This window comes from Paenibacillus sp. TSM33 (assembly GCF_056099025.1).
The window spans coordinates 1-57,671 of sequence record NZ_JBLZXB010000023.1 but is presented as its reverse complement, the minus strand read 5'-3'; the positions used below and the strand labels follow the sequence as shown (position 1 = coordinate 57,671).

Below are 57,671 nucleotides of genomic sequence, written 5' to 3'. Positions count from 1 at the left end.
TTTTGTGATTGCATTATACAACCCGCGTAGTGGTCGACGTACTCGCCAGATTGTGGAGACGCAGTCCATTTTACTTCGTTATCGTGATCCGCAAACTCCAGTTGGGCTGGTGAAGAGTGCTTATCGTGAACGTCAGCAGGTTATTGTAACGACGCTGGAAGATATGCTGAACCATGATATCGGGATGCTGACGACCGTAATCATCGGCAACTCCTCGACGACAGTGTATGACGGCTTAATCGTGACTCCGCGCGGCTATCAGCGTAAATACACGCTGGACGCGACCGAACAGGTGCTCAAACCGCATCAGCGGCTTCGCACGGAAGCGGAGCCGTGGTCGCTGGGCGCGCAAGAGGATCGCGCGCTGGATACACCGCAGGGAGGCGGAGCTTTGACTGCGCCTCCCGAGCCTTCCGCGAGCGGCGCTGCGGTTGCCACGCAGGTACGCCCGCAAGCGATGGCTGCCGTGCAGGCTGCGCCTGCGAAGCAAACCGGGACGGCTCCAGCCTCGCTGGCAGCAGAGGCACTAAGCCGCCTCGCTGTCGGCGGCAAGCTGCCGGGCGAAGCCAACGCTCGCTGGAGCGGGCAAGCGCCTGCCGCCCAGAGCGCCGTCGGAACGGCAACGGTGGCCGGAGCAGGGGCTACGGCCGGGATGGAGACAGGCGGCTTTGGCAAGCCTGCGCTGTTTGAGGTGGGGGTTTCCCCTGGCGTGGGAAACAAGAAGTTCACTGCTCGGCAGATGGCCCTGCTTGCCGAGGTAGCGGGTGATGATGGCGAGCTGGAATACACGCCAGATCATCAGATCGTGCTGCGCGTGCCGTGCGCAGACCCCGAGGAACTGGTCGGACGGCTGCGGGATGAACGATTCATTGTCATGCCGATCGGCGATGTGTTTAAGGTGAAAGCATGTGACTTCTGCAATATGGAGAAAGATGATGCGGTGCCTGTGGCTGAGCAATTACAGGTTGTACTTGGCGGATTACAGGCACCCAAGGAAACGAGCATTGCTTTGAACGGATGCGGCATGGCCTGCTATGGAGCGGTGCTGGAGGATATCGGAATTGTCTATCGCAAGGGAGGATACGATCTGTTCCTCGGCGGCAAAAAATTTGGCCGCAATGCTCATGCCGCTCAGCCCGTAGCGGAAGGAATCCCGGGTGATCAGATTACAGATATTATCGAGAACATTATTGCTGAATATAAGGAAAAAGGGCATCCGAACGAGCGTTTTCATAAATTTTTCAAACGTGTAGGCATCGTTGCGGGTTTCCGGCATGAAGATGCACCGGCGACAGTAGAAGTGAACGCGGTTTGTGGTGATTAGAGGGTTGGTAGGCTTGATGAACCGGATACAAGCATATATATAAATAGGGCGTCAGATAGGCTATCCCTATAATGAGGAGGAAAACACAGCAGTGGATGCAATATTGTTGGTTGGACATGGAAGTCGGGACCCAGAGGGTAATCAGGAACTACTGGAATTTGCGCAAGCGGTGGCAGATCGAGCGCCAGGTACGTGTGTAGAAACCTGTTTCCTGGAGTTGGCTCGCCCAAGTATTGCCGAAGGAGTACAGGCGTGTGTGGAGAAAGGGGCGACGCGCGTCGTTTTTATTCCGATTATTTTGTTCGCAGCAGTGCATGCCAAAATTGATATTCCAATGGCAATCGACCGGGCAAAGGCAAAATACCCGCAGGTGGAATTTGTATACGGACGTCCGATTGGCGTTCACGAAAAAATCGTTAGCATACTGCTAAACCGCTTGAAAGAGGCCCGCCCTGTTGCAGTTCCTGCAGGGATGAACAGTGCTGTAGAGGCATCTGCCGAGGTATCTGACGAAGAAACAGCGGTACTTGTATTAGGACGCGGAAGTAGCGATCCAGATGCGAACAGTGACTTTTTCAAAATCACTCGTATGCTGTGGGAAAAGCTTTCTTATACGTGGGTCGAAAGCAGCTTTATCGGTGTAACGCAGCCTTCTTTTCCCGATGGCCTAGAGCGTTGTGTACGATTGGGGGCCAAAAAGATTATCGTGCTTCCGTATTTTCTGTTCACGGGTGTGCTGATTAAGCGCATTGGAGAAATGACTCAGGAATTCGCCGAGGCTCACCCTGCATTACAAGTGGAAATGGGCGGATACTTTGGCTTCCATCCTCAATTAGTTGAGCTGGTGCTGGAGCGAGCTAACGAAGGCTTGTTCGGCAAGGTTACGGCTAATTGCGATAATTGCCAGTTCCGTCTGGAAGCGCAGGAGCACCACCATCATCATCACGACCATGACCACGATCACCATCACGACCATGAGCATGAACATCACCACCATCATGCACATGAGCATCATCATGATCACCATGAACACAGCCACGATCATACTCATGAGCATGTCCATGCTCACAGCCATGACGACCATGATCACCATCACGATCATTCACATGCGCCGTCTGTAGTGAATGTAACCGGGCAGGTGAATGGCTCATGATTTTTATGCTATGCGGAACGAGCGATGCACGGGAATTGGCGCTGCAAATCCGTGACACCGGCTTTAACGTATTGACCTCAGTCGTAACCGAAAGCGCGGCGGCCAGCTTGTCCGAAGCAGGGCTGGACGTACGTACAGGCCGAATGACAGCCAATGAAATGGGTGCAATGATTCGGGAGAAGGGGATACAGGCCGTTGTTGATGCCAGTCATCCTTTTGCAGAGGAAGCACATGCGAATGCGATGACAGCTGCTCGCGAGACTGGAGTTCCTTATATTCGCTACGAGCGAACGGGACTGGTGTATGACAATCATCCATTGCTCCATATTGTGTCTTCTTATGAAGAGGCCGCATTAATTGCTAAGCAACTCAAAGGCTCTGTCATGCTTACGACGGGCAGTAAGACGCTTGGCACGTTCACCAAGCATTTACTTGGAGACCCGGAGATTCGTCTGGTTGCACGTATGCTGCCGCGTCTGGACAATATGGAGAAGTGCGGCGAACTGGGAATGGAGCAAAAAAATATTATTGCCATGCAAGGGCCCTTTTCGCGTGAGATGAACGAAGCATTGTACAAGCACTTTGGTACGACCGTGATGGTCACCAAGGAAAGCGGACGCACGGGAGCAGTGGATGAGAAGGTTCAATCTGCTCTGGACCTGGGTATTCACGTCATTTTGATTTCCAGACCAGAAGTAGAGTTTGGAACGGTATTTGATCATTTCGACGGAGTAATTGATGCATTGCGCACAGCAACAGGGAAGCCTTTTATGTGAGTTGAGTCAAGTCCCTACGTGTTCAGTTAATCCAGAACGATTGCTGGCATGTATCTAAAATATAGTCATCTTAAAATACGTGTTTTAATAGAAATATCTGTTATTTCAATACACGAGCAGTTATTTTTCCTAAACTAATTTTTCATAAGGGAGTGGGTCGATACCATGGACTTTAAAACAGACTTTAAACCGCTAACGGTACAGCCGCAGGAGATTGAGGGTAAAAGCTTCGCGATGATCACAGAAGAATTGGGAGAGCACCCATTTACAGCCGAACAATATCCCGTCGTACAGCGTGTCATTCATGCATCTGCTGACTTTGAGCTGGGCCGCAGCATGGTATTTCATCCAAAAGCCATTGAGGCCGGAATTGCAGCTATTCGCGCAGGACAGCCAGTGGTGGCAGATGTGCAGATGATTCAGGCGGGATTGAGCAAGGATCGCATCCGTCAATTTGGCGGGGATGTTCATGTGTACATATCTGACCCGGACGTGATGGAAGAAGCCAAAAGGCTGAACACGACACGTGCCATTATTTCGATGCGCAAAGCGATTCAGGCGGGCGAAGGTGGAATCTATGCGATTGGCAATGCGCCGACAGCATTGCTGGAGCTGATTCGTCTGGTGAAAGAAGGAGCGGCTAAGCCTGGACTGGTGATTGGTATGCCCGTTGGTTTTGTATCGGCGGCAGAATCCAAGGACGAGCTGCGCAAGCTGGATATTCCGTTCATTACGAATATTGGACGCAAGGGCGGCAGCACGATTGTCGTAGCAGCATTGAATGCAATCTCCTTAATGGCTGTCCGCTAGATGCGATTGTCCGTTTGCTGTATCATGAAATGAATTAGAGCATGATCAGCAGAAGAGGTTAAGGAGGAATTGGCATGGAAAAGGAAGCGGCGTCCGCCGACAGGCCCAAACGGATGAAAAGTGGTGAAGCTCCCGCGCCGGACAAGCCGATGCGGTCAGGCTTTACGACGGGGGCCTGTGCGGCTGCAGTAGCCAAAGGAGCGGTACAACTGCTCATTACCGGCATACCGCCGAAGGAAGCGGTGATATCGCTGCCCGCGGGTTTCGATCATGCGTTTGAGCTGATCGAGCCTGTGTTGGATGCGGACGAAGCTTCCTGCACGACGATCAAGGACGGTGGCGATGACCCGGATGCCACGCATCAGGCGAGAATTAGCGCCTCTGTTAGCTGGCGCGAGGAGCCGGGCATTGAGCTGGACGGCGGCATCGGCGTCGGACGGGTAACGAAGCCCGGTCTACCTGTGCCTGTCGGGGAAGCAGCGATCAATCCGGTGCCGCGCCGGATGATTACGGAGGCCGTATCTGGCGTGCTTGAGGAGCACGGATCGGCCAAAGGTGTCCGTGTCGTCATCAGTGTGCCAGACGGCGAAGAAATCGCCAAAAAAACGCTGAACGGGCGACTTGGCATTCTTGGCGGTATTTCCATACTGGGCACACGCGGTGTAGTCGTTCCGTTCTCTACGTCTGCTTATAAAGCCAGCGTGGTGCAGGCTATATCGGTTGCACAAGCGATGAACTGCGAGGAAATTGTCCTGACCACAGGCGGCAGCAGTGAAAAATATGCGATGCAAATGTATGATCAGCTGACGGAAGAAGCCTTTATTCAGATGGGCGACTTTGTCGGCTTTGCAGTCAAGCACGGTAAACGATTGGGAATGAAAAAGATTATTCTCGTCGGTATGCCCGGCAAGCTGTCGAAGGTTGCTCAGGGTGTCATGATGGTTCACTCCAAGAGCGCTCCGGTGGATTTTGGATTTCTGGCCCAGGTTGCGCGTGAGGCAGGTGTGGACGAGTCGCTTGCAACGGCAGTAGCTGAGGCGAATACAGCTACGCAGGTAGCAGATATGATGACCGAAGCGAATGCGCTGAGCTTTTTTGAAAAGTTATGTACCTATGGGTGTCAGCATTGTCTGGAGCATGCAGGTGGTGGAATCACTGTGGAAATGGTACTGGTAACGCTGAAAGGGAACGTGCTGGGGAGGGCGAGAGTCGGTGAGTAGAGTAATTCGTGTCATTGGTATCGGTGAAAATGGAGCGGCAGGTCTGTCGCAGGAGACGCTGGAACAAATTGAGCGTGCTGACCTGCTGGTGGGTGGTGAGCGCCAGCTAGCCTTTTTCGAGGCAGCCGCAGGGGAAAAACGAACATTAAAGAGCGGCTTATCCGCCGTGGTGGAAGAATTGGGACGGTTGCGTGAGCACAAGGATATTGTCGTGCTTGCGTCAGGTGATCCGCTTTTTTTTGGAATTGCAGGCTATTTGTCTGCCAAGCTGGGGGCTGAGCACCTGGATATTTTACCACATCTCAGCTCGGTTCAACTGGCATTTGCGCGTCTTGGTGAAAGCTGGCAGGATGCGGTGCTGGAAAGTGTGCATGGTCGTCCAATGACCGGACTAGCGCAGCGGATCGACGGACAGAACAAGGTCGCGCTGCTAACGGACGACCGGAATGACCCGGCCGCAGTCGCTGCCTATTTACTGCATTATGGCATGACGGAATATGATGCCTTTGTCGGCGAGCATTTGGGAGGACCGGATGAGGCGTATCGGCATTATACGCTGGAAGAGATGGCGCAGGGAACCTTCCAACCCCTGAACGTGGTTGTTTTGCGTCGCCGTAAGGGAGAAGACGTGCCAGCAATTCGCCGGGGATTTGGCTTTGAGGATGCGGAATTTCACCAGCGCAAGCCGGAAAAAGGGCTGATCACGAAGCGTGAAGTGCGCGTATTCAGCTTGTCCGAGCTGCGATTGACCGAGCGAAGCATCGTATGGGACATCGGCGCAGGCTCAGGTTCTGTAGCTGTGGAATGTGCGCGGCTGGCCAAGTACGGGCAAGTGTTTGCCATTGAGAAGAATGAAGGCGATCTGACCAATGTGGAAGCGAATAAGGTCAAATTCCGCACTGATTTTCCAGTGATTCATGCCAAAGCGCCTGCCGGATTAGACGAGCTGCCAGACCCCGATGCCGTGTTTATCGGCGGGAGCGGAGGAGAACTGGCAGAACTGATTCGTCTGTGCGCTTCCCGTCTGCGTAAGGATGGACGAATTGTAGTGAATGCTGCAACCATTGAGACGCTGCATGACGGTATGAAAGCGATGCAAGCCGCAGGACTCGAAACTTCGGTGACGTTACTGCAAACAGCGCGTAGCAAGCCGATTTTGAATATGACTCGTTTTGACGGACTCAATCCGATATATGTCATCACAGGACAGCCGCCGATAGACGTGGCTGACGGAGCAGCAGGGGAGTAAGCTGGTAAATCAAGAGGGGGAGAGACAGCATGAATACGGCGGCAGTAGGAACACTTTACGGCGTAGGCGTGGGGCCGGGTGATCCCGAGCTGATCACAGTCAAGGCGTACCGGATGATTCAGGAATGTGAAGTTGTGGCATATCCGAAGAAGCGCCGGGGAGGCAAATCGTATGCTCACGAGATTGTAGAATTATACGTTAACCCGGAGGAAAAGGAGATGTTGGGACTCATTTTTCCAATGACCAAAGACCCGGTTGTACTGGAGCGGGAGTGGAACAAAACAGTGGTTGCTTGCTGGGAAGCTCTGAGTCAAGGAAAGGATGTAGCCTTTGTCACAGAGGGAGACCCTAATCTGTACAGTACCTTTATTCACTTGGCACGTCTGATGAAGGATCTTCATCCCGAGGTGCCGATTGTATCTATTCCAGGCATCTCTTCTGTATTGGGAGCAGCGGCAGCGCTGGAATTGCCTTTGGCAGACGGAGATCAGCAGGTTGGTATTATTCCGGCTACGGAGGATCGGGAAGCGATGAAACGAGCCATTGAGAATCACGATACGGTCGTGTTTATCAAGGTTGCCAAGGTACTGGATTTGATTTTGGATGTGCTGGACGAACTCAATCTTGGGGATCGTGCATCGGTCATTACCAAGGTCACTTCTCCTTATGAAATGGTATGGCGCAACGCTCGTGAGCTGCGCGGACAGGAGCTTGAATATTTGAGTTTAATGGTGGTGAGCAAATGACGTTGGAGCCAAAAGTATATATCGTAGGGGCAGGCCCTGGTGACCCGGAGTTAATTACGGTCAAAGGCTCCCGAATTCTACGCACGGCAGATGTGGTGTTGTATACGGATTCACTTGTGAACGACGAACTGATTGCTACAGCCAAGCCGGAAGCGCAGGTACTGCAAAGCTCAGGCATGGATCTGGAACGGCAGGTCGAGATTATGAGCGAGGCTGTGCAGGCTGGGCGCAGTGTAGCCCGTGTACATACAGGTGATCCGGCAGTATACGGTGCGATTTTGGAGCAAATGGTGCTGCTGAAGCAGCGCGGAGTAGCCTACGAAATTGTACCTGGCGTCAGCTCAGTTTTTGCTTCTGCGGCCGTGCTGGGTGCAGAGCTAACCGTGCCTGACTTGACGCAGACGGTCATTCTGACACGTGCCGAAGGCCGTACACCTGTACCGGATCGGGAAAAGCTGCGTGATCTGGCATCCCACCACTGTACAGTTGCCCTGTTCCTCAGTGCAACGCTAGCGAAGAAGGTGGTCGTTGAGTTTCTGGCGGCCGGCTGGAGCGAGGACACGCCTGTAGCCGTTGTGCAGCGCGCAACTTGGCCAGACCAAAAGATTGTGCGCACGACGCTTGCCCAATTACCAACCGATCTGCGCGCAGCGGGCATAACGATGCATGCCATGATTTTGGCAGGCTGGGCGCTCGACCCGGGGCTGGTGGACAAGGACGCACATCGTTCCAAGTTATATGACAAGTCGTTCACCCACGGCTACCGAAAGGGAGTGAAGCCTGGTGAGTAATCCATTTGCCGCTGTGGCGATCACGAAGCATGGAGTCGAGATGGTTCGCAATTTGGGAGCCAGCTTTCCGGGTACGGATGTGTATTACATGTCCAAGTTTGAGCGCGGTGACGAGCAGGAGCGTGGCATTCAGTTATTCGAAGGCTCGGTCAAGCTGATCTTGCCAGATTTGTTCAAACAATATAACGGTATTATTTTATTTATATCTCTCGGTGCGGTGGTTCGCATGATTGCACCGATTTTGGTGGATAAAAAGGTAGACCCGGCCGTGGTCGTCATTGATGATCGCGGAGAACATGTCATTAGCGTACTGTCTGGTCATTTGGGCGGCGCCAATGAATTGACCCGCCATGTAGCGGCTGTACTGGGTGCTCGTGCGGTAATCACGACTGCATCGGACGTGCAAGGCACGATTCCGGTGGACATGTTAGGGCGGGAATTGGGCTGGGTGGTCGATAGCTTCGACAAGGCCACGCCTGTGAGCGCCGCTGTTGTGAACGAGGAGCCCGTTGCACTCATCCAAGAGACAGGTGAACGGAACTGGTGGCGTTATGACAAGCCTGTACCTGCGCATATCAAGGTATATGCCTCGACGGCAGAAGCGTTACAAGAACCGTTCAACGCCGCGTTGGTTGTGAGTGACCGCTTGTTGGAGCCTGAGGAAGAGGAGAGGTTTCTTTCTAATGGCGTGTTATACCGTCCAAAAAGCTTGGTGCTTGGTATTGGCTGCAATCGGGGAACTGCATTGGAGGAGCTGGAGGCTGGTGTGCTGGACACCTTGCAAGAGCTGCGTTTGTCTGTCAAAAGCGTACGGAATATTGCCACTATTGATCTGAAAAAGGATGAAGAGGGCTTGCTGGCCCTTTGTGCCAAATACGGCTGGGAGCTGGTGACGTACACTCCGTCAGAGCTAAACACGGTGCAGCTCCCCAATCCATCAGAAACCGTCTTTAAATACACCGGCGCCTATGGGGTTAGTGAACCAGCGGCCCTGTTGTCCTCCGGTGCAGACCATTGGCTGCTGGAGAAGAAAAAAAGCGGCAATATGACGTTGTCTGTAGCACGGGTTTACTATGACTGACGGCATGAAGCAGGCTGTACAGCCAGATTCGTCCGCCGCAGCACGCAGAAGTCGAATTGTTGTTGCCGGCACGGGCAGCGGTGCGGGCAAAACGACCGTCACTCTCGGACTGATGAAGGCGTTCGCCGATAGCGGCTTGCGAGTGCAGGGATTTAAGTGCGGTCCGGATTATATTGATCCGACCTATCATACGGCCGCGACTGGAACGCCTTCCCGTAATCTCGATTCCTGGATGACCTCACCGGATACGGTGCGTGAAATCTTTATCCGCGCATCCGAAGGTGCGGATATCTCCGTGATTGAAGGCGTCATGGGGCTGTATGACGGCAAGGACCCGCTCAGCAATATTGGCTCGACCGCCGAAATTGCCATGCTGACGGATAGCCCGGTATTGCTGGTCGTTGACGTGCGCAGTATGGCGCGCAGTGCGGCCGCTATTGTGCTCGGCTTTCAGCGCTTGGAGCCGAAGCTGCGCATTGTGGGCGTAATCGTGAATCGCTGCGGTAGCCAGGGGCATTACGGCATTGTCAAAAAGGCGATCGAGCAGGAGTGCGGCATTCCTGTGCTCGGCTGGTTAAAGCGCGATGACGGGCTGGACATTCCCGAGCGTCATCTGGGTCTGGTGCCTGCTGTAGAACGCGGCGAGCTGGAGCCGCTATTCCAACGGGCGGCAGAGCTCATCCGCGCAGGTACGGAGCTGGATGCACTGCGGGCATTGGCGGATTCGGCTCCGCCGCTCACCCTGTCCGAGCACCCACTATTTCCTCCAGATCGGCTTCCAACAGCAGGACATGAAGCCGAGACCGAGGAACGTCCCGTCATTGCTGTCGCCAGAGATGCGGCGTTCAATTTTTACTACCCGGAAAATATGGATTTGCTGCGCCAAGCGGGAGCAGAGATCGTCTATTTTAGTCCGCTGGCGGGAGAACGCGTCCCTGAATGCGCCAGCGGCCTTTATTTGGGCGGCGGTTTTCCTGAAGAGTTTGCGGCAGATATCGCTGCCAATACGGGCTTTCTGGAAGATATCCGCACCGCCGTGAGCCGGGATATGCCTGTATTCGCCGAGTGCGGTGGTTATATGGTACTGGCCCGGACACTTACGGATCGGGCGGGTCACGCCCATCACATGGCCGGGGTGATCCCTTCCGATGTTCGCATGCAGGAGAGGCGGGCTGCATTGGGATACCGGGAAGCAACCGCATTGCATGATTGTTTGCTGCTGGAGGCTGGAGAGACGATTCGTGGACATGAATTTCATTATTCGGTCATGAGCTATGATGAATCTGCAGCCCCCTATCCCTTTGCCTATCAAACTAAAGGGATGCGTGGACTTCAGAGCGAAGGTTATGCCAATGGAAACCTTTTGGCGGCCTATACACACATTCATCTCGCTTCTTTACCCAAGGCAGCAGCACGCTGGGTTGAAAAATGCCGAGCTTACCACTAAAACACAAAACAGCCGGGTCCCTATAAGGGTCCGGCTATTCTAAATATAAAGAGAATTAAATCTTACATAACATGGAAGCGTATACATTGTTTTTTGGACGATTCGCCTACATGAGCTTTTTCAGTTGGGAAATCCTCCCCTGACTCACGCCAAGCATGGAAGCGAGTTGTTTTTGTGAAGATGCCGGATGTTCTTCCATAAGCTCTCTCATTTTCTCCAAAATAACATCCGTGCGCTGATAAATCTTTTTCATATGCATGTTTTGCTTCAGTGGAGGTGACTGGGTTTCAGTCGCTGTGACCGGAAGTAAATCTTCCGTTTTCATCGAGGTGGCACATGCATCGCAGATAAACTGATCTTTAAAATAGGTGTTGGTATCAACCGAACCGCAAAATATACAATTGGTTGATTTGTACTTACGGAGCATGAGTGTTTGGTCTTCAATAAAAAACTCTAATGGATCGCCGATGTCAATCTCCATCGTCATGCGCAACTCTTTAGGAAGCACAATTCGTCCCAAGCTGTCCAAGGGCCGGGTCATTCCAGTCCTTTTCATTCATGCAACCTCCCCAGTGTTTTAAGATTTATAGAATGTATAAGCTTTGAGGCAATTCTTATCAATTCTATAACCGCAAGCATAGATTTCTTACGAAAAGCGGCCCTTCATTGCTAATCATGCATGGACGCACTTTTTTTCTTACGAGTATACCATAAACGGGCGGAATCGCCAGCGTTCATGTTTATAAATTTATAATTAGTTTATTCCGAGCGAACATATATGCTATAATCTTCTGCTAAAGGATTTAATAGGCCGTCTGTAGAATTATTATATATGCCGTAGCTTGGACAACGATGGCGGTGTTATGGGAAATCAATGAGGGCCAAAGGGATTTTTCTGAACGTTTTGACCCCACAAACAAGAGACCGTTGGTACGGGACCCGCCTTTACAGTCCTTATATACAAGTCAGGCAAGGAGGATTTATGATGGAAAAAAGAAAAGCATTGCTGCTAGGAGATTATTCATATCCGGAGTTTCACCCGCTACAAGGGGTGGACGAAGAGATTAGTCATATTTTACAAGATTGGATGACGGTTCAATGCAGTGAGAATCGTAAAATGCTGCTCAAGGAAAATCTAGCCTCATTCGATCTATGCATCTCGTATTGTGATAGCCGTAAGGAGGTTCTGTCTCCTCAACAAACAGCAGGACTGCTGTCCTACGTCAGCGGCGGGGGTGGACTGCTTGTACTGCATAACGGAATCACATTGCAAGGACGTTATGAAATTGCACAGCTCATGGGAGCACGTTTCCTGCGACATCCGTCAGCGGAACAGCTTTCCTTCAAGGTAACAGAGCCGGATCATCCGATTATGGAAGGAATCGAGCCGTTCGAGATTCTAGAGGAGCCGTATCGTTTTGATTTTGATCCATTCACTGAAAAAACACTGTTGATGGAATACGAGTATGAAGGTCAGTGGTGGCCGGCTGCATGGTCATTGTCCTATGGCTTGGGCAGAGTCGTCTACCTGATGCCTGGACATAATCAGCCAAGTTTCCAGCACGAGGGATACCGTAAGCTGCTGCTTCAGGCTGCTAAGTGGGCTGGACGCTTTCCGGGTTAAATATATCATTCCACTCATTAGGGAGAGGGGGCTGCGAGCTTTATGCGGCTCCCCTTTTCAGGTTATACTATAGGTAATCACAGGTAGGGGAGGATATATTATGAGCGATTTGTTCAAAAAAGCCATCTCATTGGGGTGGGGCCTCACCGTTGTCAGCAAAGAAAAGGTGGAGAAAGCCGTCGAGGATCTTGTAAACCGTGGAGAACTTGCGCCCTCAGAATCCAAAGCGCTGGTCGATCGTCTGATCGAGCGGGGGGCAGAGGAACAGGGACAATTCAAAACCATGATCCGCGAGCAGGTTAGCCGCATTTTGCAGGAGCTGGAAGTACCTACCGAAAATGATGTCACAAGTTTGGAGCAGCGTGTGGCATTGTTGGAAAAAAAGGTAGCGGAGCTGGAAAAAGAAAAGGCGGCGCTTACGGGTTCGAGTGACGCTGAAGAAGCGAACCGGTTGGATTAAAATGGCCGTTCGTATGAAGCACGCCGGTCGTTACCGGGAAATTGCCATGGCGCTGGCGCGTCATGGCTTTGGTTATATGGTGGAAGAAATGGGACTGTTCCAGCTGCTATCCCTGCCGCGCAAGTGGCTGACGAGAGAAACCCCCGAGTCCAAAACGCTGGGTGAACGGATTCGGCTTGTGCTGGAGGACCTGGGGCCTGCATTCATCAAGCTTGGACAGTTGGCAAGCACACGTGCTGACCTGCTGCCAGAGCCTATTATTCGCGAGCTGGTTAAGCTTCAGGATCAGGTACCGCCTTTTTCGCCTGAAACAGCGCGTGGCATTCTGGAACAGGAGCTGGATACGTCATTAGAGAACATACTGGTTCGTTTTGACGATGATCCGCTGGCGGCGGCTTCGATCGGGCAAGTACACCTGGGCAAGCTACACAGCGGCGAGATGGTCGCCATTAAAATCCAGCGTCCAGGCGTTAATCGCATCATCCGGCGGGATTTGGACATTTTACGGGAACTGACCGCAATGGCAGCCAAGCGCTGGGAATGGGTGGAGCGTTATCAGCTTCGCCAGATGGTGGAAGAGCTGGGGAGATCGCTCATTCAGGAGCTGGATTACAACCATGAAGCCCGTAACACAGAGAAAATTGCGCTCCAATTTGAGCAGGACCCACATATCTATATTCCGAAAATATACTGGGATCATACTTCCTCACGTATACTGACCATGGAGTTTCTGGACGGAACTCACTTGGGGAGTCGTGAAGAGTTATTACGCTGTGGTTATAACTTGAAAGAACTGGCGCAGCGGCTGGTCAACAGCATGCTGCATCAAATTTTTATAGAGGGATTTTTTCATGCCGATCCCCATCCGGGCAATTTGCTCGTCCTGAAAAATGGAAGTCTCGCCTACTTGGACTTTGGCATGGCGGGTAGGCTGAGCGAAGAGATGAAGAATCATCTCGCTTCCCTCATGATCGCCCTGATGCGCAAAAATACCGATGCCATGGTGCGGGCCATCGAACGACTGGGGCTGGTCGAGCCGGATGCCGACCTGAATGCACTGCGAGCCGATCTGGACAAAATACGTGAAGATTACGCGGACGTTCCTTTTTCACAGGTCAGCATTGGCGATGCTTTGAACGACCTGTTTGGCGCAGCACAGCGCCATCGGATTGGTTTGCCATCGGATGTCCTGCTGCTTGGCAAGACGCTGCTGACACTGGAAGGGGTCGTAGAGCATTTGGACCCCGATCTCAGTATTATTGCTTTGGCCGAGCCTTTTGGCAACAAACTGCTAAAGGAACGCTTCAGCAGTCGCCGTATTCGGGGCAAGCTGTTGGGTGGTGCGACCGAGCTGGTAGAGACGCTGATGGAACTGCCGAGACAGACGAGGCATCTGACCTCAATTATCAGCAAGGGCAAGCTAAAACTGGAAGTTACCGTACCAGAGCTGGAACAGCTTTTGCGCAAGCTGGATCAGATCAGCAATCGCCTGTCATTCAGTATTGTGCTGTTAGCGTTCAGCATCATTATGGTCGGACTGATTATCGGTTCATCACTAAATCATCAGGCGACCATGCTGTGGAACGTACCTGCGATTGAAATTGGTTTTGTTGTAGCTCTCTTAATGGTTGCTTTTTTACTGTATTCTATTTTTAAATCAGGAAGATTCTAGATACCGACTACAAAGGAGGCATCATGGACACTCATAAGAGGAAAATAGCCTCAATGAATACTCTTGAAATTACAGATGTACCGTGGCACCGCCTGACAACTCCTTATGGTAGGGGCACGGACTTGCCGCATTTGATATCCAATGGGGAGTATGCAGCCATCGCTGATCTGATAGAGCATCAAGGTACATTGTGGCAAGTTACCCCATGGGCGCTACTATTCTTATTGCGGAATATGTATGGGAGAAGGCCGGAGGATATCACGCTGAGTGAGTTGGATTTGTACCATACGGTTGTTCAAGCATTGGATATGGAAAATCTACAAGCGGACTCACAGGAGTCTGTAGAATCCTTGACTATGCTGCTAGAAGAGAAATATTTGTGGCCAGCATACCGCGACCCAGAAGAAGACGAACTGGAGTGGGAAGAGGAAGAAGCACGCGGCTATGATCCGGTGGCCTTTTGGAGCTATTATGACTATAGCTGTCGGTTACTAAAGCAAGCGCTCCCTGATTTTGAGAGCTTGCTCCAGCACTCTGCGGACTCTGAGATTGCTGAATCCCTATCGGAGCTAGTGCAGAAATTGCGAAAATTTTAAATATAAGAAAACGAATCAGATAAAGAAAACGGGCGGTTTTTGAAGTAAATAGATGTTTTCTTTCTGTAAACAGCCTTTTAACTCATTCGTCTCTGCGAATCCCTTGCGTTATAATGATGGACTGGATGTAACGGAACGGGTTCGTTTGAGAGAGACGAGCTGAATGATAGGAGAGCCTTGGCGATTGACCGCTGGACGGATGCCCAAAGCAAGATCGGGTTGCAGGTCAAGATGCTGTTCTCTGTGAATATAGGAGGCTGGAACGAAACAGTATGAATCTTAGACAACAATGGTTCGGTAATATCCGGGCTGATATACTTGCGGGCATGACTGTGGCGCTGGCGCTGATTCCAGAGGCGATTGCCTTCTCCATCATTGCGGGTGTCAATCCCATGGTCGGACTATATGCCTCCATCTCGATGGCTATTGTCATTTCTTTTGCAGGCGGACGTCCGGCGATGATCTCGGCAGCAACCGGGGCTGTAGCTGTACTGGTCGTTGGTTTGGTCAAGGATTATGGCGTGGAGTATTTATTTGCAGCTACTATTTTGGCTGGAATCATTCAGGTACTGCTGGGTATTTTGAAAATAGGTCGCTTTATAAGCTTTATTTCGCAGCCGGTCATGACCGGGTTTGTGAATGCGCTGGCGATCCTTGTCTTTATGGCGCAACTCACCCACTTTCATGGAGCGAATTGGATCATGTACGCGATGGTAGCGGGGACACTGCTCATTGTGTATATTTTACCGAGATTTGTGAAAAGCATTCCCGCTCCATTGACAGCAATCATCATTATGACGATCATTACGTATGTGTTTGGGCTGAATGTCAAAACGGTAGGAGATATCGGTACGTTAACCAGCTCACTGCCTTCATTCCATTTGCCGCAAGTTGAGTGGTCGTGGCACACGTTGCGGATTTTGCTGCCGTATTCCTTTACGATGGCGCTAGTTGGACTGCTGGAGTCACTGCTGACAGCCAGTATTTTGGATGAAATGACCGAAACGAAAAGCAATAAAAACCGGGAAGCCCGTGGGCAAGGGATTGCCAACTTTGTAAATGGCTTTTTTGGGGGTATGGGTGGCTGTGCCATGATCGGACAATCCGTCATTAATGTAAGCTCAGGCGGAAGAGGACGTCTGTCCACTTTCACGGCTGGGGTGTTCTTGGCTTTTCTGCTGCTTGTGCTTGGCGGTGTTGTAAAGCAAGTGCCCATGGGCGCATTGGTGGGTGTTATGTTCATGGTGTGTATCGGAACCGTGGATTGGAAATCGCTCCGAAACATCACCAAGGTTCCCAAAGCAGATACGTTTATTATGGTGGTTACGGTCATCATCGTGGTGGCTACGCACGATTTGTCCAAGGGCGTGATCGTAGGCGTACTGTTGAGTGCCCTGCATTTTGGCTGGAAAATGGCTAAAATTCGTATCAGTGCGACTGAGGATCAGGAAGCAAAGGTGTACCATGTCAGAGGGCCGATGTTTTTCGCCTCAACGACTCATTTTGTCGATCATTTTGAACCTTCGGATGATCCTGAGCGCGTTGTAGTGGACTTTAGCCATTCACATGTGTGGGATCACTCGGCGGTTACTGCGATTGGCAAGGTGCTGCAAAAATACAGAAACGCAGGTAAATCTATTACCTTACAAGGGTTAAATGAGGAAAGTCGTTTAATTGTAGAAAAGCTGGGCAGTCCTGTAGTTACAGAGCCGATCGTGTGATGAATCGTATAGCATAAAGCAAAGCCTGAAATGGAATTCATCCATTTTGGGCTTTTTTTCATTTATTTCTGAAATGAGATAACGGTTTTCTTTCTAAATCATAGATAAATATGACAAATTTTCATCAAAGTATTGACGTGGTAATTGGGCAGGAATACAATCATTGTTATTAAGCATAGCAAATACATAGGAATAATTGAAAATTGAAAGGTATGTACATATGAATTTAGACTGGGAGTTTATTGTAGAAAGCTTGCCGCTATATGGAGAAGCCATGTGGCTGACGTTGAAGATTGCCTTTTTTGCTATTCTGTTTTCACTAGTCGTCGGTTTGCTGTGCAGCATAGTGCTGTACTACAGGGTGAAAGGAATTAGCGGAATCATTGTAGCCTATATCGAGCTTTCCCGAAATACGCCGCTGCTTGTGCAGTTATATTTTCTGTACTACGGGTTTACCAAAATAGGTCTGCATATGAGCGAAATGACATGTGCCATTGTGGGGATGACCTTTTTGGGCGGGGGCTATATGGCTGAAGCGTTCCGTGGTGGAATCGAAGCTGTGAGTAAAACCCAAACGGAATCCGGGCTGAGTCTCGGACTGTCCAAGATACAACTGGCGAGATATGTTATTTTGCCGCAGGCATTTGCCATCAGTATTCCGTCTTTGGGAGCCAATGCAATCTTTCTGCTCAAGGAGACTTCCATTGTGGGTGCCATTGCTTTACTAGATCTGATGAATGTGGCAAAGGACCTGATCGGTATGTACTACAAAACGACAGAATCGTTGATTCTGCTGGTATTGGCATATCTCGTTCTGCTTTTACCTTTGTCGATGCTGCTGACGTGGGTGGAAAGGAAGGTGCGATATGCTGAGTTCGGGGATTAATGTGCTTTTTGAGGGTTCGAATTTTGAGCGTCTGTTAGGGGGATTGCTCGTTACGCTGGAGATTGCATTACTCTCCATTATTATCGGTACGCTGCTAGGCATTTTGATGGGACTGCTCCGCACTTTACAATCAAGACCTATTCGATTTGTGCTGAGATTCTATTTGGAGACATTCCGCATTATTCCGATTTTAGTGTGGTTATATGTCGTGTATTTTGGATTTACGCCTTTGCTGAATGTGAATATCAGCGGGGAACTAACGGCCGTTATCGTATTCAGTCTGTGGGGAGCAGCCGAGATTGGTGATATCGTACGTGGTGCGCTGGAATCACTGCCTAAGCATCAGGTGGAATCCGGGCAGGCATTGGGGCTAACCTATTGGCAATTATACCGTCATGTGCTCATTCCCCAAGCGGTGCGCCGAATGCTTCCGGGTTCTATTAATCTGGCGACACGGATGATCAAAACCACGTCACTCGTGGTACTGATCGGTGTAGTGGAAGTGGTCAAGGTTGGACAGCAGATTATTGAGCTAGGTGTAATCAAAGCGCCTTCGGCATCCTTTTGGGTGTATGGCTTTATTTTTATATTGTATTTTCTTGTATGCTATCCGTTATCCAGACTTTCCAAAAGATTTGAACGCAGATGGCAAAATTAGCAGGATGGGGTGGTGTCATGGAAGAGGCTGTGGAGGTTTTATTGGAAATTCGAGGGCTGGACAAAAGCTTCGGCGACCGAAAAGTGTTGCAGCAAATTAGTCTGGACGTAAGGAAAGGGGAAGTCGTGGTCATTCTCGGTCCTTCGGGATGTGGAAAAAGCACGCTTCTTCGGTGCCTCAATGGTCTGGAGCCAGTCCAGGGCGGAGATATCCGTTATAGAGGACAGGATCTGACGGATACAAAAGTGAATTGGCGTGAGGTGCGGCAGCATATCGGAATGGTGTTCCAAAACTATGAGCTGTTTCCGCATATGACCGTCTTGGAAAATATATTGCTTGGCCCGCTTAAAGTTCAGCGGCGAAATAAGCAGGAGGTGCTTGCGCAAGCGGAGCAGCTATTGGAGCGAGTTGGTCTGCTGGACCGCAAGGATGCGTATCCGCGACAATTATCAGGCGGGCAAAAGCAGCGGATTGCGATTGTGCGCGCCCTGTGTATGAACCCTGAAATTATGCTTTTTGATGAAGTGACCGCATCCTTGGACCCGGAAATGGTCAGAGAGGTGCTGGATGTCATGCGAGAGCTGGCCCAACAGGGGATGACGATGATTATCGTGACGCATGAGATGGGGTTTGCCAAGTCGGTAGGAGATCGTATCGTTTTTATGGATCAAGGACAGATATGTGAAATGACTACACCACAGCAATTTTTTACCCAACCGGAAACAGAGCGTGCCCAGCACTTTCTGGATATATTTCAGTACGAAACGATATAAATAAGGGGATGAATACAGATGAGAAAAGGAATGAAGTTCACAACGTTATTACTGGCTTTGAGCTTGCTGATTGTCGGCTTGGCAGGATGTGCAGGGGCTGGCAATACCAACGGTAGTTCAGGCTCGGCTAAATTTGCTTCAATTGAGGACATTAAAAAGAATGGCAAGATTCGAATCGGTGTATTTGCGGATAAGCCGCCTTTTGGCTACGTAGATTCAGAAGGGAAAAATCAAGGCTTTGATGTGTATATTGCGAAACGGTTTGCCAAAGACCTCTTGGGCGACGAGTCGAAGGTGGAGTTCGTTCTGGTGGATGCCGCCAGCCGGGTTGCCTATTTGGAATCCAACAAGGTAGATATCATCATGGCTAACTTTACTGTGACCGATGAGCGTAAAGAAAAAGTCGATTTTGCTAACCCGTATATGAAATTATCCTTTGGCATTGTGTCACCCGACAGTGCTCCCATCACCACGATTGACCAATTGAAGGGTTCGGATCAAAAGCTGATTGTTGCCAAGGGAACTACGGCAGAGACCTATTTCACGAAAAATTATCCTGACATCAAGCTGCTCAAATTCGATCAATACACCGAAATTTTCTCGGCTCTCAAAGACAAACGCGGGGCCGCCATTGCTAACGATAATACAGAGCTGATAGCTTGGGCCAAGGCCAATCCCGGCTTTACCGTAAGCATTCCAGCCTTCGGTGGTCAAGATACGATTGCCCCTGCAGTAGCGAAGGGAAATAAGGAACTGTTGGATTGGATCAACAACGAACTGGCTACGTTGGGTAAAGAGAATTTTGTCCATCAAGCCTATAAGGACACACTGACCTCCGTTTACGGAGAAGGCTTTACGGATCAATTGGTTGTGGAGGGCGGCAAGGTTAATTAATCATCGTATAAGTTGCTATTAAGCATAAAGAAGCGTTGGGCTTGCTGTCCCGACGCTTCTTTCATATTGGGAAAAGGGGGGATTTACAACTACTTAATCAAGATACATAATCCCCAAAAGCTCTTGCATGCTCGGAGATTTCATTATATAATTTTAAATGATTATGATTCTCATTATCATTTAAGGCTTTAGGCGCAGACTCCCAATATGAGCCTAAGTGAATAGGATGGTGTTTTACACATGGCTAAAACGGATGTAGCTACTGCCAGAAGACAGCTTAGCAGTCCGAACAAGGTAACGCGCAGACGGGCTTTAAGAACGATCAAAGCTGCGAAGCGCGCGAAGTAACAAGCTTCAAGTTAACTGCAAATGGCAATACCGTGTCAAATTTTTCAGTCTCCTCGTTTTGATATTGCAACTGCCTTCCTGATGGTGGTACACAGGAAGGCAGGTGCCTTTTTTTATTTCTTTTGTGCAAACAGCCATTCAATCATATCCTGATTTTGTAAAGCCGGAACCCAGGAGAAGTGTCCTGTAGGTTTGATAATCCCTGCTTCGTATTCAGTGAAGTGAATGAGGTTTCCGTTCTGTGCTTTGATAGCAGCAACCATTTCTTCTGAGTTCTTAGGACTTACTGTCGTATCGTCCGCCGCATGGAAGGCCCAAATAGGAACGTTCTTCAATACTTCAACGTGTGCAGGCTCAACAGGGGCATACATGTTAACAGCCTTTTCATAGTTGGTCAGACCGGCAATCGGTACGCCTGCAGCGAACAGATCAAGATTCTTTTCTAACAATCTCCATGTACCCATAGCTCCTTGAGAAATACCTACGATATAGATGCGGCTGGTGTCGATCGGATATTTCAAGGCCGTTTCACGTACCAAATCGGCAACAGCGCTGTTGCGTGGTTCATCTGCCCAAATAAATTTATGCTCCAAGTCAATTGGGCTTTGAGGAGCGATGACGAAGGATGGGTGTTTGGCTTGCTGCTCAGGGGAAGCCCAAGTGACAGCACCAGCATTTGCTAACAGGTTGACTCCATTTCCATCACCACGTTCGCCGTTTCCGTGTAGGAATACAACCAATGGATAGGTTTTGCCAGGCTCTACTTTAGGTTCAAATGTAAAGTAGTTCAGTTTGAAGCCATCTTTATTTTCAAAGGTGTTTTTTTGGAAATCGTCTACAATGGGTGTCACTTTATCGGTTGCTTTTACAGTCTGTGTAGAAGCTGGAATGACTGTTTTCTTTGAAGTTGCAATATCTTTCTTTTGACTAATGTAATAGTTCAATGGATTGATGCGGTTGACTGCGCTTGTCGAATCGTAAGTAAGAGTGCTTGCATTTTTGTCCTGTGTATCCAGCTCGATCACGACATATTTGCCATGAGTACTGCGGTTGGTGATGGCACCAGTATCATTGGTGTATACACCAGTCACAGTTCTGTCTGCGTACACATCATTAAGCACAGATTGAACCTGAAAACTGGAAGTGGACAGGGATGATCCGTCAATATTGGTGCTGTATTTCAGTACAACGGCAGTAACAACCTCACCCAGAGGCTGTACTTGAGTAAGCAGGGTAGCCTGTGGTGCTGGAACATCGGCTGCTGCCGCGGTAGAGCTGGAGGATGGATAAAAGATCGTAAGCAGGAGCACGAAAGATAGTAGAACAAGGGCGAAACGTCTTTTTTGCATAAGATAATCTCCTTTGGCGTTTTTTTAAAGCGCTTACTATATGCTCAGGATGCTTGACTGTATGCAGTGGAACCCATACAAATCAAAAAAAGGCAAACTCCGGGCACACAAGTGTACACGGGTTTTGCCTTTTCAGTAACAATCCCAATTGAAGGATAGCATCCTCATTGGAATCTGACAAGTGAAAGCGCTACAATTTTGGATGTTTTTATAAAAAATTTTCCTTCTCAACCGGGATGCGGTATTGTATAATCTCCTTAACTTAACACTGTTAACTTATATAACGATGTTAACAAGGGAGATGAAATCATGAACCAATATGATGTTATTGTCATTGGTGCCGGGCTGGGTGGTTTGTCTTGTGCAGCCAGACTTTCTGCGTTGGGTTACCGGACAGCTGTGTTTGAAAGTCATACTTTGGCTGGCGGCTTTGCTACTGAATTCACACGAAAGGGATATACCTTTGATGTCTCCTTGCACGGCGTCGGCGGACTCGAAGAAGGCAGCTTCGGTCGGATGTTAAAGGACTGCCATGTGGACCAGCAAATCGTTCCTCTCCGTAAAAAGCACCCTTACTCCATTCGCTGGGATGGGCAGATCATTGATATCCCATCTGATGTGCAGGAGTATGTGCAACTCCTCAAAGGCATGTTTCCTGCTGAGGTAGCAGCCATTGACAAGCTATTCGCGGGCATTCGCCGTTTTGAGACAGGCTTTTCTGCTTTTTCTTCCCTTACTTCCTGGCGTAAGCTGGCGGGTCTGCTTAAAGCAGGCACCTTCTTCCGCTGGACGAAAATGACCACCTGGGAGGCTGTAAGTCAGTTTGGCTTGTCTGACCAATTCACGGAGTTTTTCACCGCACTCTGGCCCTATTATGGGCTGCCCCCGAAGCGGTTGGCGGCTTTGTACTTTTTTATTCCCTGGATCGGCTATCATCTGGAGGGGACGTACTACATTCAGGGAGGTGCACAGGCCTTGTCCAATGCGCTGGTCGAAGCTATTCAATCAGTTGGAGGAGAAGTTCACCTGCGCAGTCAGGTGTCTGAAATTATACTTGAACGCGGTAAAGCAGCTGGTGTACGTCTGAAAAAAGGGGATGTATATAAAGCCAACTGGGTTGTGTCTGGGATCAGTCCTCATCATACCTATGGCCGTCTGCTGGAGAGTCACAATGCCGCCCGTCGCGAGCTGGAGGCTGTAACCAGACTGGAAACTGGCACGTCTCTCACTCAGCTGTACCTAGGGCTATCATGCGAGCCTCATGAGCTTGGAATCACCGAAGAAGACTTAATCCTGTATAACGAGCCGGATTCGGAGACGGATTATGAAGTCATGATGAGCGGCGAGTATACGAAAGGCAACTGGATGCTCACAAATTATAACGCCATGGATCCTACACTCAATGAAGCGGGAAAGGGTGTCATCGCTGTTACGTTTTTGGACAGATTGGAGAACTGGCCTAGCGCACGTCCCGAATATAAAGCCAAAAAAGAAGCAGTAAAACAGCAGATACTGGAATGTCTTGAACAGTTATATCCTGGTTTTAGCAGCAAGGTCGTGGTGGCAGAGTTGGGCACACCACGCACCATGCAGCGGTATACTGCTAATCCCGGCGGAGCCGTTTATGGTTACGCGCAAACGGTGAGGCAGTCCGGCATAAACAGACTGAAGCGCAAATCAGTAGTGAACCGTCTGTCATTGGTAGGGGCCTGGACACAGCCTGGGGGCGGGTTTCAAGGAGTTATGAACTCGGGTATAATGGAAGCTGATCGTATCGCCGCCAAATTGGGAAAGGCAGAAAGGGCAAGTACATCTATTCATGAAACATATCAAACGCCGAGAACGTGAAAGCAGTGAGATTCGCCGCAAAATCATTGAGGCAGCCCGCTCCCTCTTTTTGAACCAAGGGTATGCTGAAGTCTCCATGCGTAAAATTGCGGATCAGATCGAATATTCACCAACGACTATTTATCATTATTTCTCCAATAAGGAAGCGGTTGTTCGTGAACTGCTGTTAGAAGGGAATGCTTTGTTCCTGAAGGCTCTTCAGCAGCGCGTGGATGAAGCACAGGCAGCCGGACTGAACGCTCTGGACACACTGAAAACAGTGTCCGATGCTTATGTCCGTTTTGGCATGGCTAATCCCGAATACTACAACATCCTGTTTATCAGCAACCTTGAATCTGTAAGCTCGGTTACCCTTATAGACAGTGGGAGTTTTAAAGGATTTGAGTTGCTTGAGGGCGGACTCAAAGCCGCTATGGAGGAAGGCTGCATCATTCAAGGAGATGAGCGCCTGATGGCTAGATCCGTATGGAGTATGCTGCACGGATTGACTTCTTTGCTCCTGAATTTTGAACCTCCTATGGCCAAAGCAAATAATGAATTGATTTCATTTACTATAGATACTTTTTTTCGAGGATTAAGCCGCTGATGCAGCGGCTCATTTTTTATCCTCACACCCCATACATGCAAGTTTTCATACGTCAATTCCAGTGTTAACGAAGTTCCAAATGTGAAAGTTGCTCAAGCACAGCTTCAATGCGACGTTTATCTTTTTTGAGCATCACAAGTTGTAAAGAAGCATGAAGCAGATTTGAGATGCTAGCCCAAGCGTCTGCTTCTAGAGTGGGCAGAAGATTGCGCTGAATCATGATATCCAGGGCCTCGGTTGCAATTTTCTGATGAAGCTCGCTACCGGATAGCCATTCAATCACCTGCTCAGCTGTAGGACGTGAGTAGGCGAAAAGTACTGCCCAGCCATCGATCGGATGATTGACCTTATTCCGCATCCAGTCAATGACCTGTGGTGAATGAAAATGCTGTAACTGCCCGCTAACGGTGTATCCTTCTAATTTGCCATCCTTCGCCGCATGCTGTATTAGATCATTGTAAACTTTTGTAAGACCTTCCTGCTCGGGCAGGCAGTGGGCGGATAGATAGGCACGTGTCGAGACGAATGCGGCCCTAGCATGTGTGTTATTTGAATCGGAAGGTCTCCATGCTTGCACGGTATCCGTGTCCGGCTCCCATAAGGAGCGAACCCAATCGGCAGCCCCAATTCCTGCGGTCTCGCCAACAAAAAATGCCCATGTAGCGAATTGGGCCGGGTTACGCTGAATGCGCTGTTCCCAGGCAAGAAAAATATCCTTTGGATCATAGGCCTGAAAAGCCTGCAGTACAGCAGGATGATCTACGCCATGCATGGTGGTGTAGTGGATCAGAGTCTCCAACGACCGGGTATCCTCCAGCTTCATCGTGCAGAATATGTCCAACCAGCGTTGCCACAGCTGCAGTGACGGGCTGTTTAGCTGAATACCATGCTCGTCTAACACGTTAGACCAGTCCCACAGCCATAGCCCGTGCAAGGTAAGCATGGTTTCTATATAGGCAGGTAGATTTTCCGCAAGCAGCGTGAATTGGTCCAACTCATGCTCATAACAGAATACCGCTGGCTCTGTTGCGGATGTCGCCCTATCAAGCAGGATCGGATCACCAGCACCGTTATAGTTCAAAATGAGAAATCGTTGTTCGTCCGCTGCTGAGTCGGTGTTTTCTCCATAGGATGTAAAATAGCTTATATACTCATGATTCCAGCCAAATTCTCCTGTAATATCGTCAAGGATATTCGGTTTTTGTTCAAGGTCATGACTGCCTTCATATGAACACTCCAGTTCATTGGCTACAACACAGTGTTGAGGGAGGCCCCATAGCAAATGTAAGCTGCCACACCGCTTTAATAATTCGGACAGGGAGGCAGGCAAAGTTACCTGTAGCCGCTCCTCCAGTTCAGTCAGTTCCTCATCGGAAATCCCCTTCGTGCATTGGTATACCACGTCTGGCATCCCACCTTGTCTCAGACGATCGGCGATCTGTTCCAGCTTTTCTAAGGTTTGTGCAAAATGTACTGTCATTCGTATTCGTCCTCCTTTTACTCTACAACCCGGCAATGTCCTTTTTGCAAGAATGATAGAATTTCATCATGAAGTGCTATCGCTTTGGGTTCATACACGATTGCCACTTCACGTCCATATGCATAGTTGAAACGCACGTATCCGCCAAGAGGCTGGAGAAAAGCCATGCAGATATGTTCGTTTTCAATCCATAGATTTGAGTCAAAATGCTGTTTAAACCGCTGAGCCAATACTTGTATGGATGACGGAGCTATGTCCGCGATTTGATCGACTGGATTGGCTGGAGTGTAAGCTTTTGCTGTATCCGCAGGACTAAATAGTAGGAATGTCGCGGTTCTGTCCAGAATGACAGGTTCGAAATAACGGGGGAATGGCTCTATTTTTCCGAATTCATCCCGTAGTATATGCTCCAGTGTATTTGTAAATGGGAGTCGAACATCTAGTGGTTTCATAGTAATAAACTCCGAATGTCGCGGTAGCCAAAGCAAGCCTTCGACCTGAGGGTGCAACGCCAGAAAATCGCCATCTATGGAGTTGCCGATGACCACGCACTCGCCCAGCTGTTGCGTGGTGATTGGACAGTTATCATCATGCGTCCACAGTTCGTAATCCGCATAGGATTGCAAAAGTTGAGGATCGGGCTGTTCAATTACCAGCAGGCCGCAATAGGTGCCTGGCCCGTATTGGGTGAGAAATGAAGCATAGGGAGTTGGTAAAGTTATGCCATAGGTATGTTCGAAATTTGCCAGTTCATTGGCAGCCACTGGCGTGTGGTGTGTGGAAACCCAATACATGTACAATACACCTGCTTTCCGGCACTCTATCTATGGGGATGGAGTCCAAATGTAAAAGAAAGATATGCTATAATCAGGAAATAAAATAGTTAAATATTAGTCTATCTCAATTATGTAAGAACTACAATTTGTGAGGGGAAGAAAGGGGAACACATCGTATGACATCGGGGGTACAGGCCTACATAGATCCAATTTTCGAGGAGATTGACCAGAGATACGCTTCTGAGCAAAAGCGCATCGCGGAATTCCGGACCAAAAGTGTTCTTCACGAGGGGATTCATGACTATTTAAAAGTTACCTGTAAGAGGGACGGATTATGGGTGGATACCTATGAACCTTTTGATTGGGATCATCGTAGACCAGACGTGGAAATTCCTGGTCTTACGGAGGGAGTCACCCCCCAACAGGTGCAGGATGAATGGATGCCTATGTTAAGGGAAAAGATAGAGGCGCTATTTAAATCGGAAGAATTCAGTTCTATGCTCTTTTGTTATCGGCTAGATTTTCATCTGGAAGTGATCTTGGAGAATAGGGCCAGTCATTTTACATTCTCGCTGTTGAACGAAGATAAACGGCAGCACCTGTTAGCCTCGATCGAACAGTTTGTAGAGCAGAAGCTAGACCCTGCTAGTAAAGCTATACCAAAGGAAGAGGACGATTTTTTCTTCATAAGGCACTTGCTTGATCCTCATTTGTACCCTATAGACGCCCAGCGGGTGAATGAGCTATTGAATCGAATGGATGCAAAAGTGCAGGTCAGCCGCAAGCGAGAAGAAGCATGGAGGCATCAGCTGAGCAGAGGCTTAATGCATTGGGCTGAAGATGAATTTTTGGCCAAGTATACAGATCAGGAAAAAAAATACGGGCTTGATTATACGGTGAGACCCGATATTCTTCCTTCAGATATTCCCGCCCCGGTTATGGAGATGTTCCTGTTGACCGCGATGCGCGTGGGTCTGACTGATGCCGATGCACGGCAGAAGTATTTGGAGATTGCTGCACAACTGGGTTCAGAGCAGGCTGTTCAGTGGCTTAAGAGTGGTTCAGGCAGCATTCCAGCGGCATATACAAGCGAGCGGGTCGCCTGCCAAGCGAATGATATTTTGCAAACACTGGAGGTTCAGATTCGTTCTGAGGAAGAAGGGAGCTATAGAGAGGCACTCGTATATCTATGTGATATATTACGGAAGGGCTTTACTAAGGAGTATGGGATGAAGTTCAAAAGCAAAGTGAAAAACTATCTACCCGTACCCAAGTTGGCTAAATCCGCGTTGCATCGTTTCTTCGCCAATGCACTTGAATACCCTTCGCTGTATCCGTTGCTGGCTGAATATGCCGAGACTGTGATGGAAGAATTCAAGTGGTACAACGATGTCGAGCCGGGAGAGAAGTCAGCGATGCCGGGAACCTATGCAGTGATGGGATTAGGACTTAAAGGAACAGAGTATTTTTCGTTGGTGAATCGTTATATGAAGCTGGTGGACAGTGAGCATCAGTCGGTGCAGGACGGTTACGCTGCTGTATTTGCTGAGGCACATGGACTAACACCGGATACGATCCCTGTTTGGACGAGGATTCTTCTGGCAGGTAATGATTCTGCCAAACCACTAAAATCGGCGGGCATTGAAAGTGCAGAGCAGGCACAGGCGTTAGTGGATGTGCTTCTACAGCTGAAGGATTACGAACAAGAGATGATCATTTATCGTATATGGGGTGGCGAGAAGAAACTGAAAAACAGCCTGAGGCAGGCTGCTCCTGAGATAAAAGAGATACTGGAGCCGCTTATTCCATAAGAGGCATCGTATCATGATAATATAACGCAGTCCCTGTGCGATGCGATGAATATCCGGCTCGCTTCTACTGCGGTGCAGCACTTCAATAACATTCTGTACAGCCGCTATCTCTACCCAAGATTGCACGTGATGATCTGGCAGACGGCCTGGATCAGTGCTTCTATGCTGTCAAAATTTTGTATATTCATATTTGGGATGCTCTCTTTTAGACGCTTGTTTATGCTGCAGCTTTTGTAATATTTTTAAGATGGCTTGGCGATTTTTAGCATCTTTTATGTACTTGGGAATGGAATGGGAAGCCGTACGCATCATGCCGGATGTGGGTTTTTCACGCAACTCGGCAGAGATATAGGAGAGCAGGTAATTCAGGTGTATCCGGTTAAGAGCCCAGACCGGTTTCCCCCGATAGTATTCAAGGAAGTACAGTTGGAGCTGGAAGATAGGGTCTTTTCCATTTTGGATCACGTCCGTATGCCATTCACGTGACTGCATGCGATGCACCGCAACCTGATTACTTGTCTCACAGTGCGGACAGTCTATATTTGTATTTTTGTGAGTAACCGTTCGGTCATCATGAATTTCGATATTAAAATATCGCTCGCAATGGCTGCATACACCGCGTGCATAGAATTTATACGATTCTGGCTGCTGAAATGTGTAGTAACAATGAGAGCAGCGAACAACGTAATAACAGTCTTCTTTGGATTTGGAAATAAAAGCTTGCCCCTGACATCGAGGACAGTGGACAGCTACTTGTTCTCCTCTCCGGATTACGGCGGCAAAGTCATATTTATATCCATATTCATCTTTGAAGCGTTTTTGCTCCATGTTCGTTCCTCCTTTTCAAAAAGATCGTAAAAACGTACTTTTTATATATCATATGTTATAATATTCCTTAACAACAGAATAGCTTAGATGGGCAGTCGGCTAGTCTCCTGTGAAGGAGGTGAGGGTCCTGATTCTTTCCTTCCATAAAAAGAAATAGACCGCCCTCGACAAAGGCAAACGGTCTATTTCAATGATCATCCTTTGACACGGCTACCGCCCTTAAAAGCGGCTGTTGCCAAAAAGTGAGGATGTTGACGCATCTTCACTCTTTTTTAGAATATACATCTTATTCCCATTTTAACACTTGAAAAGGGCCTTTTCAATGTGCCGATGGGTGAAAAGGTGAACAGGGATGCGCAGAAGGAGAGGGCGAGCATGGGCATTTTTACAGGACTACAACGTTCGCAGTTTCAGGCTTATTATGATGAGGCTTTTCTAGTAGAGCATCGTTTTAAAAATGGCAGGGGCTTCCCGCTTTCTTATATCGATTATGTCAAAACTCTTGGCTACGGACGGTTATGCGGCGTATGGAACATCCATATTCCTCTCGGGGATCACCCGGATTCATGGCTTTATCGTTACCATGGCTGGCGGATCTGGTTTGATGATGTACTGGAATCAGAGGAGGTTTTACAAGAAGCGGCGCTGGAGCCAGATGGTTTCCCGGAACTATTGGAGCATGCGGTTCCCTTCGCTTCCAGTGGAGAGGATGATCTGCTGATCTGGGACGTTCAATCGCCTGATGAGCGGGGGGAATTCCCAATCTATGCTTTGAATCTGCGCACATGGGGCAACTTTCGGTATGCAGCCCCGGATTTGTATAGCTTCGTCGAAGCGCTGCTGGATGGGGAACGTGTAAAGTCAGTTTTGGGAACACATCGTACACCATTCCCTTATACATTTGAACCCTTTTAGATCGTTAAAGAGCCACCCTGGTTTTCGAACTCTAAGGTGGCTCTTTGCGTTGCTATTCTTCTAGTTTTTATGCTTGGGCTAAATATTGCTGTACTAGCTCATATCCAGCCACGCCCATTACAGTGTATTGATTATATTCTTCCAGTTCCAGATTGCGTATATATTCATCCCCGCAATACAGATGGCCCGCACAATTAAAAAGTTTTAGCTGCTGTTGCTCCTCGGATAGAGGGCGATGATCAATAATGGGCCATACTCCCTTCGTCAGATTTTGGGTAGCGGTGAATATAACCTCAAATCGACCCCGGTAAGCTGTGAAGGAGAGATAGGTGGTTTCGTCCTCGTACGTTTGATTCTGGCCTATGGATAGAACACCAAAGGAGAACGCCTTTTTGAATCGACCATATAGCGCGCAGATCACCTGACATACCGCAAAGCGGCCGTCATGCATGGGGATAACAAAAATATCGCCTTCCTGATGTTTGGTTCTCTTGAATCTCATCGTCAGGCCAGCTCTTCTTGAATGATCTCTGTTTTTAGACCTTTAGCGCTGGTAATGGTAATGCTGATCGCATCAAAGCCATTTCGCTTTACCTCTTCAAAATCACATCGTTCGCCGCTGATCAGCTCCAGCTGCCCGTTCTCATCCACATCATCCGCAAACTCGTCATCCCAATCAACATTATAAAAAGCAGTCACGGTCACCTCAAAGGTATCTTCACCATCATCGTCCAGATAAGGTAGCAGGGGAGTGCGATTGTTCTGCTGTTCTTGCGTATATACTTCACACAGCAGTGCATCGTAACCATGGCGGGTTCCATCAAAAATCACGATCTGCTCACCTGTGACTGCATCTTCTGCAATAATGAGCTGGGGTGCAAACTCCGTTACAGCGATCAGCTCGTCCATGAACTCTCCATAATAAAAAATGTAGAATTTCGTATTTCCAGCCTGTGAACGGAGCTTACCTGTCCATTCTTGCTCAACCCATGCCTCTGGGTTTTCGGGCACAACCCAACCATCCAGATAAGCGGGTCCTAATTTAGCATGATGTGTTTCTGTCATCCGTAGCGCCTTCCTCTCTTTTCGTTCATTATGTCATGGACAAGGTAACAATTTTGTTGTCCTCATCAACATCTACCTTCACATTCACTCCCAGCTTATCCTTGAACAGTTTACTGATATTGATATAGTCATCCTTCACTGCACTACTTGATCTACCAGTGGTGCGAGTCATCCCAGCGGTGATGATGGAGCGAACATATGTTTTGTCAAGCTTGGCTTCAGGATTGTAAGTATAAATAACCTGCTCCTGTTGATTGTAATAATGGGTTAACTCCGTATAGTCGTTGGCGTTCTCATACTGTTTTTCCTCACGCACATAATCGGGATGGTCCATGGTGTAGTGGATTCCCCCGTCCAGAAAAGGATTTTCTTTGGAGGGTTTGAGTTCATACTGTCCATAGGCTAGTTGAAACAGATATTCTATGCCTGAGCCCTCTGCTTGATAGTAGAGCTGACGATGGTCCCCTTTTTTATCTATCGCGGTATAGCTGCTGATTAAAGGCCAGGCATCATACTTTTTACCTTTTACCTCAAGGGCAACTTTGTAATGGACGAGCACCTTTTCATTTTGGAATAACCCAAAGCTGCTCATAATGAAATAGGCAGGCACACATATAATTCCGATAATCAATATGAATATAAATATTCTTACACGCATGAGTAGAGTGATTCTCCTTTGGTTGTCGATGATGTGGACAGCTCACGCTTCGCAGATGCGCCGAATTCCTCATGTTGCAATAATTGCTTCAGCGCATGTTGTGCAAAAGGGTGGGTTTTATGTGCGTTAAGCAGTGCAAAAGCGCCCCCTTGACTAAGATATATGTATCACTTTGGATTAAGTCCAAAGCTAAACGTAGCTCTGCTTCTGAACAAGGCATCCAAGCCAATGTTTGTAAAGCAGCGTTTCGTACATCATCATCTTCATCAGGCTTGGACAGTAGCTCGCGAATTCCTCGCATGATGGTCGGCTGCTGGCTCTGATCTGCATATAGTCCGATGACCTTCAGCGCTTCTATACGAAGCAGATCATCCGCAGATGATTGCTGCGCAAGCTGCAAAAGTAATGCGATGGTGTCCTCCACAGGCTGGGGATTTCTGTTAATTCGCGTAATGATACCAATCGATCTTCATACGATAGTGTAGGGAAAATAGATAAGAATGTCTTTCCTTCATCATCGTTTTGTATGGACATATACCCTCCCTCATTTCTTAGCCAGATTACGTTTGGGTCTTGTGTATTACCTATAATCATGTCTGTAATTCGATAAAGCCTCTTCCGTTCCGCCACCCTCCAGCAGCACCATAACCGCATAGGAGATTGTATCAATCCAATCGTCGAGGGTACTAATCTGCTCTACGGTCAGCAGGTTGTTTCGTTGCAGCATACCATCAGGATACAACGCCCATGCCCGTGTATATTGGCAAATTCCCCACAGAGCGGATATAAGCTCCCGTTCTACGGACGGTTTCTCCAACTCATCTGCCAGAACTTCAATGATAGTCATGAGCTCATGAAAATTATGCTCGATCAGTTCGCCTTGAAAGGGACGAAGCATCCCTAGAAATCCGCTTTGCATTTTGGGATGCTCCAAATCATCATGAATAAAAGAATGACAGCGCAACAGCTCGCGAGCCTCTTGTTTATTCATGAAGTTCCGTAATCTCTGCTCGGATGCCTCTGCATAGAAAGCTGCCTGACAGTCCCGATAAGGCATCAATGTCAACGACCATATCTGCTTCTTCATAGCGGAAATCAAGCTGCAAGATGATATTTTCTGTTTCTACAGGGGTTAATACATGCTCTTTAGTTTCCAGAAATGTAAAAGTCACTGCATAGCGTGGAATGTCCTGGACTGTTGCTTCAGGGATCACAGGTGCCTCAGCCGAAGGCTCCAGATCCGGTGATTTAGGAACCAGCACACTAGCGGGGGATAGCTCAATCGTCAGTGTAATCTGGTCTTTGGTCATATTGGCAGCCGTGATTCGGTCATAGTGAAAGGGTGGAAAATAGCCGAGCTTTTCTACAATGCTGTCTGCACCTTGAATAGAAACGGTTGGAGAGAAAGCCAGTTCCAGTCCGATGGACCCTGTCAGTTGGTCTTCATATTCTGGATTGATACGGATAAGGGCCTGTTCCGACTCTACCTTCAAAATCGTACCTATAAAATACTGTTTGCCATGGATCAGGACAACATCATGCGGAACGAACGGCAGTGCTCCTCCGGCTTGATAATGAATGAGATATTCGTTTTCTTTTTTTTCAACGTTGTGAACTTGAATTTGCATAAATTGCAGCCTCCTAGGGTTAATGGGATGACGGATTGTTTAAGTGTGACGTAAAGGGTACGGAGTCCACGATTGAAAAACATACTTCATATCCGGGGTATCCTTTTCGAGCATAAATGGAAGAATATCCATAATGGCGCGTGCTTTACTGCCAGCATAAAAGTTGCGCGAGCTATGTAGCAGTTTGTTTGCCTTTATTAACTGGCTGAGCTGCAGCATAACGTCTTCCACGCTTGTTCGGTCAATACGTTCATAAACGTCCTGACGAATCGAAACAAGCATCCCGCAATTGCTGGAAGATTGACCCATAGGGTCATTGGACAAAAGAATGTACACTTCCGGCGTCGTCCCTTTGTTATAGGACGATTTGATACTAGGAGCCTCTATAACCAGCATCAAAGGAGTCATTTCATCATCGGTTACAATGCGGAGTAGTTCCTGCTTGTCCCAGCGGATCTTACCGTGTTTGGCTTTCTTGGATTGATAGATAGACACACGGGTATTACGGATTCCTGACATGTTCAGGAGTGTTTCAAAACAATCGAACAGGTTAGTAAAGCACTCTTCGGCAAACAAAGTGTGCTTCTCCGATACGGAGCCTGTCATTATGAAATTATAATGCAGGTTGTTAACCACAAGCATCCATCCTTTATTCATGAATTACCAATTCTCCTACCATAATATATGACATGGTGATTGAATTCACCTTTTGCGGTATTCATTAAAATCGTTTGGAAACCAGTTCAACTTCGCGTATACTAGGAAAGTCATATATGATACGGCCTGAGCCGCCTTGCGGCCGTATGTTGAGTTACATGAACAGATTCAACGATAACGGATATGCTCCCTTCCTGAAAAGGGGAGAATGAGAACCGATACAAAAATGGGAATTCTGAACTATGGAACGATAGATGTCATATGGCACATGAACCTATTTTACGTGACACATATTTAATACAGATAAGGGAAGTGAATACAACTTGAAGAATTTTACAGCGTTAGGTGTGGAGCAACATTGGGTAGAAGCCTTGAAAGAGCAGGGCATCTCAGCGCCAACACCAGTACAGCAGGAGTCCATTCCACTGTTGATGGAAGGTCAGGATGTCATTGCCGAGGCACATACGGGAACGGGGAAGACGCTTGCGTTTTTACTGCCGATTTTACAAAAGCTGAATTTGGACAAGCGGCATCCGCAGGCGCTCGTGATTGCACCTACGCGTGAATTGGCACTCCAGATTACAGAGGAGGCAAAATGCTTGGCTGCTGCGGAGCCGAGTTTATCTCTGCTAGCTGTTTACGGAGGACAGGATGTGGAGCGTCAGCTTCGTAAACTAAAAGGTGGCGCACAACTGATTATTGGTACACCTGGGCGACTGCTGGATCACCTGAGACGTGGCACGCTCGATCTAGGCGGCATTAAAATGCTGGTCCTGGATGAGGCTGACCAAATGTTGCACATGGGCTTCTTGAACGACGTGGAGACGATTCTTCAGGAGGTTCCTTACCGGAGACAAACGATGCTGTTTTCCGCTACGATGCCAGCTGGTATTCGCAAACTGGCTCGTGTCTATATGAACGAACCCGTTGATGTCAAAGTGAAATCGGCTTCTTCCGTTCCAGTGAGCCAAATCCGTCAGGTCGTTGTGCAAACAACAGACCGTGGTAAGCAACAGGCATTGGTAGATATGCTCAATACGGATCGTCCGTATTTGGCTGTTATCTTCTGCCGTACCAAGCGGCGGGCTTCCAAACTGAATGAGGAGCTCCAGGAAATGGGGTTCGAGAGCGGTGAGCTGCACGGGGACTTGTCCCAGAACAAGCGGGAGCAAGTGATGAAGGCGTTCCGTGAAGCGAAACTTCAATTGCTCGTAGCGACAGATGTAGCCGCACGCGGCCTGGATGTAGAAGGCGTCACGCATGTCTTCAACTATGACATGCCGCAGGATGCCGAAAGCTATATCCACCGCATCGGGCGTACCGGTCGTGCCGGAGGCAAAGGCGTTGCGGTGACGCTCGCCACGCCAAGGGATGTTCCTGAGCTTCGGAACATCCAACGAGTTGCTGGTGTCACATTCACCAGCAGTGAGGGCGGCGGGCAGCGTAGACCTGCTCCCGATACAGCTGAGCGGCAGGGTAGAAATGACCGCTCAGGCAGAAACGACCGCCGTTCCTTTGGCGGCAACGATGCTGGTGGCGGACGCCGCAGCGGCCGCGAACAGGCGGGTCGTCGTGACGGTGCAAGCGGCGAGCGTCGCTCCAACCGCAGTAGCAGTGAACGTGGCGGATATGACCGCAGTAGCGGCGGTTCCGCACGCGGAGGCCAAGGTCGCTCGGCAGGGCAAAGCAGCGAGCGCGGTGGATATGACCGCAGTAGCGGCCGTTCTGCACGCGAAGGTCAAGGCCGCTCGGTAGGCCAAAGCAGCGGACGTGGCGGGTATGATCGCAGCAGCGGCGGTTCCGCACGCGGAGGCCAAGGTGGGCGCGGTGGACAAGCCAAAGGCGGTCCGCGTGGTGGTCAAGGTCAAGGAGGCCGACGCGGTCGGTCTAGGTAGATAAAAATGGGGTATTCTTATAGAATGCTCCACTATGGTTATCATCATAGCCCCGGGGAGGCTCATCTTCCGGGGCTATTATAATCTTCATCTATGCCGCTGCAAGCACAGCATCATAAGATAAAGAGCAACGAAAGATGCTCAGAGATAACCGATTAGCGGGTAGGGCATTTTTTAAAAGATAATTTGGAGGGGTTACACATCATGCAGGAACAGGATATGGGCAAGCGTGCCATGGTCTCAGCATGGATCAGCCTGATTAGCAACATCCTCTTAACGGGCATTAAAATAATCGCAGGACTCATGTTCAATAGTAAGGTGCTGGTGGCCGATGGTGTGCATAACGCCGGGGACGTAATTGCTTCTGCAACGGCACTGGGAGCGATGAGAATATCCAGCCAGCCGCCGGATGAGGATCATCCCTATGGTCACGGCAAGGCAGAAGTAATTGGTGCTAGTGTGGTGGCGGTCATATTGTTCGGGGCAGGTATATTTATCGGCTATCATTCCATTGCCGCCCTGTTCGAACCGATGCCACAGGAGCATATACTGGCATTGGTGGCCGCCATTATTTCCTTGCTATGGAAACAGTGGCTGTATATCTACACGATTCGTATTGGCAGAGCGGCCAATAGTCAGGGTCTCATTGCGACGGCAAAAGATCACCTCGCTGATGTGTATGCCTCGGGAGCGGCTGTATTGGGAATCGGATTAGGATTGATCGGGGAACACTGGGATATTCCGATTTTATCTTACGGCGACCCCATTGCGGGGTTCGTAGTGGCGTTGCTGGTTCTGAAATTGGCGTGGGAAATGGGCCGCGAATCCATTGATGTGCTGATGGAGAAGGCCATTGCAACCGAGGAAATTGAAAGCTACGCAGCAGCCGCACTGAGTGTAGCCGAGGTTCAGCGTATTGACCGTATTCGTGCCCGTGAGCACGGTCATTATATTATCGTAGATATCCGAGCTTCAGTGGATGCCTCTTTGACGATTCAGCAGGGACACGATATTATCCGGCTGATCAAGAGGGCCGTCATACAGCGGGAGCCGCGGGTTTATGAGGTGCTTGTCCATTTGAATCCGTGGTATGCAGACGACCTCCATGCTGTAAAATCAACACAAAAAGACTCTGAAGATAAGGTGTAACCGATACCAATAACGCCCCTAAAACAAACGCCGCGAATTGACAGATAACTTGCCGGAAGGGTATGCTTTTAAAAGCCGAACGATGATGAATAAAAGCGAGGTTACCCGAAAATATGCGAAAATTTTTAAAATGGCTAGGTATTTCTGTGACTGCTGCAGTCCTTTTAGTGGGCGGATATTATGCTTATTCTATATATCATTTTACGAATCAAATTTCAGTTGCCTCCGGTCAGGACTCGAAATTTAAACCGCAAACCCAAACATCAACTAATGTACAACCTGTAGAGGTATCACTCCCACCGGAATGGGATGGAACAGAAAGAGTGAATATTCTGCTGCTAGGCGGCGATTCGCGTGGGGAAGATTCAGGGCGTTCTGACTCGGTTATGGTGGCTTCTGTTAATCCGGTTACGAAAAAGGCTACCCTTATGTCGATTCTTCGTGATACGTATGTCAAGATCCCGGGCCATGGGCAAAGTCGATTGAATGCAGCCTTTTCCTACGGTGGACCTGATTTGACCAGACAGACTGTGAGCGACCTCCTGGGGATACCAATCCAATATTATGTATATACTGATTTTAATGGTTTCATTGCGTTGGTTGATTCTGTAGGTGGTATTGACCTGGATGTCGAAAAAGATATGCATTATACGTCCAAGGCAGACAAACACCAGTTTGATATTGACTTGAAAAAGGGAATGCAGCACATGGACGGCAAAACAGCCTTGCAATATGTGCGTTTCCGTCATGATGCGACTTCGGATTTTACACGTACGGAGCGACAGCGCAAATTCATTACCGAACTGGGTAGTAAAATACAATCGACCTCGTCGCTCATTAAACTGCCAAGTATTCTAAATAGCATTTCTCCGTATATTGAAACGAATCTGAGTACAACGGAAATGCTGCAGTTGGCTTCATTGGGTTTTAATATCGATGCTAAAACAGTAGCGAAGCAGCAAATCCCGCCAAATGAACTGGTGCGCGGGGAAACCATCAAAGGTGCGCAGGTGTTGGGTGTGGACGAGCGGAAGCTCAAGCGATTCATACAGAATCTTTTTGAACAAGAAAACAAACCGGTGACTACGACGGTGGAGGCTGCCACCACGACAAATGATACTCCATAACCCTTCAAAGCAAGCGAAGTTCGTACAATAACGTACAACTTTGTTTGCTTTTGTGTTTATTTGGGTATAACCTTGTATATTTTGTTGCAAAAATATATCGTAATTATGAAGAACGTATACTCATCTGTCTAAAGAGAAGGGGAATGTCATGTGGAAATAACTCCGGCATGGAAAGACCGGTTTAAGAAGTTTTTTCTGAACAATAAGTTTGTGTTATTCCTGTTGGTATTGCTGCTGATCGGTTTGAATATCTTAGTGCTTACCAAAATTTCATACATATTTACGCCTGTCATCGTGTTGCTTAAAACGATCATTCTCCCGGTCATTTTGTCCGGTGTATTGTACTATCTGCTCAATCCGTTGGTAGATGTACTGGAGCGAAATAAGGTAAAGCGGGTATACTCCATTGTTGTCCTGTTTTTGCTCATTATAGGGATTATCGCTATTGTGATTACATCGGTGGTACCTGTGATCCGTGATCAGATACAGGGTCTTATCCAAAATGTTCCTGCCTATACCGAGCAAGTCAAACAACAGTTTGAGCGACTGATTGGCAGTAACTTTGTCAACCAGTTCCAGAACACCATTCAAATAGATCCATCTGAACTAGCCTCCAAAGCTTCTGAAAAGTTATCTGGCTTTATCAATAATGCATGGACGGGTGTGGGAAGCTTTTTGGGTGTGATTACTGAAACTGTGCTTGCGATCGCTACGGTTCCGTTCATTCTGTTCTATTTGCTGAAAGATGGACACAAGCTACCGCAGTGGATTCTAAAAATGCTTCCACCTATGTTTCGTAAAGAGACAGATCGTATCATGACCGAAATGAATCATCAGGTCAGCTCGTATATTCGTGGACAGATTATTGTCAGCTTCTGTATTGGAGTGCTGCTGTATATTGGTTATCTGATTATTGGATTGGACTACTCTTTGACACTTGCGGTCATTGCGTCCTTTACGAGCGTGGTTCCCTACTTAGGGCCTGTAATTGCCATTACACCCGCGTTAATCGTAGCTATTGTTACCTCACCGATCATGCTGCTCAAAATGGTTATCGTATGGACAGTCGTCCAGCTTATTGAGGGTAAATTTATTTCACCACAAATTATGGGCAAATCTCTTCGAGTACATCCGATCACGATTATCTTTGTTATTTTGACAGCTGGCAATTTGTTTGGTGTGGTAGGAATTGTACTGGCGGTTCCAGGTTATGCCGTCTTGAAAGTAATCGTGACCCATCTGTTTAGTTTTTTTCAAAAGCGTTCACATCTTTATGAAGCAGATAAAGTAAAGTAAAAAGCAAGTCTCTATAAAAAGTAAACATGGCTAATTGGTGCGGTAAATCTGCTATTTTGCCCCTCTTGGTTAACTGTGGCTTTACGTGCTATAATTAATGCCTATTCGTATTCCAAAATAGAAAGGTCAGACTTTTTATGATAAAACTCAGCATTCTTGACCAATCTCCGGTATCGGAAGGCATGACGCATGCACAGGCATTACAAAAGACTGCTGAGCTTGCTATAGAGGCGGAACGCCTGGGTTATCATCGCTTCTGGGTATCCGAGCATCATGCAGCCTCTAACCTTGCAGGCTCCAGCCCGGAGGTATTGATTTCACACCTGGCTGCCCGTACCTCTACCATTCGAGTGGGGTCGGGTGGTGTGATGCTGCCTCATTACAGCGCTTATAAAGTAGCGGAAAACTTCCGGGTACTGGAGGGATTGTATCCAGGACGCATTGATCTGGGTCTGGGGCGAGCACCTGGAGGAATGCCGATTGCTACCAGAGCTTTGCAGGAGGGGAAAATGCGGGGCGGTGTTGATCTGTACCCCGAGCAGCTGGATGATCTGCTAGCCTATTTGCATGATAGCACAGGCAACCAGCATCGCTTCGGTTCGCTACAGGCGATGCCGCTCGTAGAGACCGTGCCGGAAATGTGGCTGCTTGGCTCCAGCGGCGATAGCGCAGGTCTGGCCGCCGAGCGTGGCGTAGGCTTTGCGTTCGCGCAGTTTATTAATGGTGAAGGCGGCACAGGTGCTATGAAGGGATATCAGGAAAGCTTCCAGCCTTCCCAGCATAGTGACCAACCAGGTTCGCTTGTTGCCGTATTTGCGATCTGCGCGGATACCGAAGAGGAGGCCAATCGTTTGGCATCCAGTATGGACTTGTCCCTGGTGCTTTTGGAACAGGGAACGCGTTCCGCAGGAACACCTTCCGTCGAAAAGGCGCTTGCGTATCCGTATACGCCATATGACCGGATGCGCATTCGTGAGAATCGCAAGCGTATGGTGGTTGGTTCACCCGCACAGGTCAAGCGTCAGCTTGAGCAATTATGCAAGGACTATAATGCACAGGAGATCATGGTTGCGAGCATCATTCACGACTTTGATGCCAAGATGAAATCAATACGTCTCATGGCTGAAGCATTTGGACTGTCCTCTGTACAGACTTAATGCGAATTTGCCAGAATCAGAAGATCACAGCTTTAGGGCTGTGGTCTTTTTTTGTGAGTTAGCACTTGATAATGATTATCAATATCTTTATTATATAAAGATAGAATGAAGTTTTGATGAATGTCGTGCGTTAAGCCCGTGATTATATATATTGGATTAGGGAAAGGGATGATTCCAAATGTTTCGTCTGAAAACGGCAAATCTGGATATTGCTTATGAAGATCGATTGATAGTAGAAGATCTGAACGTAGAAATACCGCAAGGGAAAATTACAGCGTTGGTGGGTGCAAATGGCTCCGGTAAGTCGACCATTCTGAAAACGATGGCTCGCATTATGAATCCTAAAGGCGGTAGCGTTCTGTTGGATGGTAAATCCATTCATAAGCAATCCACCCGGGAGGTAGCCAAGCAGTTGGCTATTTTGCCGCAGAATCCGACTGCACCGGAAGGGTTGACCGTGACGGAACTGGTATCATACGGACGTTTTCCCTATCAAAAAGGTTTTGGTTCCATGAAAGCGGACGATCGCAAAATGGTAGAGTGGGCTATACAAGTAACGGGAATGAGCGAATTTCACGATCGTCCGATTGATCAGCTTTCTGGAGGTCAGCGTCAGCGTGCCTGGATTGCTATGGCGCTTGCACAAGATACGGATATATTGTTTTTGGATGAGCCGACTACATTTTTGGATATGGCGCATCAACTGGAAGTGCTGCATCTGCTAGAGTATCTGAATACTTCGGCAGAACGCACCATTGTTATGGTCGTGCATGACTTGAACCATGCAGCCCGATATGCTCAGCATATGATTGCGATCAAAAAAGGGAAAGCAAAGGCGGTAGGAGCCCCGACGGAGGTTATGACCCCGAATGTGCTGCGTGAAGTGTTCGGGATTGAGGCGGATATTGTTACTGATCCTCGCACGGGTGTACCCCTCTGCCTTCCGTATGCTTTGGCTGGTCAGCCAGCGGTAAGCCAAGCAGTAAAGGGAATGAATGTAGAAGAGAAACAAACAGTGGGTTCTGTTGCGGAGCGGCGTGATGCTAGACCACAAGTAGCAGCAAGAGGTTAGAGGGTGCACTAAGTGGCAGCATCACGGTAAAGGGTATATTGGCATGTCCGTCACGTTTTGGGTAAAATAGAACCTAAACCAAGCGACATGAAGGAGGATGCTGTATGTCTGTCTATTCGTATAATGCCGTAACACCAGCCAATCAGGAGGTTTCTCTGGAAACTTACACCGGTAAAGTGCTGGTTATTGCGAATACCGCCAGTAAGTGCGGACTTACCCCGCAATACGGGGAGTTGCAAAAGCTTTATGACGAATACAAGGATCGGGGACTTGTTGTTTTAGGTTTCCCTTGCAACCAATTTGGCGGTCAGGAGCCGGGCAGCAGCGAGGAAGCGGTTGAATTTTGCCAATTGAATTACGGGGTTAATTTCCCGGTATTCGCTAAAGTGGATGTGAACGGACCAGATACAGCCCCTCTGTTTGAATATTTGGAGAAGCAACAGCCTGGAGAACAGGAAGAGGGTACAATTCAGTGGAATTTTACGAAATTCATTGTGAATCGTGAGGGTGTGCCTGTGGGGCGTTTTGAGCCAAAGGAGTCACCGGAAGCGATGAAAGCTGCCATTGAGCAGTTGTTATAATAGCTTCGTGTAATTCCAAAGTGTATATGTGTAAACAAGGTCTGATTTCCGCTTGTCTCGGGGGAAACGGATCTTTTTTTTATTCCCCACATACGTATTTTCCTAAAGATTAGCGACTCGTGTGAAAGTGTGTTTTAAGGGCATAATCAGGAGGCACATAGGGAAAACTGAATGGAGCATAAAGAGGATTTCAGCAAACGGCTGATCTCAGCTATTCTTACCTTTTTAAATGTGTACAAATTGTGAATAACATAAAAAGCTATTGTAATGTGAAAAATATCACACTATAATAAGCGCATGAAGTGAAATAAATCACAAGGAATAACGAGTTATCTAAGTGAAAGTATTCACAATTATTATACATTTTATGCCCACACACCAAGGAGGAATTCAACATGAAAGTAGCAGTTATCGGATGTACACACGCAGGTACGGCAGCTATAGTCAACACAGCTAAATGTTATCCAGATGCCGAAATTACGGTCTATGAGCGTAATGACAATATTTCATTTTTATCTTGTGGTATTGCACTGTACGTAGGTGGTGTCGTCAAAGATCCGCACGGATTATTTTATTCGTCCCCAGATCAACTGGCTGATATGGGTGTAGTGACCAAGATGCTCCATGAAGTAACGAGTGTGGATACTGCTGGCAAAACGTTGCATGCACGTAATCTCCAAACAGGTGAGGAATTTACGGACACATTTGATAAATTGATTGTGACTACCGGATCGTGGCCAATTATTCCGAAGCTGGAAGGCATTGAACTGGATCATATTTTGCTCTGCAAAAACTATAATCATTCGAATGAAATCATTGAGAAAGCCCAGCACGTACAGAACATTACAGTTGTCGGAGCCGGATACATTGGTGTTGAACTGGTAGAAGCATTCCAAATGAACGGTAAGAACGTAACGTTGATCGACAGTGCTGATCGCATATTAAATAAGTATTTAGACCATGAGTATACAGACCGGATTGAGAATTCCCTGAGAGAACATGGCATTAAGCTGGTGCTTGGCGAGACAGTAAGTCGTTTTGAGGGGACTAACGGTAAAGTGAGCAAGGTTGTGACCTCCAAAGGAGAATATGAAACAGAGCTTGTTATACTCTGTATCGGTTTCCGACCTCAAACGGATCTGCTCAATGGCCAGGTAGATATGTTGCCTAACGGTGCAATCATTGTGGACAATTATATGCAAAGTAGCTGCCCGGATGTGTTTGCAGCAGGCGACAGTTGTGCAATTCGTTATAATCCAACCGGCAAAACAGCTTATATCCCATTGGCGACCAATGCGGTTCGTATGGGTACGCTGGTGGCACGCAATCTGGTACAGCCGACCATTGCCTACATGGGAACACAAGGAACCTCGGGTATCAAAATTTACGAAGACAATATTGCAGGAACAGGAATGACGGAAGCCGCAGCAACGGACGAGGGAATGACTGTAGAAGCTGTAACCATTGAGGACAGCTATCGTCCTGAGTTTATGCCGACCTCGGAAAAGGTTTTGCTGAAAGTTGTGTATGAGCAGGAGACACGGAGAATTGTTGGAGCACAAATTATGTCGAAGGTGGATTTGACGCAATCCATTAACACGCTGTCTGTAGCCATTCAAAATCATATGACCATTGACCAGCTGGCTTTTGTCGATTTCTTCTTCCAGCCGCACTATAACAAGCCTTGGAATTTCCTGAACGCGGCAGGTTTGCAAGCATTGCCTACAATATCTGAACGGAACCCAGTTACTGTATAATTCAATTTGTCTGTGACATTGTTCATAAGTTTGTCAACAATCTGAAGCGTACGGATGAATCCTTATAGTACAATATAGAGAGCATAAGGATTAGGGGGAGAAGTTATAATGGATTTGTTTTATATCCTTTTTCTTGTAGTTGTCGCAGCCATCGGTCTGGGCGGAGTTCTATGGTTCTTGAGAGCCGTTGAAAAGGAAGAATACAATTAAATGTAAAGTGCGTATTAGCGCAGTAGACGTAATAAAATAGAAAAACAGTCCTTTTATCAAGGGCTGTTTTTTTTATAACTAAGAAAGTGATTTTTTTCACAAACAAAATCACTGATTTTAAATAAAATATGAAAGAAGAATATTTTAAAAGATATTAAAGGAGCGGGGGCAGATGGCAAGCTATAAACCGGGGCAAATTGCCGAAAAGACGGTGGAAACAGGAGTGGCCAAAGCGAACAACCCGTGGACTGTGGCGGTGGTATTGGGATTTTTGGCAGGTGCATTTATTGCACTCGGGTTTTTGCTGGATATACGCGTTATTGCAAGTGCACCTAAAGAATGGGGGAGTATTGCTACCTTTATTGGAGCGGCAGTGTTCCCTGTAGGTCTGGTGTTAGTTTTGATCGCTGGTGGGGAATTGCTGACCGGCAATATGATGGCAGTCCCTTTGGCGAGATGGGCAGGACGAATTAAGACAGGAGCTATGCTTCGTAATTTGGCGATTATTACGCTCAGTAATTTTGCAGGTGCATTATTTGTTGCATTTTTTTTCGGGCATGTTCTGGGCTTGACCGAAACGGGTCCTTACCTGGATAAAGTGGTGGATATGGCAGGACATAAGCTGGATGAAAGCTTTTTGCAGTCTTTTATATCAGGTATAGGATGTAACTGGCTTGTAGCACTGGCTGTATGGATGGCGTATAGCACAGACTCTATCGGCGGCAAAATTATGGGAATTTGGTTCCCAACCATGGCCTTTGTTGCTATTGGGTTTCAGCACGTTGTTGCCAATATGTTTCTCATTCCGGCGGCTATATTTGCAGGTCATTTTTCATGGGCAGAGTATGTTATGAATTTCATTCCGGTCTGGTTGGGGAATTTAGTAGGAGGCAGTCTGTTTGTGGCTGGAGCCTACTGGCTGGCCTATCTGAAAAAGACTCAAACTAACACACATTCTGTGAATGAATCTCAAACTACTTCTTCAGTTACATCCAAGCCGTTAAGTGATCATGCATAATCACGTTACTTTATGAAGCAATGAACAAAGCAAATCCGCCATGACAGGCCCGGGGGAACGAAACCTGTCATGGCGGATTTTTTTGGGAGTGGTCCATGATTTGGCATGGAGGATGAGTGTGCTCTCGTCCATAATGCCTTGATCTTTTTTACCCTGGGTACGTAATGATGAAACAGGATGATAATAAAATAATTATGATTTTTTAAATCCGTTTTGCTCTATGCAGCAGGCGGATTTTTTATATATTTTGGAGCGAGGCTGTGTGGTAAAATCCTTCTCTTGCCATAGGCCAAAGCTGTGGATATGATAAGAACAGTGTAATTTTTGGAAACGGTAACGGAAAGGAGCATTAAACCATGGATCATCGGAATAGCGCGCCTCTTGAGGCCACACTTCAACAAAATCTACAAAGAGGACAGCGAATGACGGAGCAGCAGAACGGTGTTTTTCCGGCTGTATGCCCGTTGGATTGCCCGGATACGTGTGGGCTCCTGCTTCACAAGGAAAATGGAAAGATAGTCAAGGTGACTGGTAATCCGGATCATCCCATTACGAAAGGGGCTATATGCAACAAAGTCCGCAATATGACCGAGCGCGTATATGATCCAGATCGGGTGCTTTATCCGTTGAAGCGTGTAGGCGCCAAAGGGGAAGGGACATTTGAACGAATTAGCTGGGAGGAAGCGGTCGATACCATTACAGGTCGGTTCAAGGAACTGATACGTACGGATGGACCGGAATCCATACTCCCCTACAGCTTTTACGGCAATATGGGCGTATTAAGTGTGGATGGAATGGATCGTCGCTTTTTCAATGCACTGGGTTCAAGCCAACTGGATCAGACGATTTGTAGCGTGGCTGGGAATGAGGGCTGGGCATCCGTTATGGGGTTTAAGGGCGGCACGAGCCCGGAGGATACAGAGGATGCAGATCTCATTATTGTATGGGGTGGAAATGTCATCAGTACCAACATGCATCAGGTCGTATTGGCTGAGAAAGCACGTAAAAAAGGTGCTAAGGTGGTCGTAATTGACGTTCATCGCAACCGGACGGCGCAATGGGCGGATTGGTTCATTCCGTTATATCCGGGTACGGATACAGCGCTCGCGCTAGGGGTTATGCATGTACTGTTTGATCAAGGACTGACAGACGACGAATTTTTACGTCGCTATACCGTAGGTCACGAGGAACTGCGCGAGCATGTTAAGACCTATACACCAAAGCGGGTTTCGCGGATTACCGGCGTGCCGGAAGAGGATATTATCCGTTTGGCGGAAATGTACGGAAAGGCGCGAGCGGCCTATATCAATATCGGAAATGGGCTTCAGCATCATGATAATGGCGGTATGAACGTACGCGCAGTTACATGCTTGCCTGCACTCACTGGACAATGGTTGAAGCACGGCGGTGGAGCGTCGCGCTCCAATGGCGCTTACGCCAAGATTAACAGCGCCCATCTGGAGCGTCCTGATCTGCGACAAAACCCGGATGCTCGGGTGATCAACATGAACCGGATTGGAGAAGCGCTGCTACAAAAGGAACAGCCGATTAAGGCGTTATTCGTATATTGTAGTAACCCGGTAGTTGTAGCACCCGATTCGGAACGGGTGACAGAGGGATTTGAACGAGAGGATCTGTTTACGGTTGTTCATGATCTGTTCCTTACCGATACGGCCTGCTATGCAGATATTGTGCTGCCTGCTGCGTCTTCTTTTGAAGGAACAGACCTATACAAATCGTACTGGCACCACTATATCCAGATGCAGAAGCCCGTCATTGATCCGCTTGGGGAAAGCAAAAGCAATTATGAGCTATTTAGCCTGCTCGGACAGGCAATGGGCTTTGATGAAGCTGCCTTTACGGAAAGTGAAGAGGACATGATCGCAGGCGCGCTTGATAATCCAACGAATCCTTATCTCAACGGTGTAACCTTGGATGCCTTAACAAAGTCGCCTTTTGTAAAGCTCGATATGACGCCAAAGGCTGCTTATTTGGAGCGTTTAACTACGCCTTCAGGCAAGATTGAGTTGTATTCGGAAAAAATGAAACGAGCAGGTCTGCCCGCATTGCCCTCCTATGTACCGCTGATCGAAGGGTATGACGGAGAGCATCGACCACAAGCGGATGAACGTTTTCCATTGATGTTTGTTTCACCGCCAAACCATAATTTTTTGAATTCTACATTTGCTAATTTGCCCAAACATCAGCGCTTGGAACGGGAACCCTTGCTGCAAATTCACCCGGAGGATGCTCAGGCAAGAGACATCGCAGATGGTGATCCGGTTACCGTCTGGAATGACAGGGGGATGTATGAATTAAAAGCCAAGGTCACCGATCTGATGCTGCCCGGCACGGTGATTAGCCAAGGATTATGGTGGAAAGGCAAAGGACGCAGACAGCGTGCCAATGCGTTAACCTCTGACCGGCTGTCGGACATGGGGCAGGGGGCTACTTTTTTCTCAACGGTGGTGAATGTGAAGCGCCAATGAGAATATGCCTTTCATGGCGTCAGGTGCAAAAGGAGAAGCAAAAGATATGAAATGGTTGGAGTCTTATCCGAAAGAAGTAAAAGTATTTCTCATTGCCAGCCTGATTAATTCCGCTGGGAGTTCCCTCATGTGGCCGCTCGTTAGCATGTATGTATTTGACGAACTGAACCGTAGTATGGAAGATGCGGGGATTGCGATTTTAGTACAGTCATTGGGCGGAATTTTCGGTCAAGTGCTGGGCGGAGCCCTTTATCATCGTATTGGAGCCAAAAAACTGATTGTCGGTTCACTGGCCATGAATGCATTGGGGCTTCTCTCGCTTCCATTTACCAGTGGTCAATGGGTAGCATTTGTCATCATGATGGGCTTTATCGGCTTTTTTAATGTGGTATCTGTGCCTGCGATTCAGGCCTTTGTAGGTTTTCGTTTTGCTGACCGACGTGGAGAGCTGTTTAATATCATTTATGTCGCGAACAATATTGGGGTGGCACTCGGAACGGGACTGAGCGGCGTTCTGGCCGACCTTTCCTATCAGCTCAGCTTTGTGATGAACGGGGTAACTTCTGCGGTGTTTGCCGGATTCTTCTGGTCTTATCTAAGCAGGGTAGATCGGGAAGAGGGGGAAGTTCAGCTCAGCAAGTCTGTGGTGAAAAGAGAGGAAATACCAGCTCGATTGCTGTTTCGCGATACCAGGCTGTATCTCTTTGTGGGGTTAGGCTCGCTTTTTTTATGGTTCGGCAATTCGATCTGGAATACGGGAGTCTCTCCCCATATAATTGAGCAGGGCCTGCCCAAAACGATGTATGGGTTACTATGGACGTTAAATGGTATTCTTATTTTTGCTGCACAACCTATTATTTTCTGGATCAAACGGCTGTACGCTCATCACGCTTCTGCGCAAATGACATGGGCTGGAGGATTTTATTTGGCAGCTTATATTGTCATACTGGGCACACAGAACTATACTGGGATGATATTCGCTATGGTACTAGCGACTTTGGGAGAAATGCTGATTGCACCTGCGGTTCCAGCATTCCTGTCTGATCATGGAGGTCGGGGTGCACCCTTTTACATTGGACTTGTGGGGGGCATTGGCGCAGCCGGACGGGTGATGGGACCTTATTTTATGGGAAAGTTGTATGATGGCGGTGGGTTACCGCCCACACTTTGGCTGGCATTAGGCGTAGCCGTATTATCCATTCTGTTTTTCGTCCTGCATAGCTGGTTGAATCGTTTTCGGCATGATTTGGATAACTTGGATACTACTTCTTCTTAGGTGGATGTTCCCGGTTCTTAAGTCCCAATAAAAGTTCAGTAATGAGCTGTGATTATGGTACAATAGGTGACAGATGGTTGCAGTTATTGCTTCAGGAAAGCCTTCACAGGAAGGATTGAAAGGAATTGTTTACAAGTCAACCCTTGACGATACGTCATTCGGAGATGAAGGATGCTCCTGATCTGATTGCGCTGGATGAATTGGTATGGAATGAGCGCACGGCTCCTGCTTCGCTGTCATGGAAGTCGCGTGGAGAGTTTCTGCGCAATACGCCTCCTGGCTCTCAACTGGTCGCCATCGAACAGGAAGTACTCTGCGGGTATATTGGATTTCGTCCTCCAACGCTGTTGGCTAGTAATTGTCATGTACTCGAAATAAATATAGCTGTACGTCCAGACTATCATCGCAAAGGTATTGGGACGGCGCTCATGAACTCCATGAAGGAGATTGCAGCTGCGGAGGGCATACGCAAGTTAAGTTTGCGTGTACTGTCCTGTAACACGGAAGCCCTTATGTTTTATGAAAAATGCGGTTTTGCAATTGAAGGGCGGCTGCATGAGGAGTTTTATATCGCAGGCCAATTCGTGGATGATATTCTAATGGCCTATTTCTTAAAATAGACCGGAGGCTACACACAGGCATCGGTTGTAATGTCCAGCCCATAACCAAGAACGCCGCAGACCTAATCAGGCCTACGGCGTTTTTGCACAGTACAAGGTTAGCGAAGTTGCTTCCATTCATTCTGGAGCATACCATACACTGCGTGATTCATATAGCCATCTGGTAGCAACTCCGCTTCGCGTATGATGCCTTCGAGCACAAAGCCCAGGCGTTCTGGAATACCGCGGCTACGGCGGTTCGTTGTTGCACAACGGATTTCGACCCGATGCAAGTCCAACTCCATCAACGCATATTCAACGAATACGCGGCAGGCACTGGTCATGAGACCCTGTCCTTCGTAACCGTGCCCAAGCCAGTATCCGATGCTAACCGACCGGTGAGCCCAATTGATCTCATGGTAGCTGATGATGCCAGCAAGCTCGTTGTCTATCCAAATTCCAGCGGTCAGGCTACCGTTCTCTGCGGCTTGTTTCAAGGCGCCTTGCACGAACTGCTCTGTATGGCTGATTTCCGTGGTGGAGTCTACCCATGGAAGCCACTGACGCAGACGGTCACGGGACATTTCGATCAGCTCAAACAGAGGCTGCACATGCTCCTTGGTGAGCGGCCGAAGGACTGTGCGTTCGTCCAACGCATATGTAAACATGATGAATCCCCTCTTTCACTCGGAAAATCGCTAAACCAGCCAGTCTAGCATTTAATCCCATGCTACCTTATTCTGCGAGAGTCGTCAAAAGGGAGAGGAAGCTTTAAATTTTATAGGTCCCACCCGGAACCGCCCCTGCTCATATACATATTTCAGATCCAAATCCCCTATAAATTCGCTTGGTGATACGCTACCAGATACAGTGGCATGCAGTGGGAACTGTTCGGCGTCATACATTACAACGGAGCTAAAATCGAGATGCTTTGTAAATTGGGCTGGATCATCGTAAAATACAGACGCTTTGGGGTCCATCGTGTGTGTAGTACCGTCAATCATAACAGCGATATGCACCTGGCGGTTGTGGTCACGTAGCTCCACGGAGCTATGTACTCGCTGGGATACAGCATTTGCTGCTGATTCAACTGCATATTCCTCCATTGTTTGTACGTTAACAATATGCAACTCCTGCAATTCCACACCCGTTCCCGAGGCACGTGTGAGAATGATAACTGCATCACGGACCCCATCTTCGTTTACATCTCTGTAAAATAACTGTGGTGCGGTGGAAATATCCGCTGAGCCCGACCACTGGAATGTGCGGCGCTGCTGGCCGATTTCCAGTACGGCTGAATGGAAGAGTCCCTGGGACGGGCTCACGGCGTATAGGCGGACAGTTGAGTCTTCTGGCGCGCTGGCCAGCGGATGAGATAAAGCAGTTTCGGTCACCATGCTTGAAGAAGGATGATCGGTAGTCATAACGGAAGAGGACAGCAGCATAGACAGCAGGATGACGATCAACAGCTTAAACACGGGTGGGCTCCTTTTCCGGTAAAATAAAAGATATATACACTATAACGAATTTATTTGCCGAAAATGTTAACTCTTTTTCATAACTTGCATCTTTTTTTGCTGAAGAGAGCATCCCAATTTTCATTTTATTGAGTTATGCGGTGTGAAAGGGTATATTTAAGGGAACAGGTTGTATACAGATTATACGGAAGAAAGGTTGATTAGCGTGGAGAAGCCGATTACTCCCCCCAATTTTATTAAAAATGTTATTGAAGAGGATTTACGTACGGGTAAGGTAAAGGAGGTTGTTACACGCTTTCCACCTGAACCCAACGGATATTTGCATATTGGACATGCTAAAGCTATCTGGATCAATTTTTCGTTGGGAGATGAATTCGGAGGACGCACGAACCTGCGTTTTGATGACACCAATCCGGCGAAGGAAGACACGGAATACGTGAACTCCATTCAGGAGGACGTGAAGTGGCTTGGTTATGAATGGGAAGAAAAACATTTTGCTTCCAATTACTTTGAAGAGATGTACAAGCGTGCTATCCTGCTGATTCAAAAGGGGAAAGCCTACGTAGATGACCAAAGCGCGGACCAAATTCGTGAAACACGCGGAACACTGACAGAACCGGGACAAAACAGCCCCTATCGGGATCGCAGTGTGGAAGACAATTTGAAGCTGTTTGAAGAGATGCGTGCAGGCAAATACCAGAATGGAGAAAAGGTGCTGCGTGCTAAGATTGATATGGCTTCGCCAAACATCAATTTGCGTGACCCGGTTATTTACCGTATTTCACACACGGCCCATCACAATACAGGCGATACCTGGTGCATCTATCCGATGTATTCCTATGCTCATCCGCTGGAAGATGCAATTGAGGGCGTAACCCATTCGCTTTGTTCGCTTGAGTTCGAAGATCAACGCCCACTGTACGATTGGGTTGTAGCTGAATGCGAGATGGAAAACGTACCTCATCAATACGAATTTGGACGGCTAAATCTAGCTCAAACGGTAACCAGCAAACGTAAGCTCAAACTTCTGGTTGATGAAAAACACGTAGACGGCTGGGATGATCCGCGGATGCCAACCATTTCTGGGTTGCGTCGTCGCGGCTATACGCCAGAGGCCATTCGCAGCTTCGTCTATGAGACAGGCATTTCCAAAGCCTACGGAGTCATTGATTTGCAGGTACTGGAGCATTTTGCACGTGAGGATTTGAAGCTTAAGGCGCCCCGTACGATGGCAGTTATAGATCCGTTGAAGGTGGTCATTACGAACTATCCTGAAGGACAAGTGGAAATGCTGGAGGCGGAGAACAATACAGAAAATCCGGAGCTTGGAACCCGCCAAATTCCGTTTTCTCGTGAGATTTATATCGAGCGTGAGGATTTCATGGAGAATCCACCGAGCAAATACTTCCGTTTGTTCCCTGGTAATGAGGTGCGTCTCAAACATGCTTACTTCATTAAGTGCAACGATGTCATTAAGGATGCGGACGGTCGTGTAACGGAGATTCACTGTACTTATGATATAGAAACCAAGAGTGGATCGGGCTTTACGGGACGTAAAGTGAAAGGTACGATCCATTGGGTAGAGGCTACTCAGGCTGTTCCGGCTGAATTCCGTTTGTATGAGCCATTGATTAATGCAGAGGAACCAGAGGTACTGGAAGAGGATGGATCGGAAAAAACATTCCTTGATCAATTAAATCCGAACTCTTTGGAAATTGCACATGGCTATGTGGAGCGGAATATGAAAGAAGCACAGTCTCAGGACAAGTTCCAATTTTTCCGTCATGGTTATTTCAGTGTAGACCCGAAGCTTTCCAAACCGGGTGAGCCTGTATTTAACCGTGTGGTATCATTGAAAAGCTCCTTCCAATTGCCTAAGCAATAAGCTGTTGGAAAGAGTGGGACGAATGGTTGTTTCGTGCGACCAAATGAGAAAGGAGTCTGCCAGCGGCAGACTCCTTTATTTTACGCACATCCGTTCTTCATTCCTCAGAACATGACCATCGACTTGAAGACGCTCTATTGTCGTTGTGGTGCTTCTTCTATCGGTTTGTGCTCGCCACCATGTCCTGGCTGGTAACCGTTCTTGTACAGCATATACCACATGATAGCGAATCCCGCAGAGCCAAGCAGGGCGAAGAATACACCTGCATGGTACATCATTTCACCGCCGAAGTTCTGGAATAGCCAACCTCCCGCAAAACCAGCTATGATCCCGGATATACCACTCCAGGTCAAGGTATATACGGCCTGTCCGGATGATCGATATGCCACCGGGGTAAACAGAACGGTCAACTGGGTGCCTACATAGAAATATCCACCGAAGGTGACACAATGAAGTGCCTGAATGAACACGATCTGAATCGGGTCTGTGGCCTGGGCCATGAGTTCCCAGCGCAAGGCAAACAGCAAACTGACCAGAGCTAAACAGCCGACCATCACGGTCATTTTTTTCTTCAAGAAGCGATCAAACAGTAAAAAGACAATAATTTCGAATACCGATGACATAAAAACGGCAAAACCAAGCATCAGCTTGGACCCACCCAGTTCGGTGATGTACAGGGACATAAAGGCGCCGTTGATTGAATTAGGAATCGATACAAGGATGCCTAATAAAATGAAGGATATAAAGTATCCGTTTAATAAAATACTGCCAAAGCCACGCAAATGAATGGTTGCCGTCTCCACAGTGCTTTTCAGTGGCGGAATTGCCAAAGTGCAGGCTAATGCAGCCAGAAGAAGTACCGTAAATATAGTGGATATACTAGATATTCCCGTGTGGTCCACCACTATGCCGGCAACGGCCGCAATCACAGCCCAGCCGGAGGAACCCCATATGCGGAATGCACCAAATTTCCGGTCTGTGCCCTCAATATAGCTAAGAATCAGGGTATTGCTTTGGGCGAATAATGGGCTTTGGAAAAAGTAAAAGCCAATCATCGACACATAAATCATGACATACGTGTGAACATGAAATAAAGCTTGGAGCAGTAACAGTGTACCTATAATCATAAATAGTAGAATACGTCGGAGATTTCGGCTGCGGTCGCTTGTATATCCCCAGAAAGGATTCGCGAATACAGATACAAAAGGTCCGATGGCCATCAGACTCCCGATTTCCAGCTTGTCCATGCCGATATCTTGTAGATACAACGGAAAGAAGCTGGAGAAAATGACCATAGCTCCATATAGAAAAAAGTTATACAGCTTTAGGGAATATAGGGGAGTCTCTTGAATTTCTCTCTTTTGCAAGACAAGCCATTCCTTTCTTAGCCCGATAGAGAACTACGCACCGATGCCGATCTGTGGGAGGTTCTTTATTCCAATGTATCATGTGTTGAAAGGGTTAACAAACCAATAAAATTACAATTATGTAATAATTATTTGATTATACTAGTTTGATATTGATTTAAATGAATTAATAATTACTGCTTTATATTGTTAACTTTAATTTTTGTGGTTCTAGTACGCGATATACAGATGAATTGCCGCATTAGAGTCCATATATGGTTAGTTCACACAGATGTTTTGCTGGTTACAAAGTTTTTATTTGTAAATAGGTTCTTAAGACCTAAAGTTTATATCGTGAATAACCGATACTTAATCCATAATCAGGTGAATTTAGGATTATTTTTTTCTGAATCAAAATATATTGTCGCAAATATTACATAAAATCAGAATGCTATTCCTATTTGGTTATATACGGTATAAGTCAACTGATCTATATTGTTTGGTTTTATGAGATATTCGGTGGAAAGGATTGAAAAATGGCATCACAGCATCGTAGAGACAACTCTTTGTATCGCCGTTTTCCTCGGCTTCATCTGCTTCAGGCGGGAGAAGGGTGTGAGTTCCTGACTTCTGAACCCAACGAGCCTAACGTAGTATTGACTCGTGAGGGACGTTCATATTATTTGCATGATCGTGAGCAGCCTGTGCGGGAAGCAGAGTTGTTTGTATCTGGTTTTAAAGAAGTAGAGCCTCAAGCGCACGTGATCTTTTTTGGAGTAGGACTAGGGTATCATATTCGTGAATTTCTGCGCATACACCCAAATACTAGTTTCTCCATTGTCGAGCCGGATACTGGCGTGATGAATATTTTTTTACAGAATCTGAATGAAAACGATTGGCTTGCTGGTGAGAAGATCGAAGAGGTGATGGTAGGAGCAATTACTGGGGAGACAATTGGAATATTGCAGAGGTTGATTGACCGTGTATCTGGAGTGCTGGTCATTCCGTGGCTCCCGTATCGCGCTTTATTTACTGCGGAATTGAAGAAGTTTAATGAAACATTGTATAGAATGGTCTCTAATAAGAAGGAAAAAATGGCTATCAACCATGTTTACGAAAAAAAGTGGGCGCTAAACAGCATGCACAATTTCCCCTTTATTTTACATAGTTCTGATTTTCTGCATGCCGGCTCAGAGTACATAGAAGGCAAGCCAGTCTTGATTATTTCTGCTGGTCCTTCGCTTAACGACGAAATTGAGCACCTTCGCTACATTCGGGAAAATAATCTTGCATACCTGTTTACGGTAGGTTCTGCAGTGAACACGCTGGTGGAGCATGACATTTATCCGCACGGAACATTTAGTTATGACCCTAATGAATACAACGTAAATGTAATTCAGAAAGTGATCGACAAGCAAATTGATTCTATACCCCTCATTTTCGGCAGTACAGTCGGTAAACACACACTCGATGCCTATCCAGGGCGTCTCATGCATATCATCATCTCTCAGGATGAACTCTGCAAGCATGTATTGCGCACATCCGAGGGAAATAAGCCAACAATTATTAATGATGCTCCCTCTGTAGCCGTCATTGCGCTTCAATGTATGATCCGTATGAAGGCAGACCCTATTGTGTTGGTAGGTCAAAACTTAGCTTATCGGGGCGAGCAATATTATGCTGAGGGAATTACCCATGCCAGAGGCGTACCAGCTAGTGCAGATTTGCCACGTGTGGAGGGCGTTCATGGTCAGCAGGTGGTTACTCGGCAGTCTTTTATCAAAATGAAAACAGAGATGGAATTTTACATCAGTAGAGCGAAGGAAACTGATTTTATAAACACAACGCGTGATGGCGCTGTTATCCAAGGGACGACTTTTCACAATTTAGAAGAAGTGATTCAAAGGCGGTTAAAGGGATCGATTAATGCTTCATGGCTGCAAATCAGCAACGAGTCAAAATATGATCCCTTGTTTCTGAAATCACGCATTGCAGAGCTCCAACAGGATGAAGAGGTTTTTCAAACCATTATGGAACAGATTCATCATGCTCTGCTCAAAATTAAACATAAGATTGGCCTAAAGCAGGCTAATATGCTGAACGTGTTGTTCGGACAGTTTGACAATTTGTTTGCTTCATTATTAGGTAATTGTTTTTTCAAGATATATGTTCTGCCTCGTCAACGTATGCGGTATGAGTTCTTGTACAGTAAGATGGACGCCATTCAAAGCAGTAGGAATCCTATGAGTAGAGGGGAGCAAATCCTGCTGTATTTCGGGGAATTCATATGGAAATGTCAGCAAGACTATAAGGAAATCAAGAGTGACATCCGTGAATTTCACCGTTTCATTCACACCTAAGTAAAAGGAGCACGTATATGAGTAAGAAAAAAAGAAATAAGAAACATATAAATCGAATGATTAAGGCAAGTGTGCTGACAACACAAGTGCTCAACCTTGTAAACCCTTATGTGTCAGCTGCGTTCGCATCAGAGAGCATGAGCGACAGCACGACGGAAAGTGTATCAGTGTCTGACGGGTTCGCTCAGGATGTCTCTCCATCCCGCGTGGTTTCATCGGTCTATATGCAGGCGCAAATGGACGAGCCGCCATACTATACCTGGCTTTCACCCCAGGCAAGTGGCGTTTCTTTGTCCGCCAATCTAGATATATCGTTCAGCGAAGCGGTGCAACTGGGTACCGGCCATCTGGTGGTGCGCGAGGAAGATGGACGTGAAGCAGGACGGATAGATGTGAGCGGAGGAACAACCTACGGAGGCACGATCCAAATCAGTGGACAGCATGTACGGATGGAGCTGGATCACTCGTTGTCAGACAATACTCGGTACTATGTAGAAGTCAGCTCGGGGATGTTCGTAGATCGTGGAGGTCAGGGCTCAAACGGTGTTTGGGACAAGAACACGTGGAGCTTCCGGACCGCAGATATGACTGCACCGAAGCTGGTAAGTAAGGGACCGGAGGGTCCGGATATGAGCGGGGTGAGCCCCTACGATGCGAACTTTGTAATGGAGTTTAATGAGCCCATAAGATGGAACCAAGGTTATGTAAGGCTGCATGAGGCTTCGGGAGGAGGGGTAGTGCGTGAGTTATCGATATCAGGTGATTGGCAAAAGGGGAGATCTGTATCAACCTGGGGAAATAACGCCCACTTTACCTTTTCGGGTGGACTAGAGGAAGGGAAGTCGTACTATCTGGAAATTACCTCGGGAGCACTGACGGACTTTGCAATGAACCCGTATGCAGGGATGCATACACCGGAGGATTGGACGTTCCGTACGCGGGATGAGCGACCTCGTTATACGAGCTTGTTTCCAGAAGGGAGCGGGCAAGCACTGACGACAGATTTGCAAATGAGCTTTAGCGAAGCGGTGCAACTGGGTACCGGCCATCTGGTGGTGCGCGAGGAAGATGGACGTGAAGCAGGACGGATAGATGTGAGCGGAGGAACAACCTACGGAGGCACGATCCAAATCAGTGGACAGCATG

Annotated in this window: 54 protein-coding genes (1 of these 54 running past the window's edge); 39 read left to right on the top strand and 15 right to left on the bottom strand. The window is 47.8% G+C overall.

Annotated elements, in window-relative coordinates:
* The 10 genes from cobJ to ACN6NF_RS23500 form a co-directional block, all read left to right on the top strand.
* Positions 1 to 1,324 carry the 3' portion of a precorrin-3B C(17)-methyltransferase gene (cobJ, locus tag ACN6NF_RS23545; RefSeq protein WP_474319877.1) on the top strand. The gene continues 485 nt to the left of window position 1, outside the view, so the window shows 1,324 of its 1,809 coding nt (coding positions 486-1,809); the start codon falls outside the window, past its left edge; its stop codon occupies positions 1,322 to 1,324.
* Between the two features lie 91 nt (positions 1,325 to 1,415).
* Positions 1,416 to 2,477, top strand: coding sequence for a sirohydrochlorin chelatase (locus tag ACN6NF_RS23540; protein ID WP_474319876.1), 1,062 nt, complete (start codon positions 1,416 to 1,418; stop codon positions 2,475 to 2,477).
* Complete coding sequence (cobK, locus tag ACN6NF_RS23535; protein ID WP_474319875.1) at positions 2,474 to 3,253, top strand: precorrin-6A reductase; 780 nt, start codon at positions 2,474 to 2,476, stop codon at positions 3,251 to 3,253. The genes ACN6NF_RS23540 and cobK overlap by 4 nt, the downstream gene beginning before the upstream one ends.
* 165 nt (positions 3,254 to 3,418) lie before the next feature.
* Positions 3,419 to 4,063, top strand: coding sequence for a precorrin-8X methylmutase (locus ACN6NF_RS23530; RefSeq protein ID WP_013373522.1), 645 nt, complete (start codon positions 3,419 to 3,421; stop codon positions 4,061 to 4,063).
* A 74-nt stretch (positions 4,064 to 4,137) separates the two neighbouring features.
* Positions 4,138 to 5,283: a cobalt-precorrin-5B (C(1))-methyltransferase gene (locus tag ACN6NF_RS23525; protein WP_474319872.1), complete on the top strand. Its 1,146-nt coding sequence runs from the start codon at positions 4,138 to 4,140 to the stop codon at positions 5,281 to 5,283.
* The gene (gene cbiE, locus ACN6NF_RS23520; protein WP_474319870.1) at positions 5,276 to 6,532 is read left to right on the top strand and encodes a precorrin-6y C5,15-methyltransferase (decarboxylating) subunit CbiE; all 1,257 of its coding nucleotides are present in this window, start codon (positions 5,276 to 5,278) and stop codon (positions 6,530 to 6,532) included. The genes ACN6NF_RS23525 and cbiE overlap by 8 nt, the downstream gene beginning before the upstream one ends.
* Positions 6,533 to 6,561: 29 nt before the next feature.
* Positions 6,562 to 7,278 (top strand): precorrin-2 C(20)-methyltransferase, encoded by a 717-nt coding sequence (gene cobI, locus ACN6NF_RS23515; protein WP_474319869.1) that lies wholly within the window; start codon positions 6,562 to 6,564, stop codon positions 7,276 to 7,278.
* Positions 7,275 to 8,069 carry a precorrin-4 C(11)-methyltransferase gene (gene cobM, locus ACN6NF_RS23510; protein ID WP_474319867.1) on the top strand — a complete coding sequence of 265 codons (795 nt, stop codon included), beginning with the start codon at positions 7,275 to 7,277 and terminating at the stop codon, positions 8,067 to 8,069. Before cobI ends, cobM begins: the two co-directional genes overlap by 4 nt.
* Positions 8,062 to 9,150 carry a cobalt-precorrin 5A hydrolase gene (locus ACN6NF_RS23505; RefSeq protein ID WP_474319866.1) on the top strand — a complete coding sequence of 363 codons (1,089 nt, stop codon included), beginning with the start codon at positions 8,062 to 8,064 and terminating at the stop codon, positions 9,148 to 9,150. Before cobM ends, ACN6NF_RS23505 begins: the two co-directional genes overlap by 8 nt.
* Positions 9,143 to 10,597, top strand: a complete 1,455-nt coding sequence (locus ACN6NF_RS23500) for a cobyrinate a,c-diamide synthase (RefSeq protein WP_474319865.1) — start codon at positions 9,143 to 9,145, stop codon at positions 10,595 to 10,597. The genes ACN6NF_RS23505 and ACN6NF_RS23500 overlap by 8 nt, the downstream gene beginning before the upstream one ends.
* A gap of 106 nt (positions 10,598 to 10,703) precedes the next feature.
* On the opposite strand, the gene ACN6NF_RS23495 is transcribed toward ACN6NF_RS23500, so the two are convergent.
* On the bottom strand, positions 10,704 to 11,153 hold the full coding sequence (locus tag ACN6NF_RS23495; protein ID WP_016822806.1) for an AbrB/MazE/SpoVT family DNA-binding domain-containing protein: 450 nt from the start codon (positions 11,151 to 11,153) through the stop codon (positions 10,704 to 10,706).
* A 429-nt stretch (positions 11,154 to 11,582) separates the two neighbouring features.
* On the opposite strand from ACN6NF_RS23495, the gene ACN6NF_RS23490 reads away from it, so the two are divergent.
* The 10 genes from ACN6NF_RS23490 (at position 11,583) to ACN6NF_RS23445 (ending at position 20,229) form a co-directional block, all read left to right on the top strand.
* Entirely contained in the window at positions 11,583 to 12,221 is a 639-nt protein-coding gene (locus ACN6NF_RS23490; protein ID WP_474319864.1) for a ThuA domain-containing protein, read from the top strand.
* Between the two features lie 100 nt (positions 12,222 to 12,321).
* A complete protein-coding gene (locus tag ACN6NF_RS23485; RefSeq protein WP_016822808.1) occupies positions 12,322 to 12,681 on the top strand; it encodes a phasin family protein in 360 nt (119 codons plus the stop codon).
* A gap of 1 nt (position 12,682) precedes the next feature.
* A complete protein-coding gene (locus ACN6NF_RS23480; protein ID WP_474320291.1) occupies positions 12,683 to 14,353 on the top strand; it encodes an ABC1 kinase family protein in 1,671 nt (556 codons plus the stop codon).
* A gap of 23 nt (positions 14,354 to 14,376) precedes the next feature.
* Entirely contained in the window at positions 14,377 to 14,949 is a 573-nt protein-coding gene (locus ACN6NF_RS23475) for a hypothetical protein (RefSeq protein ID WP_474319863.1), read from the top strand.
* A 272-nt stretch (positions 14,950 to 15,221) separates the two neighbouring features.
* Entirely contained in the window at positions 15,222 to 16,670 is a 1,449-nt protein-coding gene (locus tag ACN6NF_RS23470; protein WP_474319861.1) for a SulP family inorganic anion transporter, read from the top strand.
* 220 nt (positions 16,671 to 16,890) lie between these two features.
* Entirely contained in the window at positions 16,891 to 17,556 is a 666-nt protein-coding gene (locus ACN6NF_RS23465; protein ID WP_474319859.1) for an amino acid ABC transporter permease, read from the top strand.
* On the top strand, positions 17,537 to 18,214 hold the full coding sequence (locus ACN6NF_RS23460) for an amino acid ABC transporter permease (RefSeq protein ID WP_016822816.1): 678 nt from the start codon (positions 17,537 to 17,539) through the stop codon (positions 18,212 to 18,214). Before ACN6NF_RS23465 ends, ACN6NF_RS23460 begins: the two co-directional genes overlap by 20 nt.
* A gap of 17 nt (positions 18,215 to 18,231) precedes the next feature.
* Positions 18,232 to 18,987, top strand: coding sequence for an amino acid ABC transporter ATP-binding protein (locus ACN6NF_RS23455; protein WP_474320290.1), 756 nt, complete (start codon positions 18,232 to 18,234; stop codon positions 18,985 to 18,987).
* Positions 18,988 to 19,005: 18 nt separating this feature from the next.
* Positions 19,006 to 19,881 carry a cysteine ABC transporter substrate-binding protein gene (locus tag ACN6NF_RS23450; RefSeq protein ID WP_017428606.1) on the top strand — a complete coding sequence of 292 codons (876 nt, stop codon included), beginning with the start codon at positions 19,006 to 19,008 and terminating at the stop codon, positions 19,879 to 19,881.
* 240 nt (positions 19,882 to 20,121) lie between these two features.
* Positions 20,122 to 20,229, top strand: a complete 108-nt coding sequence (locus ACN6NF_RS23445; protein WP_016822819.1) for a putative metal homeostasis protein — start codon at positions 20,122 to 20,124, stop codon at positions 20,227 to 20,229.
* A 113-nt stretch (positions 20,230 to 20,342) separates the two neighbouring features.
* Here the strand turns inward: ACN6NF_RS23445 and ACN6NF_RS23440 are convergent, their stop codons facing one another.
* Entirely contained in the window at positions 20,343 to 21,578 is a 1,236-nt protein-coding gene (locus ACN6NF_RS23440; protein WP_474319858.1) for a peptidase, read from the bottom strand.
* Between the two features lie 309 nt (positions 21,579 to 21,887).
* On the opposite strand from ACN6NF_RS23440, the gene ACN6NF_RS23435 reads away from it, so the two are divergent.
* Positions 21,888 to 23,426 carry a phytoene desaturase family protein gene (locus ACN6NF_RS23435; RefSeq protein WP_474319857.1) on the top strand — a complete coding sequence of 513 codons (1,539 nt, stop codon included), beginning with the start codon at positions 21,888 to 21,890 and terminating at the stop codon, positions 23,424 to 23,426.
* Positions 23,398 to 24,012 carry a TetR/AcrR family transcriptional regulator gene (locus ACN6NF_RS23430; protein WP_474319855.1) on the top strand — a complete coding sequence of 205 codons (615 nt, stop codon included), beginning with the start codon at positions 23,398 to 23,400 and terminating at the stop codon, positions 24,010 to 24,012. Before ACN6NF_RS23435 ends, ACN6NF_RS23430 begins: the two co-directional genes overlap by 29 nt.
* A 64-nt stretch (positions 24,013 to 24,076) precedes the next feature.
* Here the strand turns inward: ACN6NF_RS23430 and ACN6NF_RS23425 are convergent, their stop codons facing one another.
* Complete coding sequence (locus ACN6NF_RS23425) at positions 24,077 to 25,492, bottom strand: SMI1/KNR4 family protein (protein WP_474319853.1); 1,416 nt, start codon at positions 25,490 to 25,492, stop codon at positions 24,077 to 24,079.
* Positions 25,493 to 25,509: 17 nt separating this feature from the next.
* On the bottom strand, positions 25,510 to 26,286 hold the full coding sequence (locus ACN6NF_RS23420) for an SMI1/KNR4 family protein (RefSeq protein WP_474319852.1): 777 nt from the start codon (positions 26,284 to 26,286) through the stop codon (positions 25,510 to 25,512).
* Between the two features lie 158 nt (positions 26,287 to 26,444).
* Here ACN6NF_RS23420 and ACN6NF_RS23415 point away from each other — a divergent pair, with 158 nt between their 5' ends.
* A complete protein-coding gene (locus ACN6NF_RS23415) occupies positions 26,445 to 28,079 on the top strand; it encodes a DUF6138 family protein (RefSeq protein WP_474319850.1) in 1,635 nt (544 codons plus the stop codon).
* A gap of 168 nt (positions 28,080 to 28,247) precedes the next feature.
* Here ACN6NF_RS23415 and ACN6NF_RS23410 read toward each other — a convergent pair whose 3' ends face one another.
* Positions 28,248 to 28,907 carry a hypothetical protein gene (locus ACN6NF_RS23410; protein WP_474319849.1) on the bottom strand — a complete coding sequence of 220 codons (660 nt, stop codon included), beginning with the start codon at positions 28,905 to 28,907 and terminating at the stop codon, positions 28,248 to 28,250.
* Between the two features lie 375 nt (positions 28,908 to 29,282).
* Between ACN6NF_RS23410 and ACN6NF_RS23405 the strand changes: the two genes are divergently transcribed.
* A complete protein-coding gene (locus ACN6NF_RS23405; protein ID WP_474319848.1) occupies positions 29,283 to 29,822 on the top strand; it encodes an SMI1/KNR4 family protein in 540 nt (179 codons plus the stop codon).
* 67 nt (positions 29,823 to 29,889) lie between these two features.
* On the opposite strand, the gene ACN6NF_RS23400 is transcribed toward ACN6NF_RS23405, so the two are convergent.
* The 7 genes from ACN6NF_RS23400 to ACN6NF_RS23370 all read right to left on the bottom strand — a co-directional run bounded on the left by ACN6NF_RS23400 (position 29,890) and on the right by ACN6NF_RS23370 (position 33,830).
* Positions 29,890 to 30,324, bottom strand: a complete 435-nt coding sequence (locus tag ACN6NF_RS23400; protein WP_474319846.1) for an immunity 26/phosphotriesterase HocA family protein — start codon at positions 30,322 to 30,324, stop codon at positions 29,890 to 29,892.
* Between the two features lie 2 nt (positions 30,325 to 30,326).
* Positions 30,327 to 30,887: a hypothetical protein gene (locus tag ACN6NF_RS23395; protein ID WP_474319844.1), complete on the bottom strand. Its 561-nt coding sequence runs from the start codon at positions 30,885 to 30,887 to the stop codon at positions 30,327 to 30,329.
* 28 nt (positions 30,888 to 30,915) lie between these two features.
* On the bottom strand, positions 30,916 to 31,545 hold the full coding sequence (locus ACN6NF_RS23390; protein ID WP_474319843.1) for a hypothetical protein: 630 nt from the start codon (positions 31,543 to 31,545) through the stop codon (positions 30,916 to 30,918).
* Positions 31,546 to 31,633: 88 nt separating this feature from the next.
* Complete coding sequence (locus tag ACN6NF_RS23385; protein ID WP_474319842.1) at positions 31,634 to 31,969, bottom strand: HEAT repeat domain-containing protein; 336 nt, start codon at positions 31,967 to 31,969, stop codon at positions 31,634 to 31,636.
* A 156-nt stretch (positions 31,970 to 32,125) separates the two neighbouring features.
* Positions 32,126 to 32,536 (bottom strand): hypothetical protein, encoded by a 411-nt coding sequence (locus ACN6NF_RS23380; RefSeq protein WP_474319841.1) that lies wholly within the window; start codon positions 32,534 to 32,536, stop codon positions 32,126 to 32,128.
* Positions 32,529 to 33,173, bottom strand: coding sequence for an immunity 50 family protein (locus ACN6NF_RS23375; protein ID WP_474319839.1), 645 nt, complete (start codon positions 33,171 to 33,173; stop codon positions 32,529 to 32,531). Before ACN6NF_RS23375 ends, ACN6NF_RS23380 begins: the two co-directional genes overlap by 8 nt.
* Before the next feature lie 39 nt (positions 33,174 to 33,212).
* Complete coding sequence (locus tag ACN6NF_RS23370; RefSeq protein WP_474319838.1) at positions 33,213 to 33,830, bottom strand: hypothetical protein; 618 nt, start codon at positions 33,828 to 33,830, stop codon at positions 33,213 to 33,215.
* Between the two features lie 323 nt (positions 33,831 to 34,153).
* On the opposite strand from ACN6NF_RS23370, the gene ACN6NF_RS23365 reads away from it, so the two are divergent.
* The 12 genes from ACN6NF_RS23365 to ACN6NF_RS23310 all read left to right on the top strand — a co-directional run bounded on the left by ACN6NF_RS23365 (position 34,154) and on the right by ACN6NF_RS23310 (position 49,477).
* Entirely contained in the window at positions 34,154 to 35,725 is a 1,572-nt protein-coding gene (locus tag ACN6NF_RS23365; RefSeq protein WP_474319837.1) for a DEAD/DEAH box helicase, read from the top strand.
* 204 nt (positions 35,726 to 35,929) lie between these two features.
* The gene (locus tag ACN6NF_RS23360) at positions 35,930 to 36,874 is read left to right on the top strand and encodes a cation diffusion facilitator family transporter (protein WP_474319835.1); all 945 of its coding nucleotides are present in this window, start codon (positions 35,930 to 35,932) and stop codon (positions 36,872 to 36,874) included.
* A 113-nt stretch (positions 36,875 to 36,987) separates the two neighbouring features.
* A complete protein-coding gene (locus ACN6NF_RS23355; protein WP_474319833.1) occupies positions 36,988 to 38,001 on the top strand; it encodes an LCP family protein in 1,014 nt (337 codons plus the stop codon).
* 150 nt (positions 38,002 to 38,151) lie between these two features.
* Positions 38,152 to 39,297, top strand: a complete 1,146-nt coding sequence (locus tag ACN6NF_RS23350) for an AI-2E family transporter (RefSeq protein ID WP_013373486.1) — start codon at positions 38,152 to 38,154, stop codon at positions 39,295 to 39,297.
* Between the two features lie 137 nt (positions 39,298 to 39,434).
* On the top strand, positions 39,435 to 40,454 hold the full coding sequence (locus tag ACN6NF_RS23345; RefSeq protein WP_474319831.1) for an LLM class flavin-dependent oxidoreductase: 1,020 nt from the start codon (positions 39,435 to 39,437) through the stop codon (positions 40,452 to 40,454).
* 178 nt (positions 40,455 to 40,632) lie between these two features.
* The gene (locus ACN6NF_RS23340; protein ID WP_474319830.1) at positions 40,633 to 41,526 is read left to right on the top strand and encodes an ABC transporter ATP-binding protein; all 894 of its coding nucleotides are present in this window, start codon (positions 40,633 to 40,635) and stop codon (positions 41,524 to 41,526) included.
* Positions 41,527 to 41,630: 104 nt separating this feature from the next.
* Positions 41,631 to 42,107: a glutathione peroxidase gene (locus ACN6NF_RS23335; RefSeq protein WP_474319828.1), complete on the top strand. Its 477-nt coding sequence runs from the start codon at positions 41,631 to 41,633 to the stop codon at positions 42,105 to 42,107.
* 395 nt (positions 42,108 to 42,502) lie between these two features.
* Complete coding sequence (locus ACN6NF_RS23330; protein ID WP_474319826.1) at positions 42,503 to 43,864, top strand: FAD-dependent oxidoreductase; 1,362 nt, start codon at positions 42,503 to 42,505, stop codon at positions 43,862 to 43,864.
* A 382-nt stretch (positions 43,865 to 44,246) separates the two neighbouring features.
* Entirely contained in the window at positions 44,247 to 45,092 is an 846-nt protein-coding gene (locus ACN6NF_RS23325) for a formate/nitrite transporter family protein (protein ID WP_474319825.1), read from the top strand.
* A 356-nt stretch (positions 45,093 to 45,448) separates the two neighbouring features.
* Positions 45,449 to 47,581 carry a molybdopterin-containing oxidoreductase family protein gene (locus tag ACN6NF_RS23320; protein ID WP_474319823.1) on the top strand — a complete coding sequence of 711 codons (2,133 nt, stop codon included), beginning with the start codon at positions 45,449 to 45,451 and terminating at the stop codon, positions 47,579 to 47,581.
* Positions 47,582 to 47,627: 46 nt separating this feature from the next.
* Positions 47,628 to 48,857 (top strand): MFS transporter, encoded by a 1,230-nt coding sequence (locus tag ACN6NF_RS23315; RefSeq protein WP_474319822.1) that lies wholly within the window; start codon positions 47,628 to 47,630, stop codon positions 48,855 to 48,857.
* Positions 48,858 to 48,982: 125 nt separating this feature from the next.
* Positions 48,983 to 49,477 carry an N-acetyltransferase family protein gene (locus ACN6NF_RS23310; RefSeq protein ID WP_474319820.1) on the top strand — a complete coding sequence of 165 codons (495 nt, stop codon included), beginning with the start codon at positions 48,983 to 48,985 and terminating at the stop codon, positions 49,475 to 49,477.
* Between the two features lie 98 nt (positions 49,478 to 49,575).
* Here the strand turns inward: ACN6NF_RS23310 and ACN6NF_RS23305 are convergent, their stop codons facing one another.
* Positions 49,576 to 50,124, bottom strand: a complete 549-nt coding sequence (locus ACN6NF_RS23305; RefSeq protein ID WP_474319818.1) for a GNAT family N-acetyltransferase — start codon at positions 50,122 to 50,124, stop codon at positions 49,576 to 49,578.
* An 84-nt stretch (positions 50,125 to 50,208) separates the two neighbouring features.
* The gene (locus ACN6NF_RS23300) at positions 50,209 to 50,934 is read right to left on the bottom strand and encodes a copper amine oxidase (RefSeq protein ID WP_474319817.1); all 726 of its coding nucleotides are present in this window, start codon (positions 50,932 to 50,934) and stop codon (positions 50,209 to 50,211) included.
* Positions 50,935 to 51,139: 205 nt separating this feature from the next.
* On the opposite strand from ACN6NF_RS23300, the gene ACN6NF_RS23295 reads away from it, so the two are divergent.
* Positions 51,140 to 52,819, top strand: a complete 1,680-nt coding sequence (locus ACN6NF_RS23295; RefSeq protein ID WP_038978192.1) for a glutamine--tRNA ligase/YqeY domain fusion protein — start codon at positions 51,140 to 51,142, stop codon at positions 52,817 to 52,819.
* Positions 52,820 to 52,953: 134 nt separating this feature from the next.
* On the opposite strand, the gene ACN6NF_RS23290 is transcribed toward ACN6NF_RS23295, so the two are convergent.
* Positions 52,954 to 54,186, bottom strand: a complete 1,233-nt coding sequence (locus tag ACN6NF_RS23290) for an MFS transporter (RefSeq protein ID WP_474319815.1) — start codon at positions 54,184 to 54,186, stop codon at positions 52,954 to 52,956.
* A 515-nt stretch (positions 54,187 to 54,701) separates the two neighbouring features.
* Here ACN6NF_RS23290 and ACN6NF_RS23285 point away from each other — a divergent pair.
* Both ACN6NF_RS23285 and ACN6NF_RS23280 read left to right on the top strand, forming a co-directional pair.
* Positions 54,702 to 56,525, top strand: coding sequence for a motility associated factor glycosyltransferase family protein (locus ACN6NF_RS23285; RefSeq protein WP_474319814.1), 1,824 nt, complete (start codon positions 54,702 to 54,704; stop codon positions 56,523 to 56,525).
* 17 nt (positions 56,526 to 56,542) lie between these two features.
* On the top strand, positions 56,543 to 57,671 hold a 1,129-nt coding region (locus ACN6NF_RS23280), incomplete at its 3' end, for an Ig-like domain-containing domain (RefSeq protein WP_474319813.1).

What these genes read in the sequence shown, in the direction of transcription:
- ACN6NF_RS23470 (WP_474319861.1), top strand. Translation starts at nt 15,222, where the DNA reads ATGAATCTTAGACAACAATGGTTCGGTAATATCCGGGCTGATATACTT.
- ACN6NF_RS23425 (WP_474319853.1), bottom strand. Translation starts at nt 25,492, where the DNA reads ATGACAGTACATTTTGCACAAACCTTAGAAAAGCTGGAACAGATCGCC.
- ACN6NF_RS23390 (WP_474319843.1), bottom strand. Translation starts at nt 31,545, where the DNA reads ATGCGTGTAAGAATATTTATATTCATATTGATTATCGGAATTATATGT.
- ACN6NF_RS23460 (WP_016822816.1), top strand. Translation starts at nt 17,537, where the DNA reads ATGCTGAGTTCGGGGATTAATGTGCTTTTTGAGGGTTCGAATTTTGAG.
- ACN6NF_RS23330 (WP_474319826.1), top strand. Translation starts at nt 42,503, where the DNA reads ATGAAAGTAGCAGTTATCGGATGTACACACGCAGGTACGGCAGCTATA.
- ACN6NF_RS23325 (WP_474319825.1), top strand. Translation starts at nt 44,247, where the DNA reads ATGGCAAGCTATAAACCGGGGCAAATTGCCGAAAAGACGGTGGAAACA.
- ACN6NF_RS23405 (WP_474319848.1), top strand. Translation starts at nt 29,283, where the DNA reads ATGGGCATTTTTACAGGACTACAACGTTCGCAGTTTCAGGCTTATTAT.
- ACN6NF_RS23415 (WP_474319850.1), top strand. Translation starts at nt 26,445, where the DNA reads ATGACATCGGGGGTACAGGCCTACATAGATCCAATTTTCGAGGAGATT.
- ACN6NF_RS23455 (WP_474320290.1), top strand. Translation starts at nt 18,232, where the DNA reads ATGGAAGAGGCTGTGGAGGTTTTATTGGAAATTCGAGGGCTGGACAAA.
- ACN6NF_RS23500 (WP_474319865.1), top strand. Translation starts at nt 9,143, where the DNA reads ATGACTGACGGCATGAAGCAGGCTGTACAGCCAGATTCGTCCGCCGCA.
- ACN6NF_RS23315 (WP_474319822.1), top strand. Translation starts at nt 47,628, where the DNA reads ATGAAATGGTTGGAGTCTTATCCGAAAGAAGTAAAAGTATTTCTCATT.
- ACN6NF_RS23445 (WP_016822819.1), top strand. Translation starts at nt 20,122, where the DNA reads ATGGCTAAAACGGATGTAGCTACTGCCAGAAGACAGCTTAGCAGTCCG.
- ACN6NF_RS23305 (WP_474319818.1), bottom strand. Translation starts at nt 50,124, where the DNA reads ATGTTTACATATGCGTTGGACGAACGCACAGTCCTTCGGCCGCTCACC.
- ACN6NF_RS23475 (WP_474319863.1), top strand. Translation starts at nt 14,377, where the DNA reads ATGGACACTCATAAGAGGAAAATAGCCTCAATGAATACTCTTGAAATT.
- ACN6NF_RS23485 (WP_016822808.1), top strand. Translation starts at nt 12,322, where the DNA reads ATGAGCGATTTGTTCAAAAAAGCCATCTCATTGGGGTGGGGCCTCACC.
- ACN6NF_RS23335 (WP_474319828.1), top strand. Translation starts at nt 41,631, where the DNA reads ATGTCTGTCTATTCGTATAATGCCGTAACACCAGCCAATCAGGAGGTT.
- cobI (WP_474319869.1), top strand. Translation starts at nt 6,562, where the DNA reads ATGAATACGGCGGCAGTAGGAACACTTTACGGCGTAGGCGTGGGGCCG.
- ACN6NF_RS23395 (WP_474319844.1), bottom strand. Translation starts at nt 30,887, where the DNA reads ATGACAGAAACACATCATGCTAAATTAGGACCCGCTTATCTGGATGGT.
- ACN6NF_RS23480 (WP_474320291.1), top strand. Translation starts at nt 12,683, where the DNA reads ATGGCCGTTCGTATGAAGCACGCCGGTCGTTACCGGGAAATTGCCATG.
- cobK (WP_474319875.1), top strand. Translation starts at nt 2,474, where the DNA reads ATGATTTTTATGCTATGCGGAACGAGCGATGCACGGGAATTGGCGCTG.
- ACN6NF_RS23355 (WP_474319833.1), top strand. Translation starts at nt 36,988, where the DNA reads ATGCGAAAATTTTTAAAATGGCTAGGTATTTCTGTGACTGCTGCAGTC.
- ACN6NF_RS23430 (WP_474319855.1), top strand. Translation starts at nt 23,398, where the DNA reads ATGAAACATATCAAACGCCGAGAACGTGAAAGCAGTGAGATTCGCCGC.
- ACN6NF_RS23375 (WP_474319839.1), bottom strand. Translation starts at nt 33,173, where the DNA reads ATGCAAATTCAAGTTCACAACGTTGAAAAAAAAGAAAACGAATATCTC.
- ACN6NF_RS23410 (WP_474319849.1), bottom strand. Translation starts at nt 28,907, where the DNA reads ATGGAGCAAAAACGCTTCAAAGATGAATATGGATATAAATATGACTTT.
- ACN6NF_RS23495 (WP_016822806.1), bottom strand. Translation starts at nt 11,153, where the DNA reads ATGAAAAGGACTGGAATGACCCGGCCCTTGGACAGCTTGGGACGAATT.
- ACN6NF_RS23345 (WP_474319831.1), top strand. Translation starts at nt 39,435, where the DNA reads ATGATAAAACTCAGCATTCTTGACCAATCTCCGGTATCGGAAGGCATG.
- ACN6NF_RS23530 (WP_013373522.1), top strand. Translation starts at nt 3,419, where the DNA reads ATGGACTTTAAAACAGACTTTAAACCGCTAACGGTACAGCCGCAGGAG.
- ACN6NF_RS23525 (WP_474319872.1), top strand. Translation starts at nt 4,138, where the DNA reads ATGGAAAAGGAAGCGGCGTCCGCCGACAGGCCCAAACGGATGAAAAGT.
- ACN6NF_RS23465 (WP_474319859.1), top strand. Translation starts at nt 16,891, where the DNA reads ATGAATTTAGACTGGGAGTTTATTGTAGAAAGCTTGCCGCTATATGGA.
- ACN6NF_RS23380 (WP_474319841.1), bottom strand. Translation starts at nt 32,536, where the DNA reads ATGAATAAACAAGAGGCTCGCGAGCTGTTGCGCTGTCATTCTTTTATT.
- ACN6NF_RS23360 (WP_474319835.1), top strand. Translation starts at nt 35,930, where the DNA reads ATGCAGGAACAGGATATGGGCAAGCGTGCCATGGTCTCAGCATGGATC.
- ACN6NF_RS23435 (WP_474319857.1), top strand. Translation starts at nt 21,888, where the DNA reads ATGAACCAATATGATGTTATTGTCATTGGTGCCGGGCTGGGTGGTTTG.
- ACN6NF_RS23440 (WP_474319858.1), bottom strand. Translation starts at nt 21,578, where the DNA reads ATGCAAAAAAGACGTTTCGCCCTTGTTCTACTATCTTTCGTGCTCCTG.
- ACN6NF_RS23340 (WP_474319830.1), top strand. Translation starts at nt 40,633, where the DNA reads ATGTTTCGTCTGAAAACGGCAAATCTGGATATTGCTTATGAAGATCGA.
- ACN6NF_RS23400 (WP_474319846.1), bottom strand. Translation starts at nt 30,324, where the DNA reads ATGAGATTCAAGAGAACCAAACATCAGGAAGGCGATATTTTTGTTATC.
- ACN6NF_RS23320 (WP_474319823.1), top strand. Translation starts at nt 45,449, where the DNA reads ATGGATCATCGGAATAGCGCGCCTCTTGAGGCCACACTTCAACAAAAT.
- ACN6NF_RS23285 (WP_474319814.1), top strand. Translation starts at nt 54,702, where the DNA reads ATGGCATCACAGCATCGTAGAGACAACTCTTTGTATCGCCGTTTTCCT.
- ACN6NF_RS23420 (WP_474319852.1), bottom strand. Translation starts at nt 26,286, where the DNA reads ATGTATTGGGTTTCCACACACCACACGCCAGTGGCTGCCAATGAACTG.
- cobM (WP_474319867.1), top strand. Translation starts at nt 7,275, where the DNA reads ATGACGTTGGAGCCAAAAGTATATATCGTAGGGGCAGGCCCTGGTGAC.
- ACN6NF_RS23450 (WP_017428606.1), top strand. Translation starts at nt 19,006, where the DNA reads ATGAGAAAAGGAATGAAGTTCACAACGTTATTACTGGCTTTGAGCTTG.
- ACN6NF_RS23490 (WP_474319864.1), top strand. Translation starts at nt 11,583, where the DNA reads ATGGAAAAAAGAAAAGCATTGCTGCTAGGAGATTATTCATATCCGGAG.
- ACN6NF_RS23370 (WP_474319838.1), bottom strand. Translation starts at nt 33,830, where the DNA reads ATGAATAAAGGATGGATGCTTGTGGTTAACAACCTGCATTATAATTTC.